The sequence below is a fragment of the Streptomyces sp. NPDC059009 genome, assembly GCF_042740175.1.
In the GTDB taxonomy this organism is placed as follows: domain Bacteria; phylum Actinomycetota; class Actinomycetes; order Streptomycetales; family Streptomycetaceae; genus Streptomyces.
Genome location: NZ_JBHYJB010000005.1, coordinates 111,831 through 160,851, shown reverse-complemented (window position 1 = coordinate 160,851; position 49,021 = coordinate 111,831). Strand labels below are relative to the sequence as shown.

The following is a 49,021-nucleotide window of genomic DNA, read 5'->3' as shown; positions in this document are numbered from 1 at the left end:
GGCTGGCCCAGCGGCGTCGCTCGGCCAGCCCGCCCGACGTGGACGGGGGTGCTTGCTACTCCGTGCCCTACTCCACCGAAGGCAGCCGCGCACCACGGCTTTCTGCGACGCGGAGCACCTCTTGCAGCGACTCCGTCAGCCGGTCGGCCAAGTACCGCAGCTCTGCAGCTGACAGGTCGTGCTCCGCCAGCATGGACTGTGAGTGGTCCAGGAGATCGCCTCCTATGCCGAGGTGCACGGCTTCCATGGTGTAGGCCAGTCGCGATACCGGGCCCGAGCCGTCGGTCAGGAGGTAGGCGGGTTTACCCTCTGGCCCTGACCAGGGAAGCAGGCGTGGGCTGTCCGAGAGTCTCGAAGTCGGCACCGACCGCCTGGGTGGTGGGGTGCGTGGGGTTTCTGGCATGCGGGATCTCTCCCTACGTGAGGGGATACCGGGAGGCGAGAACTTCCCTAGGGAGATTCTCGATGGGCATCCCTAGGGAGGTCAATGGAATCCTGTGAAGTCACGTCTGACGGGGGATAGTTGGTGCGTCGACGTCGTAGGAAGAGGTCAGCTGCCGAAGTTGTACCGCAGCACGTACGCTCCTGCGTTCAGGAGCATCCGGTTCAGCTCCACCGGGCGGTGGTCTGAGGTCAGTGCCGTTCGGTAGATCTCGATGACCGGTGTCCCTGAGGGGAGGGCCAGCTGCTCGGCCTCTTCCGGGCTCGGCATCCGGGCGCGCAACTCCTCGGTGAAGTCCACGGGGGCCGCCCCGGCCTCCGCGAGCCGGGCGTATGCGCCACCGGGGCCCGAGTCCGGCTGGGCAATGCAGGTCTCGCGTACGAGGTCGGCGGGGAAGTAGGACGTCGCCAGCTGTACCGGCTCCCCGTCCACGAAGTACCGGCGGCTCCGCACGATCACCGGCGCGTCCGAGGACAGGGCCAGCCCTCGGGCCACCCAGCGTGGAGCTCGGGACTCGGATACCTCGATGTCGCGGACCTCGACGGGGCGCCCGGCGGTCTCTGCCGCCCAGACCGACTCGCCGGACGACCACCGGGCCGACGACAGCCGCTCGTTCCCCACCCGGTGGATCGGCTGGAATTCCCGTACGTAGGTGCCGGAGCCGGGACGCGCGTAGGCGAGACCCTCGGTGATCAGGAGCTTGAGCGCGTTGCTCGCGGTCATCTTGGCGACGCCGTACTGCTGGACCAGCGTGGGCTCGCCCGGCAGCCGGGCGCCGGGCCTGAATTCGCCAGAACTGATGCGTGCCCGCAGATCGTCGGCGATCTGGCGCGCCGTCTCGGGCATTGCTGTTCCTCCGGCTCCCTAGGGTGGGTCCACCCTAACGAATCGCTGTCCGGCTGGGCTGTCCGTCCGACCAAGCCCGGCTGTGCCAGGCCGCGCCCGACCTCGCTCGCCCCCGCCGAGGCCGGGTGGGCGGGGGGGGCCAGGGCAGTGACGAGTGCTGAGAGGTGCTCCACGGCGAGTGCGGGGGCGGAGGCGGGGGCGAGAACCCTGTAAAGGGCATTGATTCTGTCGATTCCCTTGTCGTGAGGTGGAGTTGACTGGTGTAGTCCTCTGACATGACTGACCCCTCCCGTCTCTCCCGTCGCGGCCTCATCTCCGCGATAGCCGTCGCGGGCGCCGCCGTCGCCGTGCCGCTGCCCATGGCTCACGCCACCGCCACCGCCACCGCCACTGTCACCCCCGCCGGAGGCAACCCGCGCCCCGCCGTCGTCCCCGCCCTCCAGGAGTGGGCCGGCGGCGAGGGCGCGTACGTCCTGCGGCCGGACTCCCGTGTCGTCGTCGCCGCCCACGACGCCAAGCAACTTCTCCCGCTCGCCCAGGAGTTGGTGCGCGACATCGAGCAAGTCAGCGGCATCCGGCTCGCCCCGCCCCTCGTCGCCGGACGACGACGCCCCCGCCCCGGGGAGATCCTGCTGCGCCTCGACCCGGGCGCCCGGCACCCCGAGGGCGGCGAGCGGTACGTCCGCGAAGGGTATGACCTCGATGTCACCCGCTCCACCGTCACCGTCACCGCGCCCGCCTACAACGGCGCCTACTACGGCACCCGTTCACTCCTCCAGGCCCTGCTGACCAGTGAGCGGCAAAACCGAACTCACCTCCCCGTCGGCACCGCCCGGGACTGGCCCAACTATCAGTTGCGCGGGTTCATGCTGGACGTCGGGCGGCGCTTCTTCACCCCCGACTTCATCCGCGGCATGCTCCGCGTCATGGGGTGGTTCAAGGTCAACGATCTCCAACTCCACCTCAACGACAACGAGATCAAGGCACCGGACGGGGACTGGAGCAAGGCGTACGACGCCTTCCGGCTGCGCAGCGAGAAGGAGGAGTGGGACGGGCTCGCCGCGCCCGACGGGGCGTACTCCCGTGCCGACTGGGACTCCTTCGAGGGCCTCGCCGCCCTGCACGCCGTCCAGCTCACCCCGGAGATCGACGCCCCCGCACACTCCCGCTCCTTCGTGCGCTTCAGGCCCGAGCTGGGGCTCGGCGGGCCCAACTCCGATCACCTCGACCTGTCCAAGCCCGAGACCATGGAATTCATGAGAGGGGTGTTCGACGAGTTCACCCCGTGGTTCCGGAGTCCCGAAGTGCACTACGGCGCCGACGAGTACACCGGGCCCGAGGAGCAGTACCGGACCTACTTCAATGGCATGGCCGCCCACCTGCGCACCCTCGGCAAGAACCCCCGCGCCTGGGGCAGTCTCTCCGAGATGGCCGGCGGCGACGCGAGTGCCTACGACCACGACGTCGTCATGCACAGCTGGAACAACGGGTGGTACGGGCCCCAGGCCGCCAAGCGGGACGGGTACCGGCAGATCGTGAATACCAACGATGCCAATCTCTATATCGTCCCGTTCGCGGACTACTACCACGGGCACGGGCTCGACGGGCCCTATCTGTACGGGAGTTGGGAGCCGCACGTCTTTCCGGGGGCCGAGTCACTCACGCCCTTCGATCCCGTCCTGCGCGGCGCCATGTCCGCCGTATGGAACGACCTGGTGCACGCCACGTATACCGAGGACGACGTGTTCGGGCTCGTCGAGCCCACCTTCGGGACGCTCGCCCAGAAGATGTGGAGCGGGCGCGGGCAGGGCATCGGGTACGAGGAGTTCACCGCGCTCCTGCGACGCGTCTCCGTCGGACCCGGAGCCCGCCCTTAGCTGGGCGCAGCCCTAGTCGTCGATCCCCGACCTCTCCACCCCCGCCACGATCCACCGCTGGAAGAACAGGAAGACGACCAGCAGCGGCACGATCGAGACCGCCGCCGCCATGAACAGCTCGTGCAGGCGGATGACCTGGGACGTGGTGAAGGAGGACAGGGCCACCTGGACCGTCCACGCGTCGCGGTCCTGGCCGATCACCAGGGGCCACAGGAAGGAGTTCCAGGCCCCGATGAACACGATCGTGCCGACCGCCGCGAAGACGGGGCGGGAGTTGGGGACGACCACCCGCCAGTACGTCCGCCAGGGGCCGAGCCCGTCCACGCGCGCCGCGTCCTCCAACTCCCGTGGGAAGCCCAGGAAGTACTGGCGGAAGATGAAGCACGCGAACGCGGAGAACAGGGTCGGGACGATCAGGCCGCGGAGCGTGGAGACCCAGCCCAGGGAGGAGACCAGGACGAACGTCGGCACGAACGTCACCGCCGCCGGGACCATCATCGTGCCGAGGATCGCGTAGAAGACCTGGTTCGCCCAGCGGTAGGGGATGCGGGCCAGGCCGTAGCCCGCGAGGGACGCCAGGAGGAGGGTGCCGAGGGTGGTGAGGACCGCGATGACGGTCGAGTTGAGCAGGGCGCGGGCCATCGGGACCGTCGTGTCGTCGAAGAGCTCACGGATGTTCGACCAGCGCAGCTCCGACGGGAAGAACGTCCAGTCGGGGGACGTGATGTCCTGCTCGGACGCGAGGCCGTTGCGGACCAGGAGGTAGAAGGGGATCAGGAAGAGCAGGGCCAGGGCGATGAGGAGGACCACGCGCAGGGCGCGGCCCACCCGGACGATGGCGTTCTCCATGACTCAGTCCTCCTTTCTGCCGAGGCCGAACCAGCGGGCCTGGCCGATCGTCACCACCGCGATGATGAGTGCCAGGATCATGGCGCCTGCGCTGCCCACGCCCAGGTTCTGGCCCTGGCCGAGCGCCGTGTAGTAGAGGTACACGAGGGGTGGGCGGGCGTAGGGCGGGTAGCCGCGGGAGTCCGAGAGCAGGTTGTAGAACTCGTCGAACGCCTGGAACGCGTTGATGACCAGCAGGAGCGCCACGGCGATCGACGTCGCGCGGAGCTGGGGGAGCGTGATGTGGCGCAGCACCTGCCAGCCGGGCTTGGCGCCGTCGACGGCCGCCGCCTCGTAGAGGGTGGGGGAGATGCGCTGCAGCCCGGCCAGGAACAGGATCATGTAGAAGCCCGCCTGCAGCCAGAGCCGCACCGTCACGATGACGAGCCAGTACCAGGGCGGGTCCGTCGTCGACAGCCACGCCGTCTGGTCGGCGCCGAACCAGCCGAGGACGGTGTTGGCGAGCCCGAACCGCACCCCGTTGAAGATGGACATCTTCCAGATGAGCGCCGCGACGACGTAACTGCACGCCGCCGGGAGGAAGAAGACCGAGCGGAAGAAGGCTTGGGCGCGGCGGATCCTGTTCACCATGAGCGCGAGCGCGAGGGACAGGGCGAATGTCGTCGGGACGATGAAGAGGGAGAACACGGCGAACGTCCACAGGCTGTCCGTGAAGGCGTCGTTGCCCAGCATCGACGTGTAGTTGTCGAGGCCGACGAAGTCGGTGGGCGAGACGGTGTTGTGGGCGTCGAAGAAGCTGAGGTAGAGGCTCCAGCCGAGCGGCACGTACGTGAAGACGGCCAGGCCGAGCGCGAAGGGGCCGACGAAGACCCAGAACCACAGGTTGCGGTTCTGGGGGCCCGACAGGCGCCTCCGGAGGGGGGTTTGCCCGCCGGGGCCGGCCTTCGTCACCGCCGTCACGACGACTTCTTCTTGACGCGGTCCAGCTCCTTCTGCACCGTGCGGACGACCTTCTTCAGCTCGCTCTCCGGGTTGGCGCCCGACTTGATGATGCGGCTGAGGGCGTCCTGGTAGGCGGTGCGGCTCGCGGGGGTCCACAGGAGGGGCTCGGCGTAGCCGTGCTCGGTGGCGAAGCGGACGGCGTCGGCGGCCGCGCCCTCCTTGAGCTGGCCGGCCTTCTTGGCGAGGGAGATGCGGGCCGGGATGTGGAATCCGTACGAGAGCGCGAAGTCCCGCTGGTAGTCGGTCCGTTCGATCCACAGCCACTTCACGAAGTCCTTGGCCGCGTCCTTGTGCCTGCTGCGGGAGCTGACCGCCGACCCATAGGCGCCGACGGGCACGGTGGGCTTGCCCTGGGAGCCGTCCGCGGGCAGCGCGAGCACCCCGAAGTCGTCGCCGAGCTCCTTCTTCACAGCGGGCAGCGCCCACAGGCCCGACCACTGCATCGCGGTCAGGCCCTGCACGAACGCGGACGGGTCGGACCAGTCGGAGGGGGCGCCCAGGAGCAGGGACTTGTCGGCGTACAGCTGGCGCAGCCTGGCCAGGACGCGGGCGGCGGCCGGGTCGTCGAAGCCGACCTTGCCGTCCTCGGTGACGGAGGAGAGCCCGGCGGCGTAGAGCGGGGTCATGCCGAGGGCGCCGGCGCCGCCGTCATTGCCGAGGAAGAGTCCTTTGGTCTTCTTCGTGGTCAATGCCTTGGCCGCGTCGACGAGTTCGTCCATCGACTGCGGCGGCTTGACGCCCGCGTCGGCCAGGAGGCTCTTGCGGTAGTAGAGCAGCTGCATGTCGACGACCTGCGGGACCGCCCAGATCTTCCCGTCGTACGTCTTCGGGGCGAGCGCCGCCTGGTTGAAGTCGTCCTTCACCGGCTCGACCAGGTCGGTGACGTCGACGACCTGGCCGCCCTGGATCTGGTCCAGGGTGGGGCCGTTGACCTCGAACACGTCGGGGCCGGAGTCGGTGAGGAGGGCGGCGGCGGTCTGCTCGTCGTAGTTGCCGGGCCGCCACTGGACGCTGACGCCCGCCTTCTTGTACGCGGCGGCGTACCGCTTCACCGCGTCCTCGGTCCCGGCCTCGCCGTACTGGTGGTACCACTGCGAGAGCTTCGGCCCCGTCCCGCCCGAACCGCCCTCGTCCCGGCCGGTGTTGGACCCGCACGCGGTGAGCAGGCCGAGTGCGGCGCCGGTGCCGAGCAGTGTCCTGCGGCTGATGGTCATGCTGGTCGTCCCCCTGCGTGGTGATCGCCCGACGGATGTGTGCCGGGCCCAACGATCAACCATGCAGGGGGATTACGACAGGGGTATTGCGGCTGCGTGTCACGCCTCGGGACGGGCCGGCCCGTCGGTGAGACGGAAGCGCAGACGGCAGATCGCCGCGTCCGTGTCCCGTCGCACCGCGTGCGCCAGGACCGAGCCCCGCTGGTTCTGCAGCAGGCGCTGCCATACGTGGGCGGGCTCCGCCTCCGGGATGAGGACCGTGACCCGCGTACCGGGGTGGTAGCGGTAGATCCGCTGGACGTACTCGGCGACCGGGCGGCCCACCGTCCGGGTGTCCGAGGGGAGTTCGACCAGGTCGACGCCGGGGCGCCACAGCTCCCAGTCGCGGCGCAGCGCGTCGGTGGCGCGGCGGTCGTCGGGGTCGTCGTAGGTGACGGTGACGGCGCGCACCTCGTCGCCGAGGGAGACGGCCGCGTTGAGGGCCTCGGAGGTGACCTGGGACAGGTGGGAGACGGGGACGATCACCAGGGAGTGGTCGCGGTGCGGGGGTTCGGGGATGCGGCCGAGGCCGAGGCGCTCGCCGATGCGGGCGTACGCGCGATGCACCGCCTCGAAGGAGAGGACGATCGCGGGCAGCGCGAGCACGATCAGCCAGGCGCCCTCGGTGAACTTGGTGGCGGTGACGACGACGGCCGAGACACCCGTGAGGACCGCTCCGAAGCCGTTGAGCGCCGCCTTCGCGTACTGCTTGGTCCGGCGCCAGTGCAGCACCATCGCGGTCTGGCAGAGCGTGAAGCCGATGAAGACGCCGATCGCGAAGAGCGGCACCAGGGTGTTGGTGTCGCCGCCCGAGAAGACCAGGAGCAGGGCGCCCGCCGCCGCGAGGGCGAGCACGCCGTGGCGGTGCACCTGGCGGTCGGCCTTGAGGGCGAAGACGTGCGGCAGGTAGTTGTCCCGGGCCAGCAGGCTCATCAGGACGGGCAGGCCGCCGAAGGAGGTGTTCGCGGAGAGGGCGAGGAGAATCATCGTCGCGAACTGCACGACGTAGAAAGCCCAGTTGTGGCCGAGCGAGGCGTCCGCGAGCTGCGCGAGGACGGTGACGCCCTCGACGGGCTGGAGCCCGAAGCGGGAGATCAGCACGGACAGGCCGATCAGCATGATGCCGAGGAGCGCGCCGAGGGCGACCTCCGCGTGCTGGGCGCGCTTGACGCGCGGGGAGCGGAAGGACGGCACGGCGTTGGCTATCGCCTCGACGCCGGTGAGGGCGGAGCAGCCGGACGCGAACGCCTTGAGGAGGAGCAGCGCGCCGACCGTCGTCGCGTTCGAGGCGAGCACCGACGCATGGCCCTCGGCGGCCTCGGTGGAGGCCGGTCCGTCGCGGAAGAGGCCGACCGCGACCATCGCGAGGATCGCGAGGACGAACACGGCGGTCGGGGCGATGAAGACGCGCGCCGAGTCGACGATGCCGCGCAGGTTCACGGCGGTGATCAGGACCAGGACCGCCAGGCAGATCCACAGCCGGTCGCCGTACAGCTCGGGGAAGGCGGAGGTGAGGGCGGCGACGCCGGCGGTGACGGCGACCGCGACGTTCAGGACGTAGTCGAGGACCAGGGAGGCCGCGGCGACCAGGCCCGCGCGCCGCCCGAGGTGCGTCTTCGCGGCCGCGTAGCTGCCGCCGCCGTCCGGGAACGCGGCGATGACCTGGCGGTAGGACGCCACCAGGACGGCGAGCAGCGCGGCGATCGCGAGCGTCACGGGGAGCGTGAAGCCGAGCCCGTAGCCGCCCGCCGCGGCGAGCACGAGGACGATGGCCTCGGGTCCGTACGCGACCGAGGCCATGGCGTCCAGGGACAGCGCGGCGAGCCCCTGGAGGGCGGTCAGCCGGTGCTTGTCGCCGGCCCGCTCCGCCTCGGTATCGGGCGGTTCCTCGATCGCGGAGGTGCCGGGGGTCTCGGAGACAGTGGTCATGGGTGGCCTTTCGGGCTCCCGTGCGCCGTTGGGAACCGGCCGTCCGGCGCACGGGGTCGACAGCAGGTGAGGCCAGCGTGAGCGGGGCGCGCGGCGTGAACGTGCGCTGTTGTCAGCTCTTTTGCGCCTGCGGTGCGCATCCTGACGCGTCTTTGACGAGCCCGTCAGAGCGCCGTCAAGGAGCGGCCGCCGGGGATATGTGCCGCGTCAACGGCCCTGACGCGGACGGGCCGTCGTCCTACCGTGCGGCACATGGGACTTCACAGGACGAGAGCGCGGGGCGTCGTACGCGGGGCCGTACGCGGGGTCGCGCGCGGCAGGGGCGGCACACAGCCCGGCACGGGCGCTGGTGCGGACGCAGAAGGGGACGCAGGAGTGGACGCCGGTACGGACGCCGGGGCGGACGCCGGAGCGGCGGCCGACGTCGTCGGTGACCGGACGTGGGCGGGCGAAGTGCGGGCCGCGGTCTTCTGTGCGCTCACCCTGTTCGTCCTCGTCCTGATCGTCGACGGCGCCAACACCACCCTGACCTGGCCCCGCGCCGCGCTCTGGGCGGGACTCTCGGCCGTCCTCTATGTGGTGCTCCATCCGGCGCGGGTGACCGCGGGCCCCGGCTGGCTCGCGGTGCGCCGACTGCTGCGCACCCGCCGCGTCTGCACGGGCCTGCTGACCGCCGTCCGCCTGGACGGCGGCGTCGCGGCCCGGCTCGTCCTGCGCGACTCCCTCGGCAACCGCGTGGAGCTCGACCCGAAGGTCCTCACCGACAACCCGCTGCTCCTGCACCGACTGGACCGCGGCGCCCGGGACGCCCAGGCGCGCGGGCTGCTGCGCACCGGAGTCACCGTCCTGCACCGCTTCACGGACCGCGCCGACGCGGAGGCGGCACGGGCGGTCTTCGAGGCGTCGGGGCTCACCCCGGGGCTCACGGGGGAGAGCGCCCGCGACAGCTGAGGGCGCGCGGCCGAACTGCCCGCCAACGCACAGGAGTTACGGGTTCCCGGCCCGCCCGCTCACAAGGACTTCAGCTCCTCGTACGTCACCCCGGTCAGCCGCTCCGACTCCTCCCACAGCCGCCGGGCCCGCGCGTCGTCACGGGTGCGCCGGGCCCGCCACGAGGGGGCCGGGGCGCCGCGCAGGCCCGCGACGCGGGGACCCGTGAAGGAGTCGGGGCGGACGCCGGGCGCCGTGGCCGCGTACAGCAGGGGCAGCGCGCCCGTCTCTGCGGGCTGGGCGATGATCCGGTTGCCGAGCTCCACGACGCGCTCCGCCGCCCGGCGCCCCTCCAGGCGCGGGCCCGCCGTCTGGAGGTTGGTGGCGGCGTAGCCGGGGTGGGCCGCGGCCGCCACCACGTCGGAGCCGGTCGCGGCGAGGCGCCGGGCCAGCTCGTGGACGAACAGCAGGTTCGCCGTCTTGGAGCGGCCGTAGGCGACCCAACGCCGGTAGCGGCGCTCGCTGTTGAGGTCGTGCGGGTCGATGTCGGCGAGAGCGTGCAGTCCGCTGGAGACGCTCACCACGCGGGCGTGCGCGGTGCGCAGGAGCAGGGGGAGCAGCAGCCCGGTCAGGGCGAAGTGGCCGAGGTGGTTCACGCCGAACTGGGTCTCGAAGCCGTCCGCGGTGCGGCCGTACGGCAGGGCCATCACGCCCGCGTTGTTGACGAGCAGGTCGAGCCGCTCCTCGGGCTTCTCGGCCCGCTCGCCGAAGGTCGCCGCGAACTCCCGTACGGAGGACAGGTCCCCCAGGTCGAGGGGCCGGAACTCGGCCTCGGCGGCGGGGACTTCGGCGCGCAGCCGGTCGAGGGCGTGGTTGCCGCGGGCCCGGGAGCGGCAGGCGAGCACCACGTGGGCGCCGCGCCGGGCCAGCTCGCGTGCCGTCACATAGCCGAGACCGCTGTTGGCGCCGGTGACGACGGCGGTGCGGCCGCCCTGGTCGGGGATGTCGCTCGCGTTCCAGCCCGTCATTGGGGGATCCCTCCACGCTTCTTACCGATGAGTAAGTGCGGTGGAGAGCCTACGTCAGGACGGCCGGACGGACAGCCGCCCTGACGCTCCCCCCCCGGAACGCGGGGTTCCGCGCGGCTCAGGCGTGCGAGCCGCCGTCGATCACCAGGTCCATGCCGACCACGGCGCCGGACTCCTCCGCCGCCAGGTACAGGACCGCCGCCGCGACCTCCTCGGTCTTGGCGACCCGGCCGAGCGGGTTGGTCTCCTTGATGCGTGCCGCGCGGCCGGCCTCGGTCTCGCCCGGCTGGAAGGACATGGAGGTGTCCGAGGAGCCGGGGCTGACCGTGTTGATGCGCACGCCGTCGCGGATGTGCTCGACGGCGGCCGCGCGGCTCAGCGCCGAGACGGCGGCCTTGGTGGCGCCGTACGCGCTCGTGCCCGGCTTGCTGGTGTGGGCGCCCAGCGTGGAGCCGATGTTGACGATGGCGCCGCCGCCCGGCTGCGTGCGCATCTGCCGCACCTCGGCCTGCAGGGCGAGCAGCACGCCGGTGACGTTGATGTCGAGCATCGTGCGCCAGTCCTCCTCGGGGAGGTCGGCGGCGGGCTGCCCGGCGCGCAGGATCCCCGCGTTGTTGACGGCCACGTCCAGGGAGCCGAAGCGCTCGACGGCGGCGGCGATGAGGGCGGCCAGGTCGGCGGAGCTGGTCACGTCGGCGGGCACGACGAGGACCTCGCCCGGACCGTCGACGAGCTCGGCGGTCTCCTTCAGGGTGGCCTCGGTGCGCCCGGCGAGCACGACGTTCGCGCCCTCGGCGGCGAAGGCGAGCGCGATGGCGCGGCCGAGTCCGGAACCGGCGCCGGTGACGAGGGCGGTGCGGCCGGAGAAGCGGGTGCGGGGGGTGGCGGTCTGAGTCGTCATCACAGTGCTCATTTCTTGAACGATCGGTTCAGTATGAGGGCATGAGGAAGGGGCCAGGGGTGTACGTGGAAGTTCGGCGGGTGTGTGCGCGGGAGTGCCGGCGGGCGTTTCAGTCGAGCAGGGTCAGCGCCTGCTCCGTCGCCGCCCGCACCCGGGCCGGGTCCGGCGACGCCTTGCCGACCACGCGGATCCCCTGCATCAGCACGAGCAGCGTCCGGGCGAGGCCCAGCGCGTCCCGGTCCGCCGGGAGTTCGCCCTGTGCCTGGGCGCGGACGAGCGCGGAGTGCAGCAGTGTCTCCAGGTGCTCCCAGCTGCGCTCGACGGTGCGGGCCGCCGCCGGGTCGTGCGGGGCCAGCTCGGTGGCCGTGTTGGTGATGAAACAGCCGACCAGGCGGCCGTCCTCGGTGGTCGCCTCGTTCGCGAAGCGCCGCACCACCGCGCGCACCGCGGGCAGTGCGGGCCCCGGCTGCGACAGCTCGTTCAGGAGCCGGGGGCCCTGTGCCTCGCCGTACCGCTCCAGGGCCTTGAGGTACAGCTCGTGCTTGTTGCCGAACGTCGCGTAGATGCTGGCGCGCCCCACGCCGAGGTGCTCGACGAGGTCCGCCATCGACGTCGCCTCGTAGCCGCGCCGCCAGAACAGCTCTAGGGCCGACTGGAGCGCGGCGTCGGGATCGAATTCCTTGGTCCTGGCCACGGAGATGACTCTACGGCCTTTGAGAACGATCGGTCAAGAAAGCTGGAGGGCGGAGTCAGGAGACCCGGATCGAGTACACCGCCACCGACACCTCGTCGTCGTCCAGACAGCGCCCCGTCTCCAGGTCGAAGCGCTGCTTGAGCAGCGGGGAGGCGACGAAGGCGCGGCCGTCCGCCGAGCCGAGCAGGCCCCGGGAGAGCACCGCCGCGCCCGTGAAGGGGTCACGGTTGTCGAGCGCGTACGTCTGGCCCGTGCGGTCCATGAACACCGCGGCCTGCGCGCCGTCCGGCAGCAGCACCGCGACGCCGCGCCCGGGAGTGAGCAGGGCGAGGTCACAGGCGGTGAACCAGTCGTCGGCCAGCAGGAGTTGGACCGAGAGGTCGGTCCTCTCAGGTGCGAAAGTCATCGGGCCACGGTTCCTTCCAGGGTGCGCCGGCCGATGCTGAGCAGCGGCAGGTCCGGCTTGATCTGCTCGCGCTCCGGGACGAACTGGACCGTCGGGTCCGGCACCCCGGGCGCGTTGACGAAGGAGACGAAGCGCGCGAGGCGCTCCGGGTCGTCGAGGGTCTCGGCCCACTCGTCGCGGTAGTGCGCGACGTGGTCGGCCATCAGGGCCTCCAGCTCGGCGCAGAGCCCGAGCGAGTCGTGCACCACCACGTCGCGCACATGGTCCAGGCCGCCCTCGATCCGCTCCAGCCAGGTCGAGGTGCGCTCCAGGCGGTCGGCGGTGCGGATGTAGAACATCAGGAACCGGTCGATGAGGCGCACCAGTTCGGCGTCCGACAGGTCCTGGGCCAGCAGGTCCGCGTGGCGCGGGGTCGCGCCGCCGTTGCCGCCGACGTACAGGTTCCAGCCGTTCGAGGTGGCGATCACGCCGAAGTCCTTGGACTGGGCCTCCGCGCACTCGCGGGCGCACCCCGACACCGCCGACTTCAGCTTGTGCGGGGACCTGAGGCCCCGGTAGCGCAGCTCCAGGTCGATGGCCATGCGGACGCTGTCCTGCACGCCGTAGCGGCACCAGGTCCGGCCCACGCAGGACTTCACGGTGCGCAGCGCCTTGCCGTACGCGTGCCCGGACTCGAAGCCCGCGTCCACCAACCGCGCCCAGATCGCGGGCAGTTGCTCGACCCGCGCGCCGAACAGGTCGATGCGCTGGCCACCCGTGATCTTCGTGTAGAGCCCGAAGTCCCGCGCCACCTCGCCGATCACGATGAGCTTCTCCGGGGTGATCTCACCGCCGGGGATGCGCGGCACCACCGAATAGGAGCCGTTCTTCTGGAGGTTGGCGAGGAAGTGGTCGTTGGTGTCCTGGAGTGCGGCCTGCTCGCCCGCGAGGACATAGCCGTCGGCGCCGATCGTCGGGGCCAGCGAGGCGATGATCGAGCCGACCGTGGGCTTGCACACCTCACAGCCGTCGCCGCCGCGCGCCTCCTCGCGCCCGTAGCGGTCCAGGAGTTCGCGGTACGAGGTGAGGCGCAGCGTGCGCACGATCTCGTACAGCTCCTGCCGGGTCTGCCCGAAGCAGCCGCACAGGCCCGTGTCGCCGCTCTGCGGCAGGAGCTGGCCGATGAGGCGCACACAACTGCCGCAGCCCGTACCGGCCTTGGTGCACTTCTTCACCTCGGGGAGCGTGGCGCAGGACTGGATGGCGGCCTTGGTGACGTTGTGGCAGTTGCAGACCACCGCGTCGTCGGGCAGCGCCTCCGGGCCGAGCGCCGCGCCCGTGCCCGCCCCGGCCGGAAGGACCAGCTGCTCGGGCGCGACCGGCGGCACCGAACCCGTCAGGGCGCGCAGCGTCCCGTACGCCTCCGCGTCGCCCACCAGGACGCCGCCGAGCAGCTCGCCTTCCCGGCCGATGACGAGCTTCTTGTACGTGCCCGAGCGGGAGTCCGCGTAGACGACGTCGAGGCAGCCGTCGGTGGCGCCGTGCGCGTCACCGAACGAGGCGACGTCCACGCCGAGCAGCTTCAGCTTGGTCGACAAGTCGGCCCCGGTGAAGGCCGATTGGCCCGCCCCGTCGGGGGACGCGATGGCGGCCGCCGCCGTCTCGGCCATCTCGTACCCGGGCGCGACAAGCCCGTACACCCGGCCGTCGGCCGCCTGCGCGCACTCGCCGATCGCGAACACGTCCGGGTCGCTGGTGCGGCACCGCTCGTCGACGGTGATGCCGCCGCGCTCGCCGACCGCGAGGCCCGCCTCGCGCGCCAGCTGGTCGCGGGGGCGCACCCCGGCCGAGAACACCACGAGATCCGCGGGGAGTTCGGAGCCGTCGGACAGCTTCATCGCGGTCACCGAGCCGTCCGCACCGGCGACGATCTCCTGGGTGCCCACGCCCGTGTGCACGTCCAGGCCCATGCCCTCGATGGTGCGCAGGAGTGCGGCGCCGCCGCCCTCGTCGACCTGGAGCGGCATCAGCCGGGGCGCGAACTCCACGATGTGCGTGGCGAGTCCGAGCCCGCGCAGCGCGCCCGCCGCCTCCAGGCCGAGCAGCCCGCCGCCCACCACGGCGCCGGTCGTGGCGTGCTCCTTCGCGTACTCCTCGATGGCGAGCAGGTCCTCGATGGTGCGGTACACGAAGCAGCCCGTGGTGTCCTTGCCGGGCACCGGCGGCACGAACGGGTACGACCCGGTGGCGAGCACCAGCGTGTCGTACGCGAAGGTCTCCCCGGACCGCGCGAGCACGGTCCGCGCGCACCGGTCGATGTGCTCGGCCGGGTCGCCGAGGCGCAGCTCGATGCCGTGCCTGGCCATGAACTCCGGCTCGACGAGCGAGAGTTCGTCGGGGCTCGTGCCCGAGAAGTACGAGGTGAGGTGCACCCGGTCATAGGCGGGGCGCGGCTCCTCGCAGAGCACCACGACGCGGTGCGTGGCCGTGACGCCGCGCTCGGCGGCGGCCTCCAGGAAGCGCTGTCCGACCATGCCGTGGCCGACGAGGACGAGCGTGGGGCGGTGGTCTGCGGTCTTCGGCATGTCCGCGGTCTCCGGCATGTCAGCGGGTGTCGGCATGTCAGCGGCCTCCGTCGTTGGTGAGCAGGTGGAGCAGGGGGCTGGCACCGGCGTCCTCGGCGGGCAGCGGGTCGTCGTCCTCCCAGGCGCGGGCGAGCGAGCCGACGGCGGACAGCTCGCCGAACAGCACCCCGCCCACGAGCCGGTCGCCGCGCACGACGACCTTCCGGTAGGTCCCGCGGGTGGCGTCCGCGAGCTGGATCACGTCGTCGTCGGGGCGCGGCTCGGGGTCCCCGAACGCCGCGAGCTCCAGGGGCGCCGCCTCGGGCGCCGCGGTGTGCAGGGTCAGCCGGGTGAGGGAGCGGGTGCCGGGGTACGCGGGCGGTGCGGCCGCGTCGTCCGGCGCGGTCAGCTGGGCGGCGAGGGCCTCGGCCTGCTCCAGGGCGGGCGCGGCCAGACAGTGCACCTGGCCCGCGTGCTCGGCGCAGTCGCCGATGGCCCGGATGTGCGGGTCGCTGGTGCGCAGCCGGTCGTCCACCACGATGCCCCGGCGCACCTGAAGGCCCGCCGCCTGCGCGAGGCCGACCCGGGGACGTACCCCACAGGCGAGCACCGCCACGTCGGCGTCCAGCAGATAGCCGTCGGCGAGCTCCACGCGGCGCACCGCCCCGTCCTCGACGCGCACGCCGCGCACCCGGCACTCGGTGTGCACCTCGACGCCGAGCCCGGCCAGGTACTGCCGCACCAACTCCGATGCGGCAGGGTCGAGTTGGCGCTCCATGAGCCGGTCGCCCTGCTGCGTCAGGACGACCTGCGCACCCCGCGAGGCGAGCGCACGCGCCGCGGAGACGCCGAGCAGCCCGCCCCCGATGACGACCGCCCGCACCCCGGGGCGGCGCACGGCGTCCGCGAGGGCCAGACAGTCGTCGAGCGTACGGAAGGGGTGCACGCCGCCGGGCAGCTCACGGGCGCCGGGCGCGAAGAGGCCGCGCAGCGGCGGCAGCACCGGGTTGGAGCCGGTGGCCAGGACGAGCGTGTCGTACGGGACGACGCCCCCGTCCTCGCACTGCAGCACCCGCTCGGCCCGGTCGACGCGGACCACGCGGGTGCGCAGGTGCTCGGCACGGGGCGTGGGCAGGGCGAGCAGCTCGGGTCCGTAGCGGCCCGCGAGCACCTCGGCGAGCAGCACGCGGTTGTACGGGGCGTGCGGCTCGTCGCCGATGAGCACGGGATCGTGTCCGGCGTCCGCGAGCCGCTGCGTGAGCCGGACGCCCGCGAGTCCGGCGCCGATCACCGCCACGCGCTGTTTCGAGGTCATGAACCGCAGCGTGCGGGGCGGGTGTTACCCGTCGGGATCCCTTCTGTTTCCCGGGGGGAACGCGTAGCTCAGCACCGCGAGGGGGCGGGTGTGAGGGATCTTTCGGCGCCCGCCGGGCTGCCTTGCTTAAGGTCCGTTGAGCCGTTCCTCAAGGGGACCTTAAGGATCCGCCCCGGGGGCCTGACCAGCCCCTTTCAGCCTTACGAAGGCTTTAGCGTGCCGGTCGTGACGATCGAGGCCGAGCCCCAGACAGACGCGTACCCCGCGCTGAGCGCGTACCTGAGCCGGCAAGGTGGCTCGGCTGCGGGCGACGGCGCCGGGGCCGTTCCCGCTGCGGGCAGCCGTGCCGCAAAGGGACGGCGCCCCAGGCCCAGGGCACGCACGCAAGAGGTGCAGCCGATCCGGATATCGCCCGCCCACCTCCGTACCGGAATCCTCGGCGGAGCCGTCCTCGTGACGGCCCTCTGGGCCGTACAAGTCGAGCCCTCGGCCCGCCTCGACGCGCTCTGCGCGATCGCCGCTCACCTCACCGGCCTCCTCGCCGGCTACGGCATCCTCGTCATGCTCTTCCTCATGGCCCGCGTCCCCGCCCTCGAACACGGCGTCGGCGCCGACCGGCTCGCCCGCCGCCACGCCCTCGGCGGCCGCTACGTGCTCTCGCTCTGCGCGGCCCACGCCCTGCTCGCCCTCTGCGGCTACGCCGCGCACACCGGCACCGACCTGCTCTCCGCCGGGCTCGACCTGCTCGGTTACCCGGGGCTCGCCGCGGCCGGTGCCGGGACCGCGCTGCTGGTCGCCGTCGGCGTGAGCAGCGCCCGTGCCGCCCGCCGCCGCATCCCGCACGAGACCTGGCGCGCCCTGCACCTGCTCACCTACCTCGGCGCCGGGCTCGCCTTCGCGCACCAGGTCGTGGGCCCCGACGTCGCGGGCAGCGCCCTGACCGTGTGGCTGTGGGCCATGCTGCACGCGACCGTCGCCGTGCTGCTCGTCTGGTACCGGCTCGTCGTGCCCGTGCGCCAGGCCCTGCGGCACAGCCTGCGCGTCCTCGACGTGCGGGTGGAGGGGCCCGGTGTCGTCTCCGTCGTCATGCAGGGCATCGGCCTCGACGAACTGCGCGCGGAGCCCGGGCAGTTCTTCCGCTGGCGGTTCCTGCAGCGCAGGCTCTGGCACACGGCGCTGCCCTTCTCGCTCTCCGCGCCCGTGCGCGGCGACACCCTGCGCATCACCGTCAAGGCCCTCGGCGACCACACCCGCCGCATGCGGCGCCTCAAGCCCGGCACCCGGGTTCTCGCCACCGGCCCCTTCGGCGCCCTGACCGCGCACCGCCGCACCCGGCGCAAGGTGCTGCTCCTCGCGGGCGGCGTCGGCATCACGCCCCTGCGGGCCCTCTTCGAGACGCTGCCGGGCGGCCCCGGCGACATCACCCTGCTCTACCGGGCGGGCAGCGCCGAGCAGCTCGTACTGAAGGAGGAGCTGGAGGAGATCGCGCGCGGGCGGCAGGCGGCGCTCCACTACCTCCTCGGCCGCTCCGACGCCTCCTTCGACCCGCTCGCCCCGCAGGCCCTGCGCAACCTCGTGCCCGGCCTCGCCGAGCACGACGTGTATCTGTGCGGGCCGCCCGGCATGACGGCGGCGGCGACGGCGGCGCTGGTGCGGGCCGGGGTCCCCGAGGAGCGCATCCACGCGGAGTGCTTCACGTTCTGAGCCCCTGAGCGGCTGAGCCCCTGAGCCCCTGAGCCCTTGAGCCGCAGAGCCCTTGAGTCACGAAGTGAGCCACGAAGACCGCCACGGAGAGAACCGACCATCACCATGGGACGCCACCGCAAACCCGCCACCCCCGGCCACGGCCCCACCCTCCAGGCCCGCCGCCGCCTCGCCGCGGGCCTGGCCGGGGCCAGCGCGCTCGTCGCGACGGCCCTCGCCCTGACGGTCGACCCGACGGCACCCCCCGCCCCCGACCGCACCCCGGTCACGACCCCCGAACCCCAGGCGGCGCCCTGAACCTCAGAAGCCGCTCAACTCTCTCTATTTCCATGGACGTCCCACCTATCGCGTCCATAGGGTCGCGATCATGCCCGACATATCTCTGACCACGGTGGTCGTCCTCTGCCTCGCCGCCCTCGCGGCAGGCTGGATCGACGCCGTGGTCGGCGGCGGCGGACTGCTGCTCCTCCCCGCCCTGCTGCTCGGCCTGCCGGGCTCCACCCCGGCCGCGCACGCCCTCGGCACCAACAAGGCGGTGGCGATCGTCGGGACGACGGGGGCCGCGGTCACGTACGTACGGAAAACCCCCGTCGACGTCCGCACCGCCGTGCGCATCGGGCTCGCCGCGCTCCTCGGCTCGATGGGCGGCGCCTTCTTCGCGGCGGGCATGAGCACCGACGTGCTGAAGCCCGTGATCATGGTCGTGCTCGTCGCGGTCGGGGCCTTCGTGATCCTGAAGCCCGCCTTCGGGACCGCGCCCGCGACCGGACCCGCCTCGCCCCGGCGCATCCTCGCCGCGATCGGCATCGCGGGCCTCGGCATCGGCTTCTACGACGGGCTCATCGGCCCCGGCACCGGCACCTTCCTCGTGCTCGCCCTGACCGCCGTGCTCCACCTCGACCTGGTCTCCGCCTCCGCCACCGCCAAGATCGTCAACTGCTGCACCAACGCGGGCGCCCTCGCGACCTTCGCCTGGCAGGGCGCGATCCTGTGGCAACTGGCCGGTCTGATGGCCGTCTTCAACCTCGCGGGCGGCACCCTCGGCGCGCGCACCGCCCTGAAGAAGGGCAGCGGCTTCGTCCGGGTCGTGCTCCTGACGACGGTGGTCGGCCTGGTGATCAAGATGGCGTACGAGCAGTGGGTGGCGTGAGACGCCAACGGCCGCCCGTGGGGTGCTAACGGCTGCCCGTGAGGTGTGCGAACACCACCACGTTGCCCTGGTAGCCGGTCTGCTTCGAGTAGGCCCCGCCGCAGGTGATGACCCGCAGCTCGGGGCGGCGCGCCGGTCCGTAGACCTTGTCGTCGGGGAAGTCCTTGGCGTCGTACACCTCGACCGCGTCCACCGTGAACACGGCCACCGTGCCGTCCCGCCGGTCGACCTCCACCGTGCGGCCCCGCGTCAGGCCGCCCAGCTCGTAGAAGACGGCGGGCCCCCGCGCGTTGTCGACGTGCCCGGCGACGATCGCGGTGCCCTTCTCGCCGGGCGTGGTGCCCGCCTCGTACCACCCGGCGAGGTTCTTCTTCGCCGCGGGCGGCACGTCGAGGCTGCCCTGGCGGGTGAGGCCGAGGCCCATCAGGGGCGCGTCGACCTGGATGGCAGGGATGCGGATGCGGTCGGGCGGCGACGGGGGGAGCGGCTGGAGCGAGGCGGCGGGGGAGTCGTGGCCGTCGCGCCCCTGATGGGCCTGCGCGGCCTGGGCCGCGGAGGGCTGCGGGGGCGGGTGCCCCTCCTGGCCGCTGACGACGAGCCAGGCGCCGGAGCCGAGCGCGAGGACGGTGATCGCTCCTATGACACAGGTGCTGACCCGCTTCCTGCCGGGCGCGACCCTCTTCTTTCGGCTCTTCCCGAGGGCGGCCCGCTGCTTCCGTGGGGCACGTCGCATGAGTTCGTCCCCTTCCGGGTCGGGGAGGCCCCCTCCGGGCCCGTGTGGATGGGGTATCCCCTGCTCGAACGAAGTTGAGAGCTTGGGGAAGGGCCCGGAGGGGGACGGCGGTACCGGTGGACAGCGGAGGGTGTCCGTCAGATCCTGTCGCCTCTCGCCCGGCGGTGCAGGAGCCAGGTACCGCCCGCGGCGGCGACGGCCAGTGCCGCCACGCCCGCCGCGGTCTGCACGGGGTCGGGGCCGAGTGCGCCGCCGACCCCCGTCTTGACGTGTCCCTTCGGGGGGACGGGGGACTGCTCGCGGGCGCTGGCCGTGGAGGTGACCGTGACCATCAGATCGCCCGCCACCTGCTTGCCGCCCGCGCCGGAGCCCGCGCACTTCGCGACGATCTCGTAGGTGCCGGGCTGCGCCGACGGCGGCACCTTGAACTGCCCGATCGCGTCCTCTTCGTGCGTGCTGGGCGCCAGCGTGAAGGTGCCCGCGCCGACCGCGCTCGCGTCGCCCGTCGCGGTGCCGCCCGAGCCGCAGGCGGTGGTGTTCACGGTGACCGTCGTGCCCGGCGTGACCGTCGCCGGATAGACCTCGAGCCCGCCCGCGCCGGTGCCGCCGCCCGGACCCGCCGCGTACGCGGGAGCGGCGAAGAGACCCGCGGCCGCGGCGGTGAGCACGGCGGTGGTGAGCGGGCGGCGGCCTTTGCGCGTCATGGGCTTGCTCCTCCGAGAGACCCGACCAGGGGGCGCGGGGTGCGGCCCGCACCCCGGCCCTACCGAGGTAAGTGGCAGTCGGCGGCCCACGCCTCCTGATGGGCCATCAGAAACTCGGATACGGGCGCTCGCCTGACGCTCCATCGCTAACGTTCCGGCAGGTCATACGGCGTGTCGCGGAGCTCCGCCCGAAGCCTGGCCCGCGCGCCTGTGAACGGGTGACCCGAGCGCCCCAGGGCCCGCCCGGCGCATCTGAGCCGACCTCAGATCTCGTCCCACGGCACCGCGTCGTAGACCTCCGCGACCGCGGCCATCAGCTTCTCGTCCACCACGAAGTCGACCTCGTCGATCCGCCGCACCGGCGCGATCCCCCGCGCGTTCGTGACGAAGGCCGAGGTGTACGCGGACAGGTTCGCGAGCCGCACCGGTCCGCGCCGGGTGGGCAGCCCGGCCCCGGCGAGCCGCGGTTCGAGGAGCCGCATCGTGATGCCTTCCAGGCAGGGGGCGTCGGGCCAGACGACCTCGGCCCCGTCGAAGAAGGCGATATTGGTGACGGCGCCCTCGCTGACCGTCCCGTCGGCCCCGGTGAGCAGCGCGTCGTCGAAGCCCGCGCGCCGCGCGAGCCGCCCGTGGTGGGTCTGGCCGAAGCCGCCGAGGTGCTTGATGTGCGCGACGGGGCGCTGGTAGGGCACGGACTTCAGGGCCTGCGCGTCCGGGGGCATCCGGGCGGGGGCGCGGACGGTGACCATGACGGACGGCTCGTCGTCGGGCGCGTGCACATAGACGCGTACGGAGGCGTCGGGGAGGTCGTCGCGGAGCACGTGCCGGATCAGCCGCCGGACGTGGTCGCCGTCGAGCTCGCGCCCGAACAGCTCCCGGGTCGCGCCGTCGAGCCGCTCCAGGTGGTGCGCGAGCCCCTGCACCTTGCCGTCCCTGACCTGCATCGCGGTGAAGTGCCCGTCGTTGACGAGGGCGGGCCAGAGCAGCCGGTCGGCGGTCGCGGCCTCGCCGTCGATCTCCAGGCGGTGTACGAGTGCGGTATGCGTCATGGCCCACACGGTGCCATGGGTGCGGCGGGCGCAGGGCGCGGGTGCCCGATGTCCGGGCCTACGCCCCCGCCGCTCCCGCTCCTGCCGCTCCCGCTCCTGCCGCTCCCGCTCCTGCCGCTCCCGCTCCTGCCGCTCCCGCTCCCGCTCCCTCTCCCGCGTCCGCCGCTCCGTCCTCGATCAGCCGCCGCGGCCCCGGCCCGTGGGAGGCCAGTTCGTCCCACGGGTTGGACAGCGCGCACTTGGCGAGCGAGAGGCAGCCGCAGCCGATGCAGTCCGTGAGGTTGTCGCGCAGTCGCTGCAGGGTGCGGATGCGCTGGTCCAGATCGCTGCGCCAGCACTCGGAGATCCGCGCCCAGTCCTCCCGCGTCGGCGTGCGGTCGTCGGGGAGCAGGCCGAGCACCTCGCGGATGGTGGCGAGGGGGATGCCGAGCCGCTGCGAGGTGCGGATGAAGGCGACCCGGCGGAGCGTGTCCCGGCCGTAGCGGCGCTGGTTCCCGCTGGTGCGGCGGCTCGTGATGAGCCCCTCGCGCTCGTAGAACCGCAGCGCGGACGGGGCGACCCCGCTGCGCTCGGCGAGCTCTCCGACAGTGGCTTCCTTGGCGTCCGGTGCGAGATGCGACGACATGCGCGCCAGAGTAGTCCGCGAAGGCGCTTGACTTAAACCTTGGTTCAACTAAGAGCCTGTTCTCCATGAACACAACTGCTGCTCACACCAGTTCCGTTGACCCCTCGTCCGCGTCCGCGTCCGCCGACGCCCCGCTCCGCGTCGCCGTCATCATCGGCAGCAACCGCGAGGGCCGGTTCGGCCCGATCGTCGCGCGCTGGCTGCTCGACCGGGTGGGGGAGCGCGACGACCTCGTCGTGGACGTCATCGACGCCGCCGAGGCCCAGCTGCCCACCGCCCTCTCCTTCAGCCCGAGCCCCGAAGTCCTCGCCGAACTCGGCAAGGTGACGCCCAAGCTCGACGCCGCCGACGCCTTCGTGGTCCTCACCCCCGAGTACAACCACTCCTTCCCCGCCTCCCTCAAGAGCCTCATCGACTGGCACCGCGACGAATGGCAGGCCAAGCCCGTCGCCTTCGTCTCGTACGGGGGGATCTCCGGCGGCCTGCGCGCCGTCGAGCAGCTCCGGCAGGTCTTCGCCGAGCTGCACACCGTCACCGTGCGCGAGACGGTCTCCTTCCACAACGCGGGCGCCCACTTCGACGACGAGGGCAACCACCGCGACCCGGCCGCCCCGGACGCCGCCGCCAAGGCGATGCTCGACCAGCTCGCCTGGTGGGGCCGGGCGCTGCGGGAGGCCAAGGCGGTACGCCCGTACGGGAGCTGAGGGCCGTCGCGGTACGGGAGTTGAGGGCCGTCGCGGGTGCGGGGGCTGAGGGCCCTCGCGCGTACGGGAGTCCAGGCCCCGCGAGGGCGGCGTCACGCCAGCGGCAGCTGGACCTCCGCCACCGCGCCCCCGTCGTCCGCGTTGCGCAGCGCGACCTGGGCGCCGATCACCTGGGCCTGGCCGAACGCGATGGTCAGGCCGAGGCCGGTGCCCTGGCCGCGCTCCGTGGCGCCGGTCTGGAAGCGCCGGGGGCCCTCCTCGAGGAGGCGCTCGGGGAAGCCGGGGCCGTGGTCGCGGACCGACACCACGGCCCCCTCGACCCGCACCTGGACCGAACCCGCGCCGTGCTTGCGGGCGTTGCCCACGAGGTTGTCGAGGATCCGCTCCAGACGGCGCGCGTCCGTCCGTACGAAGACGGGCGTCCCGACCGACTCGCAGGGCACGCCCGCCCGCTCCGCGGCACACTCCACCAGCGAGCCCAGCGGGTGCACGGCCAGGTCCGGCTTCTCCACGTCGGCGTCGAGCCGGGCGATCTCCAACAGGTCCTCGGTGAGGGTGCGCAGGGCGCCGACCCGGTCGCGCACCAGCTCCGTGGGGCGGCTCGGCGGCAGCAGCTCGGCGGCGGTGTACAGGCCGGTCAGCGGTGTGCGCAGCTCATGCGCGACATCCGCGGTGAACCGCTGCTCCGCCACCAGGCGGCGCTGCAGCGACGCGGCCATCGTGTCGACGGCGGTGGCCAGTTCGGCGACCTCGTCCTTGCCGCGCCCGGTGCCCGCCGGGCGCGGATGGTCGATGCGGGCGTCCAGGTCGCCCTGGCTGATGCGGCGAGCGGTGGCCGCCGCGCTGCGCAGCTCCCGGCTGAGCCGGCTGGAGAGACCCGCGCCGCCGAGCGCGGCGAGCCCGACCACGATGGCGCCGGAGGCCATCAGCTGCTGGTCGAAGTCGGCCATCTCGTCGGCCTGTTCGTGCAGCGACTCGCGGATGGACAGGACCTGGTGGCCGATCGGCCGGGCCGCCCAGACCGCCGGTTCGTCGGAGCTCATGTCCAGATACGTCGTCCGCTTGCCCGCGAGCGCCGCGGCCCGCAGCGGCGCCGGCAGGTTCGGGTCGTCGATCGAGGCGTCCGCGTCGTCCTGCTGGACCTGCCCGGTCAGCGCGTACAGCTGCCGCACCCGGACGAGCTGCGCGGTGGCGCCCGAGCGCGCGCTCTGCGAGACCTGGTCGAGCCGCGCCTGGTGGATCAGCAGGCCGATGCCGACGGCCACCACCGAGCAGCCCACCGCGAGCAGGGCGGCGATCTTCCAGCGCAGGCCGAGGGAGTTGAGCCCGGCACGGGCGCGGCGCAGGACATGCCTCACGAGGTGCCGTCCAGGTCGCCGCCGTCGGGATCGATCGGGCCGTCGCCCTCGTCCTCGGGCACCGGGAGGGGGGCCTGCCCGGTGGGTGCGACGGTGGGCTCGATGAGCAGGGGGCCGGGTGGCGGGGAGGATCGCTCGTCGCCGCGCGAGGACTTCGTCGGCGGGGCGGCGAGCGAGGCGTTGCCGGAGGGCGCGGGCCGGGGCCCCTCGCTGTCGTCGGCCTCGGGCTTCGGGTCGGGCGCGGGCGCGCTCGGGTTCTCGGGCGACTTCTTGTAGGTCTTGTTGTCCTCGTAGGTCCCCATCCGCACCCCGTTCCAGCGGTAGCGCACGGCCTGCTCGCCGCCGTCCGGGCACGGGCTGCGCACGAGGATGTCCTTGTCGAGCGCCTCGATGCTCATGCGGCGCCCGGAGGTGAAGAGGATCGGGTACACCTTGCCGTCGTGCATCGTGTACACGGCGAGCACGCTCCGCCCGCTCTCCAGGTCGGCGGCGGCCAGCAGGTCGCGCTTGCCGTCCCCGGTCAGATCCGCGTACACGGGGGGCCGCAGCCCCGCGCGGCCGGGCCCGGCGATCGAGGGGCGGTCGGCGAGGGGCTTCATGCGCGGGTCGGCCCGCAGGATCGTCGCGACGTCCAGGTCGGCGATCTTGTCGTCGTCCACCTTCGGCAGCCCGGTCAGGGCCTTCGGCGGGGGCTGCTGGGTGGCGGTGTCGGCGGCGGGCGCGTCCGAGGAGGGGCTGGACCAGGCGGGCCAGAACGGCTCGGGGTGCGGCTGCACGGACATGGACGGTGCGATGTCGCCGTCCGCGAGCCCGTTCGCGGCACCGCACCCGGCGAGCACGGCGACGGCCAGGGCGGCGAGGGGCGCGGCCAGGAGGAGGCGGCGGCGAGGGGAACGCTGGTTCATGGTGACCGTCGGGCAGGGAGGCGGGAGGGCTGCGAAGGGGGTGGTGGCGGCCGGTCCGGTTGCGCGGGGATTCGGCAGAGGGACCGGCCACCGCAATCGACAGTAGAAAGCCCGCATCACAGAAACCGGGACGTTGTGTAACAGAACCCACTACAAGTGCAGCGATCCCCCCGTATCGGGACCTTGGGCCTGGCTGGAAGGCCCGCCGGAGGCGGGGCGCCGGGCCGGGGGAGAGGGTAGGGGTGACGAGCGACCGGGAGTCGCACGGGTGAGAGCGAAGGAGCCCTGGCAGTGAGCGAGAACGACCGGACGGATCCGCACCCGCTGACCGTCCTGACCGTCCTGACCACGACGGACACCGAGTACAAGGCGGAGCAGCTCGCGCGGGGCGCCGTGACGGCCCGCGTCGCGGCCTGCGCGCAGATCAACGGCCCCGTCACCTCCGTCTACCGCTGGGACGGCGCCATCGAGACGGCCCGCGAGTGGCAGCTCCTCCTCAAGACGACGGCCGCCCGCTACGCCGCCCTGGAGGCATGGCTGACCGAGGCCCACGACTACGACACCCCGGAGATCATCGCGACGCCGGTGGTACGGGCGGCCCCGGCGTACGCGGAGTGGGTGGCGCGGGAGACGGCGGGGTGATCCCGTTCTTCGTCTACGGCACCCTGCGCCCCGGCGAGCCCAACCACGCGGCCTATGTCCGGGGCCGGGCCCGGTCGGAAGAACCGGCGACGCTTCCCGGGGCCGTCCTGTACGACGGCCCCGGCTACCCGTACGCGGTGGAGTCCTCCCTCGCCCAAGGGGCGGGGATACGGGGCGAGTTGATGACACCTCGCCCGGCCCTGTACGGTTGGCTGCTCGCCGCCCTGGACGTCCTGGAGGAGTACACGGCGCCGGGCGCGCCGGGCAACGTGTACGAGCGGATCGCCCGCGAGGTGCGCCTCGACGACGGCAGGGCGGTCCGGGCGTGGGTGTATGTGGCGGCGCCGGAGGTGGAGAAGGGGCTGCGGGAGAGGGGGCGGGTGATCGAGACGGGGGACTGGCGGGACAGGTGAGGGGCGAGACGGACGGGGGCGGGGCGAGGCGGATTGAGGAGAGCATGCCACCGGTGGTGGTCAAGTCCCCCTGCGTCACGGGTCTGTCCCAGCGGGGGGTGGCCGCGAGCGGACGCGGAACGGTGGCGGGAACCGCCGTCCGGCCGGGATGCGCCCGGTGGCGGCACGCATCGCGCCCGGCCGCGCGTGTAACAGGAATGTCCTGGCGGGCAGTTGGGAGGAACGGTTCGCCGGGCCGGACGGCTCTAGGTGCTCAGAAACGCCGGCTCCTCGTCACGACTCGTAGCGAGCGGCCGGCCCCACCGACCCACACTGAGGACCACACGATGCGCGCTCGCAAGCTCACCTTCGCCGCCCTGGCCGTTGCCGCGGGTCTCTCCCTCGCGGCCTGCAACGGCGACGACACGGCGCAGAGCGACCCGTCGGCCGCGCCCACCAAGGCTTCCTCGGGCGGCGGTTCGGGTTCGGGCGGCTCGGACCAGGGCGGTGGCAAGGACTCCGGCGGCAAGGACACCGCCGGGCAGAACTCCGGCGGGCAGGGCACGGGCTCCGGCGGGAGCGGCGCGTCGGACAAGTGCCGTACGGACGACCTGGACATCACGGCTTCGGACTACACCGCCGGCGGCGGCGAGCACGAGGGCGCTGTCGCGGTGACGATGAAGAACCACGCGGGCCGGGACTGCGTGCTCGCCGGGTACGCGGGCGTCGACCTGAAGACCGGCGACGGGGCGCTGTCCGCGCAGCGCAGCGGCGAGAAGTCCACCCCGGTGACCCTCAAGGACGGGGAGTCGGTGTCCTTCGGTGTCACCTACCCGCTGAACGAGTCGGGCGGCTCCGGCGTCAGCGTCACCGGCATCGTGGTCACCCCGCCGAACGAGACGAAGTCGTTCACCCTCGCCTGGCCGGGCGCCAAGACGCTGCCCGCCACGGACGGCTCCGGCTCCCCGGTGCAGGTCGGCCCGATGGGCAGCGCGGGCCAGGGCGGCGCCCAGTAACGCGCCGAGAAGGCAACGGGGTCGAGGTCTCAGCGGGTGCTGCGGCTCTGGGTGGTGCCGAGGCTCTGGGTGGTGCCGAGGCTCTCGGTGGTGCTGCGGCTCTCGGTGGTGCCGAGGCTCTCGGAGGGCGCCCCGCCCACCCGCTCGACCCGCACCGCGCACACCTTGAACTCCGGCATCCGGGACACCGGATCGAGCGCCGGGTGCGTCAACGAGTTGGCGCGCCCCTCTCCCGCCCAGTGGAACGGCATGAACACCGTGTCGGCCCGGATCGCCCCGCTGACCCGGGCCGGAGCCACCGCCCGCCCGCGCCGCGAGACCACGGCGACCGGCTCGCCGTCCGCGACCCCGACCCGCTGGGCGAGCCGGGGATGCAGCTCCACGAACGGCCCCGGCGCCGCCTCGTTCAACTCGTCCACGCGCCGCGTCTGCGCCCCCGACTGGTACTGCGCGAGCACCCGTCCCGTGGTGAGCAGCACCGGGTACTCCGCGTCGGGCTCCTCGGCGGCCGCCCGGTGCACCACCGGCACGAACCGGGCCCGCCCGTCCTCCGTGGCGAACCGCTCCAGGAACAGCCGGGGCGTCCCGGGGTGCGAGGCCACCAGCGCCTCCCCAGCATCTTCAAGTCCCCCTGGGCACGGCCAGAACACCCCCGCCGCATCACCCCCCGCCGCATCACCCTCCGGGCCGGAAGGCTCCCGCAACCGCCCGTACGTGATCCCCGAGTAGTCCGCGACACCCCCCGCACTCGCCCTCCTCAACTCCTCGAACACCGCCTCCGGTTCGGCCGGGAACCCCTTCTCGTGGCCGAGCAGCGCCGCGAGCCCCCGCAGCACCTCCAGGTCGCTGCGCACCCCCTCCGGCGGTGACACCGCGCGCTGCCGCAGCAGCACCCGGCCCTCCAGGTTCGTGACCGTGCCCGTCTCCTCGGCCCACTGCGTCACCGGAAGGACCACGTCCGCGAGGGCCGCCGTCTCCGACAGCACTACGTCCGCCACCGCCAGGAAGTCCAGCGACCGCAGCCGCTCCTCCACATGCGCGGCCCGGGGCGCCGACACGACCGGGTTGGAACCCATCAGGAGCAGCGACTTCACGTCCCCGCCCAGCGCGTCGAGCAGCTCGTACGCCGACCGCCCAGGGCCCGGCAACGCCTGTGGCTCCACCCCCCACACCCGCGCCACATGGGCCCGCGCCGCCGGATCCGTCAGCTTCCGGTAGCCGGGCAACTGGTCGGCCTTCTGGCCGTGTTCACGGCCGCCCTGGCCGTTGCCCTGCCCGGTCAGACAGCCGTACCCGGACAGCGGCCGCCCGGCCCGGCCCGTGGCCAGGCACAGGTTGATCCAGGCGCCCACGGTGTCCGTGCCCTTCGACTGCTGCTCGGGCCCGCGCGCGGTGAGCACCATGCCCGTCCCGCCGTCGGCCTCGCAGAACAGCCGTACCGCCTCCCGCAGTTGAGGCACCGCGACGCCCGTGATCCGCTCGACGTGCTCCGGCCAGTGCGCCATCGCCGCCGCCCGCGCCTCCGCCCAGCCGGTGGTGCGCTCCTCGATGAACTCCTCGTCCGTGCGGCCCTGGGCCACGACCAGGTGCAGCAGGCCGAGCGCCAGGGCGAGGTCCGTGCCCGGCCGGGGTGCCAGGTGCAGGTCCGCCTGCTCGGCGGTCCGGGTCCTGCGCGGGTCGACGACGATCAACTTGCCGCCGTTCTCCCGCAGTTCCGTCAGGTACCGCAGTGCGGGCGGCATCGTCTCCGCGAGGTTCGAGCCGACCAGGATCACGCACCCGGTGCGCGGGATGTCCGCGAGCGGGAACGGCAGCCCCCGGTCGAGCCCGAACGCCCGCTGCCCCGCGGCGGCCGCCGACGACATGCAGAACCGGCCGTTGTAGTCGATCTGCGAGGTCCCGAGCACGACCCGCGCGAACTTCCCGAGCGCGTACGCCTTTTCGTTGGTCAGCCCGCCGCCGCCGAACACCCCGACGGCGTCCGCGCCGTGCTCCCGGCGCGTACGGGCCAGCTCCCCGGCGATCCGCCCGAGCGCCTCCTCCCAGGTGGCGGGCGTGAGCTCGCCGGTGGCGGGGGAGCGGACGAGGGGCTCGGTCAGCCGGACCCGGCCGGCGAGCACGGCGGGCGCGGTCCGCCCCTTGCCGCACAGCGCGCCCCGGTTCACAGGGAACCCGGTCCGCTCCACGACCTCCACCCCGCCGGGCCCCGGCCCCGGGACCAGGCCCATGCCGCACTGCAGCGCGCAGTACGGACAGTGCGTGAGCGTCGCCGCCGAGGCAGCTGGAGCCCCCGCCGTCGCTGCCGAGGCAGTTGGAGCCCCCGCTGTGGCCGCCGAGGCAGTTGGAACCCCGGTTGTGGCTGCCGTCCCCGGAGCCCCGGCCGTCGCTGCCGCTCCCGCCGCGGGTGCGGGCGCCGCCGGGTCCGCCGGTGTCTCCGATATCGCCGATATCGCCGTGGAGTGCATGCCACCCAGCGTCCGACCTGCGTGTTACGCGACCCCGTGCGCGCGGTTACGCATGCGGTACGCCGACCTCAGCGCCCCACGCCCGCCCCTGTGAGGTCACGCCGGCCACCGCCGTGAGGTCGCCGTGACCCACTCCGCGCGGTCACCGCGGCGACGCGAGCGCCCGCTCCACCCCCTTCTCCTTCTGCCCCAGGAACCGCGGATCCGGCCGGACCGCCGCGTCGAGCGCCGCCTTGCCCGCGGCGAACACCTCGCGGGCGCCGCCGTAGTACCAGGTCGCGTCGTGCACGGCGTCGACTCCCACCCCGTACGACCGCACGCCCGCCGCCCGGCAGAGCGCGACCGCCCTGCGTATGTGGAAGCCCTGGCTGATCAGCACCGCCCGGTCCACGCCGAAGATCTTCCGGGCGCGCACGCACGAGTCCCAGGTGTCGAAGCCCGCGTAGTCGCTGACGATGCGGCGGTCCGGGACGCCGCGCTCGGCGAGATAGGCGCGCATGGCGTCCGGTTCGTCGTAGTCCTCGCGGCTGTTGTCGCCTGTGACGAGCACGACCTCTATGCGGTGCGCGCGGTACAACTCGGCCGCCGCGTCCAGGCGGTGGGCCAGATACGGGGACGGCTCACCGTCCCAGAGCCCGGCGCCGAAGACGACCGCCACCTTGGCGCGCGGCACGTCCGCCGTCGTGTGCAACCGGTCGTCCGTCGTCACGAACAGCCAGGTCGCGGGGAGCAGCGCGAGGACGCAGCAGACCATCACGGACTGCACCAGCCGCCGCTGTCCCGCCCGCGTCCGCGGCCACCTGGGCCGCCGCCGCACCCGACCCCACACCTGCCGCACCGCCGCCAACGCCCCGGCCCACCCCGCCCGTTGCGCCGCCCGGGATCCCCGCGCCTGCCGCGCCTCCCGCGCCTCCCGCGTCCCCTCAGCCTTCTCGTCCATCTCCGGCTCTGTCCCCCGGTCCATCCCCGTCTCCCCGCTGACCGCCGCGCCCCCGCGCGACCCCCGTACCGATCCCACCCCCACGCCGGTCACCCGACCGCACGATCAAAGGTAGGCGGCCCCACTGACAACGCCCCGCCCCGGCCCGTGAGCCTCCGCGAAATCACCCGTCACCGCCACGCAACACCTCCGCAATCTGCCGCGGCCATCCTCGGTCCATGACGCCGTCGAACCCTCCGCGAGACGAGTCCGGCAGCACCCCTCTAGAGAGCACGGCGCAACTCATGAACCGCATCACCGCACAGCTCGGCAGCCAGCTCGGCAACGTCTCCCGCAACGGCAGACGCCGCACCCCCGATCCCGGTTCCGCCTCCGCGCGGCCCCCGCTCGTCGTCGTCGCCCACGGCAGCCGCGACCCGCGCGCCCTCAGCACCGTCACGGCTCTCCTCGACCGGGCCCGCGCCCTGCGCCCCGGCCTGTCCGTACGCCTCGGCCACATCGAGCTGAACGAGCCCCTGCTCGGCGACACCCTCGCGGACCTGGCCACCGAGGGCGCCGCCGCCCCCGCCCCGGTTCTCGTCCCCCTCCTCCTCAGCCGCGGCTACCACGTCAAGCACGACATCCCCGCCGCCGTCGCCGCGACGCCCGGCCTCACCGCCCGCGTCGCCGCCCCGCTCGGCCCGCACCCGCTGCTCGTCGAGGCGCTGTACGCCCGGCTCGTCGAGGCGGGCTGGAACCCCCGTATGAGCGAGGCCGCGCGGCGCCGCAGCGGCATCGTGCTGGCCGCCGCGGGCTCCCGCGACCCGGAGTCCGCCACCGACACCGGCCACACCGCGCGGCTGCTCGCCGAGCGCCTCGGCGTCCCCGTCGTCCCCGCCTACGCGACCCCGACCCCGGGCACCCCGCACACCGTCGCGGACGCGCTGGGCTCGCTCGCCGCCCGCGGCCGCCACCGGGCCGCCGTCGCCTCGTACTTCACCGCGCCGGGCCGCTTCGCCACCCAGTGCGCCGCGGCGGGCCCGTGGATCGCCGCCGCCCCGCTCGGCGACCACCCCGCCCTCGCCCGCCTCCTCCTGCACCGCTACGACGAGGCCCGCACCGGCACGGGCCGGGATCAGGCCGCGCTCCACCAGCTCGCCAGCGCCTGAACGGGAGCGCGAGAGCTACTGTCGAGGGCATGGAAGGCACAGCACAGAACGCGCACTTCGAGAACGAGGCGGCCGGGACGGCCGGAGCGGCGGCCGTCGAGCGGTGGGCGCCGGAGCCGGACAAGCGGCCGGGCCGCACCGCCTTCCAGCGGGACCGCGCGCGTGTGCTGCACTCCGCCGCGCTGCGCCGCCTCGCCGGGAAGACCCAGGTGGTCACGCCCGGCACCAAGTTCCAGGCGTGGGACGCCAGCGCCCGCACCCGGCTGACGCACTCCCTGGAGTGCGCCCAGGTCGGCCGCGAGCTGGGCGCCGCACTCGGCTGCGACCCCGACCTGGTGGAGACCGCCTGCCTCTCCCACGACCTCGGCCACCCGCCCTTCGGGCACAACGGGGAGCAGGCCCTCAACGAAGTCGCCGAGGACTGCGGCGGGTTCGAGGGCAACGCCCAGTCGCTGCGCCTGCTCACCCGCATCGAACCGAAGCGCTTCGTAAGAAGTGACGAGACAGGCGAACCGGTGAGCGTCGGCCTCAACCTCACCCGGGCCGCCCTCGACGCCGCCACCAAGTACCCCTGGCCGCGCGGCGCCCACCCCACCGACCCGGCGTCCTCCAAGTTCGGTGTCTACGAAGACGACCGGCCCGTCTTCGACTGGGTCCGCAAGGAGGCCCCCGGCACCCGCACCTGCTTCGAGGCGCAGGTCATGGACTGGTCGGACGACGTCGCGTACTCCGTGCACGACCTCGAAGACGGCCTGCACGCCGGGCACATCGACCCGAACGCGCTGCACGCCGAGCCCGAGCGCCGGGACGTCTTCGCCGTCGCGATCGGCCGCTACGTCCCCGCGGACACCGACCCCGAAGAGCTCTCCGAGGCCCTCGACCGCCTCCTGGAACAGGAGTGGTGGCCGCACGGCTACGACGGATCGGCCGTCGCCCAGGCCCGGTTGAAGGACGCCACCAGCCAGCTCATCGGCCGCTTCTGCCTCGCCGCCGAGACCGCCACCCGCGCGCGGTACGGCACCGGCCCCCTCACCCGGTACGCCGCCGAACTCGTCGTCCCGCGCGCGGCCCGCCACGAGTGCGCCGTCCTCAAGGCCGTCGCCGACCTGTACGTGATGCAGCGCCCCGCCCAGGAGCGGCTCCGCGCCGACCAGCGCGTCTGCGTCGCCGAACTCGCCGAGGCCCTCACCACGCGCGCGCCCGAAGGGCTGGACCCGCAGTTCCGCGCGCTCTACGACGCGGCACCCGACGACCGCGCCGCGCTGCGCGTCGTGATCGACCAGATCGCATCCCTCACGGACGCCGCCGCACGCTCGCTGCACAGGAAACTCATGGCAGCCGGTCAAGGACGATGATCACCGCAACCATCAATTGAGGAACCCCCATGGCGAGCGACCACGTCCGCGAGAGCGGCGCCGGGTCAGGCGCACAGGGGCGAGTGACCACGGGGCGTGACGAAAAGTGGCCCAATGTGCTGACGCCCCCTTCCGTCATCACGCTCCGTGCGGGACGCTCACGTACGGCCTGAAAGTAACGAGGAGGCATCAAGTGGTCGACGCTGATCAGACGTTCGTCATTGTCGGAGGAGGTCTGGCCGGAGCCAAGGCGGCCGAGACGCTCCGCGCCGAGGGGTTCACCGGCCGTGTGATCCTCATCGGTGACGAGCGCGACCACCCCTACGAACGCCCGCCGCTGTCCAAGGGCTACCTCCTCGGCAAGGAGGACCGCGACAGCGTCTTCGTCCACGAACCGGCCTGGTACGCCCAGGCGGACGTGGAGTTGCATCTCGGCCAGACGGTCGTCGCCATCGACCGCGGGGCCAAGACGGTCCGCCTCGGCGACGGCGCGGTCATCGGCTACGACAAGCTCCTGCTCGTCACCGGCGCCGAGCCGCGCCGCCTGGACGTCCCCGGCACGGGCCTCGCGGGCGTCCACCACCTGCGCCGCCTCGCCCACGCCGACCGGCTCCGGCACGTCCTGGCCGCGCTCGGCCGGGACAACGGCCACCTGGTGATCGCGGGCGCGGGCTGGATCGGCCTGGAGATCGCCTCGGCGGCCCGGGAGTACGGCGCGGAGGTCACCGTCGTCGAGCCGGAGCCCACCCCGCTGCACGCCGTCATCGGCCCCGAGGTCGGCCAGATGTTCGCCGACCTGCACGCCGAGCACGGCGTCCGCTTCCACTTCGGCGCGAAGCTCACGGAGATCACCGGCCAGGACGGCCTGGTCCTCGCGGCCCGCACGGACGACGGCGAGGAGCACCCGGCGCACGACGTCCTGGCCGCCATCGGCGCCGCCCCCCGCACCGCCCTCGCCGAGTCCGCGGGCCTCGCCCTGGTGGACCGGGCGCACGGCGGCGGCATCGCGGTCGACGCGGGCCTGCGCACCTCGGACCCGGACATCTACGCCGCGGGCGACGTCGCCGCGGTCCCGTACTCCGACTTCGGCGGCCGGCTGCGCGTGGAGCACTGGGCCAACGCCCTGAACGGCGGCCCGGCGGCGGCCCGCTCGATGCTCGGCCAGGAGGTCACCTACGACCGCGTCCCGTACTTCTTCTCCGACCAGTACGACGTGGGCCTGGAGTACTCGGGCTGGGCGCCCCCGGGCACGTACGACCAGGTCGTGGTCCGCGGCGACGCGGGCAAGAGGGAGTTCATCGCCTTCTGGCTGAAGGAGGGCCGCGTCCTCGCAGGGATGAACGTGAACGTGTGGGACGTGACGGAGACCATCCAGACCCTGATCCGCAAGGGAGCCAGGCCGGACCCCGACGCGCTCGCCGACCCCTCGGTCCCGCTCGCCTCGCTGACGGACTGAGGCTCCCTCGGTCAGGACTGTCACCGCACCCCCTTAGAATTCACGCGTGGCAGGCAGGATCAATGACGAGGACGTGAAGGCGGTTCGGGACGCGGTCCCGATCGACGCCGTGGTGTCCGAGTACCTGCAACTGCGCAACGCGGGCGGCGGGAACCTGAAGGGCCTGTGCCCCTTCCACGACGAGAAGTCGCCGTCCTTCCAGGTCAGCCCCAGCAAGGGTCTCTTCCACTGCTTCGGCTGCCAGGAGGGCGGCGACACCCTCACCTTCGTGATGAAGGTCGACCACCTCACCTTCTCCGAGGCGGTGGAGCGCCTCGCCGCGAAGGCCGGCATCACGCTGCGCTACGAGGAGGGCGGGTACAACCCCTCGCACCAGCGCGGCGAGCGCATCCGCCTGGTCGAGGCCCACAAGGCGGCCGCGCAGTTCTACGTGGACCAGCTGGAGTCCCCGGAAGCCGAGATCGGCCGGAAGTTCCTCGCCGAGCGCGGCTTCGACCAGGCGGCGGCCGCGCACTTCGGCGTGGGCTACAGCCCGGCGGGCTGGGACCACCTGACCCGCTTCCTGCGCGGCAAGGGCTTCACCGACAAGGAGCTCACCCTCTCCGGCCTCTCCCAGGAGGGCCGCCGCGGCCCCATCGACCGCTTCCGCGGCCGCCTGATGTGGCCGATCCGCGACATCGGCGGCGAGGTCGTCGGCTTCGGCGCCCGCAAGCTCCGCGACGACGACAACGGCCCGAAGTACCTCAACACCCCCGAGACCCCGATCTACAAGAAGTCCCAGGTCCTGTACGGCATCGACCTGGCCAAGAAGGAGATCGCCAAGTCCTCCCGCGCGGTCGTGGTCGAGGGCTACACGGACGTGATGGCCTGCCACCTCGCGGGCATCACGACCGCCATCGCGACCTGCGGCACCGCCTTCGGCGGCGAGCACATCAAGATCCTCCGCCGCCTCCTGATGGACAACGGCTCGGCCCGGGTGATCTTCACCTTCGACGGCGACGCGGCGGGCCAGAAGGCCGCCCTGCGCGCCTTCGAGGACGACCAGAAGTTCGCCGCCGAGACCTACATCGCCATCGCCCCCGACAACATGGACCCCTGCGAGCTGCGCCTCGCCAAGGGCGACGAGGCGGTCGCCGACCTGGTCGAACCCCGCACGCCGCTCTTCGAGTTCGCGCTCCGCCAGATCGTCGCCCGCTACGACCTGGAGACCCCGGCGGGCCGCGCCGCGGCGCTGGACGAGGCGGCGCCCGTCGTCGCCCGCATCAAGAACACCGGCGCCCAGCACGAGGTCGCCGTCCAGCTCGCCGGGATGCTCGGCATCCTCGACACCCAGTTCGTGGTCAAGCGCGTGGCCCAGCTGGCCCGCTGGGCCCGCGAGCGCGGCTCCAAGGGCCCCGCCCCCACCCAGCAGCGGCGCCCCTCGCCCGCGTACGAGAACCAGGCGTCCCCGGGCTTCAGCGGCCCCGCCCTGACCCTGCGCAGCCCCGCCCACCGCACCGAGCGCGAGCTGCTCAAACTCGCCCTGCAGCGCCCCGAGTTGGTCTCCCCGGCCTTCGACGCGTACGGGACGGACGAGTTCACCGCCCCGCCGTACGCCGCCGTGCGCCAGGCCATCGAGGAGGCGGGCGGCGCCGAGACGGGCGTCCAGGACGAGCAGGCGTACATCGCGCGCGTACGGGAAGCCGCGCCGGACGACGCCGTTCGCGCCATGGTCACGGAGCTCGCCGTCGAGGCCATCCTGCGCCGCACGGTCGACGAGATGTACGCAGGTATCCAGCTCGTCCAGGTCCGGCTGCGCGCCGTCGACCGCCGCGTCCGCGACATCCAGGGCACCCTCACCCGCCTCGGCGCGGGCGGCGACCCCCAGCAACTCGCCTCCGTGCAGAACGAGTTGTGGATTCTCCAGCAGTACGGCCAGGCGCTGCGCGAACGGGGCGCAGGCGCCCTCTGAGGTGCCGCCGGGCCACGGAAGGACTGGCCCTAGGGCCAATGGTTACCCGGCGGGTAACCACGCGGTCACGGACGGGACTCAAAAAGTCACCGCATGCCCCTCGTGGCGGCCGTGTGTCGTACCCCACACTGGGTTGCGGTGCCTGAGTCCTCGGAGCGCGGCCGGCCCGCAGACAGCGGGCCCGACACCCCCGCGGTTCCACACATCGTGTTCGGGACGGACAGCGGTGAGCCCGCGGTCGCCGATCCCGTCCTACCGCTGCCGCACGCCTCAGCTGCGATCACCCTGGAGGTCGCCCCCGTGCAGACCCAGACCCTCACCCAGAACGACACCGCCACGCGCGCGGACACGGACGCCGAACCGGAGGCGGAGAGCACCGTCCTGGAGGCGGTGCCGCAACAGAGCCGCGCCGCGCACCACCCGGAAGTCCAGGAGTCGGCACCGGAGTCCGCAGGCCCCGAAGGCCCGGAAGCGGAAGCCCCGGAGGTCCTGGAGGCCGAGACCGCCGAGGTCACCGAGCCCGTCGAGACCGTGGAGCCCGTCGAGGTGCCCGCCGCCCGCACCCGCGCCGACACCGGCGGCCCCTCCTCCGACCTGTTCCGCCAGTACCTGCGCGAGATCGGCCGGATACCGCTGCTCACGGCCGCCGAGGAGGTCGAGCTCGCCCGGGGTGTCGAGGCCGGTCTCTTCGCCGAGGAGAAGCTCGGCAGCACCCCCGACCTGGACACCCAACTCGCCCTGGATCTGGACAAGTTGGTGGTCGCGGGCCGCATGGCCAAGCGCCGCCTCATCGAGGCCAACCTGCGCCTGGTCGTCTCCGTCGCCAAGCGCTACGTGGGCCGCGGCCTGACGATGCTCGACCTCGTCCAGGAGGGGAACCTGGGCCTGATCCGCGCCGTCGAGAAGTTCGACTACGCCCGCGGCTACAAGTTCTCCACGTACGCGACCTGGTGGATCCGCCAGGCCATGTCCCGCGCCCTCGCCGACCAGGCCCGCACGATCCGGGTCCCGGTCCACGTGGTCGAGTTGATCAACCGGGTCGTCCGCGTCCAGCGCCGCATGCTGCAGGAGCGCGGCTACGAACCGACCCCCGAAGAGGTCGCCGCCCACCTCGACCTGCCGCACGAGCGCGTCAGCGAGGTACTGCGCCTGGCCCAGGAACCCGTATCGCTGCACGCCCCCGTGGGCGAGGAGGACGATGTCGCGCTCGGCGACCTCATCGAGGACGGCGACGCCACAAGTCCCGTGGAATCAGCGGCATTTCTGCTGCTCCGCGAGCACCTGGAGGCGGTCCTCTCCACCCTCGGCGAGCGCGAACGCAAGGTCGTCCAGCTCCGCTACGGCCTCGCGGACGGCAGGCCCCGCACCTTGGAGGAGATCGGCCGCATCTTCGGCGTGACACGCGAACGCATCCGCCAGATCGAATCCAAGACCCTCAACAAGCTGCGGGACCACGCCTTCGCGGACCAGCTCAGGGGCTACCTCGACTGACCGCCGTTGCGGGCAGTCGTGCCGCAGGGCGGCTCCCGACCCAAAGACAGGCACCCCGTCGCCGGGCAACCCCTCAGTCGACCTCAGCCACGGCTTGCGCGAACTGAGCCTTGTACAGCCGCTCATACGCACCGCCTGCCGCCAACAGCGCATCATGCGTGCCCTGTTCGACGATGGCCCCGTTCTCCATCACCAGAATCGTGTCGGCGTCCCGGATCGTCGACAGCCGGTGCGCGATGACAAAGGACGTGCGCCCGTGCGCGAGGCGCGCCATCGCCTTCTGGATCAGCACCTCCGTACGCGTGTCCACCGAACTCGTCGCCTCGTCGAGGACCAGGATCACCGGGTCGGACAGGAACGCCCGCGCGATGGTGATGAGCTGCTTCTCGCCCGCGCTCACCCCCGTGCCCTCGTCGTCGAGGACGGTGTCGTACCCCTCGGGCAGCGTCCGGACGAACCGGTCCGCGTGCGCGGCCTTCGCGGCCTCCTCGATCTCCTCGCGCGTGACGTCCTTGGCGGCGCCGTACGCGATGTTCTCCGCGATCGTGCCGCCGAACAGCCACGTGTCCTGGAGCACCATGCCGATCCCGGACCGCAGTTCGTCCCGCGACATCTTCGACACGTCGACGCCGTCCAACGTGATGCGCCCGCCCGTGACTTCATAGAACCGCATCAGCAGGTTCACGAGCGTCGTCTTGCCCGCACCGGTCGGCCCGACGATCGCGACGGTGTGGCCCGGCTCCACGGTCAGGGAGAGGTCCTCGATGAGGGGCTTGTCCTCCTCGTACCGGAAGGAGACGTGCTCCATCCCGACGCGGCCGCGCAGCTGGTCGGGGCGCTCGCCCGGCACCGGGTCGGCCTCCTGCTCGTCCGCGTCCAGGAGCTCGAAGATCCGCTCGGCCGAGGCGACTCCGGACTGCACCAGGTTCGCCATCGAGGCGACCTGTGTGAGCGGCATCGAGAACTGCCGCGAGTACTGGATGAACGCCTGCACATCACCGATCGACAGCGACCCGGAGGCCACCCGCAGACCGCCGACCACGGCCACCAGGACGTAGTTGAGGTTCGAGATGAAGAACATCAGCGGCTGCATGACACCGCTGTTGAACTGGGCCTTGAACCCGGCCTCGTACAGCGCGTCGTTCTGCTCGGCGAACGCCTTGGCCGACTCCTCCTGGCGCCCGAAGGTCTTCACCAGGGTGTGCCCGGTGTACATCTCCTCGATGTGCGCGTTGAGCTTGCCCGTGGTCTTCCACTGCTGCACGAACTGGGGCTGAGAGCGCTTGCCGACCTTCGTCGCCACGAGGAACGACAGCGGCACGGTGATCAGCGCCACCAGTGCGAGCAGCGGGGATATCCACAGCATCATCACCAGGACGCCGATGATCGTCAGCAGTGAGTTGATGAGCTGGCCCATCGTCTGCTGGAGCGTCTGCCCGATGTTGTCGATGTCGTTGGTGGCGCGGCTGAGGACCTCGCCGCGCTGGCGCTTGTCGAAGTACGACAGCGGCAGCCGCGACATCTTCGCCTGCATGTCCGCGCGCATCCGGAACACGGTCCGGTTGATCGCGCGGTTGGAGAGCCGCGTCCCGATCGCCATCATCAGACCGGCCGCGAGGAACGTGCAGAGCGCCAGGAGCAGTACGGAGCCGATGGCGCCGAAGTCCATGCCCTTGCCCGGTGTGAAGTCGAGCCCGGAGAGCATGTCGGCCATGCCGCCGTGACCGCCCTGGCGCAGGTTCTCCAGCGCCTGTTCCTTGGTGGCGCCCTCCGGCATGTCGCGCCCGACGATGCCCGCGAAGATCAGGTCGGTGGCCCGGCCCAGGATCTTCGGGCCCACCACGGAGAGCCCGACGCTGAGGACGACCGCGACGAGCATCCCGTACATCGTGGCCCGCTCGGGCTTGAACTGCGCGAGCAGCCGCTTGCCGGACCCCTTGAAGTCCAGCGACTTCTGCGGGGGACCCGCCATCATTCCGCCGTGCCCCGCCATCAGGCTGCCTCCGCTTCCGTCAGCTGGGAGAGCACGATCTCCCGGTAGGTCTCGTTGCCGTCCATCAGCTCGCCGTGGGTGCCGGTGCCGACGACGAGGCCCTCGTCGAGGACCACGATCCGGTCGGCGTCCCGGATGGTCGACACGCGCTGGGCGACGATCACCACGGTCGCCTCGGCGGTCTCCCGGCCGAGGGCCGCGCGCAGGGCGGCGTCCGTGGCGTAGTCGAGCGCGGAGAACGAGTCGTCGAAGAGATAGATCTCCGGCCGCTGTACGAGCGTCCGCGCGATCGACAGGCGCTGCCGCTGGCCGCCGGAGACGTTCGTACCGCCTTGCGCGATGGGCGCGTTGAGCCCGTGCTCCAGCTTCTCCACGAAGTCCTTGGCCTGAGCCACCTCGAGCGCGTGCCAGAGCTCCTCGTCGGTGGCGTCGGGGTTGCCGTAGCGCAGGTTCGTCGCGACGGTGCCGGCGAAGAGGTACGGCTTCTGCGGCACCAGGCTCACGGTCTTCGCGAGCAGCTTGGGGTCGAGCGTCGATACGTCCACGCCGTCGACCAGGACCTCGCCGTCGGTGGCGTCGAACAGCCGGGGTACGAGCCCGAGGAGCGTCGACTTGCCGCTGCCGGTCGAGCCGATCACGGCGGTGGTCTCCCCGGGGCGCGCGACCAGGTCGATCGACTTGAGCACCGGCTCCTCGGCGCCCGGGTACCGGAACCCGGCCCCGCGCACTTCGAGGTGGCCGTGGCGCAGCAGCTTGCGGACCGGGTCGGCCGGCGGGACGACGCTCGACTCCGTGTCCAGGACCTCCTGGATGCGCTCGGCGCAGACCTCGGCGCGCGGCACCATCATGAACATGAAGGTGGCCATCATCACGGACATCACGATCTGCATGAGATACGCGAGGAACGCGGTGAGCGCGCCGATCTGCATGCCCCCGCTGTCGATGCGGTGGGCGCCGAACCAGACCACGGCGATCGACGAGATGTTCACGACGGTCATCACGATGGGGAACATCAGCGCGAGCAGCTTGCCGGTCCCCAGCGACACCTCGGTCAACTTCGCGTTGGCGCCCCGGAAGCGCTCCTTCTCGTAGTCGTCCCGCACGAAGGCGCGGATGACGCGGTTGCCGGTGATCTGCTCGCGCAGCACCCGGTTCACCGTGTCGAGCCGCTCCTGCATGGTGCGGAACAGCGGCCGCAGCTGCCGCACGATGAGGCTCACGGAGATGCCGAGCACCGGGACGACGGCGACCAGGACACCGGAGAGCGGCACGTCCTGCCCGAGGGCCATCACGATGCCGCCGACGCACATGATCGGCGCGGACACCATCAGCGTGAACGACATCAGCACGAGCATCTGCACCTGCTGGACGTCATTGGTGGTCCGGGTGATCAGCGAGGGCGCCCCGAACTGGCCCATCTCGCGCGCGGAGAACGACTGCACGCGGTCGAAGACGGCGGTCCGGACGTCGCGCCCGAGCGCGGCGGCGGTCCGCGCGCCGAAGAAGACGGCGCCGATGTTGCAGACCATCTGGACCACGGTGACGGCGATCATGAGACCGCCGAACGACAGGATGTAGCCCGTGTCTCCCTTCACGACACCGTTGTCAATGATGTCCGCGTTCAGGGTGGGCAGATAGAGAGAGGCGCAGGTCTGCAGGAACTGCAGCAGCACCAGCAGGGCGATGGGCTTCTTGTACGGACCGAGGTGGGTCCGCAGGAGTCGTATGAGCACGCTCGGTCTCTCGAGTCAGGCTTGGGAGGTTCTCTTCATGGCTTCATGGCTTCATGGGCGAGGTCGCCCACCATCCTCCGCCACCTGACCCGTCGGCGTACAACGGATTAACCCATGACCGGGTCAAAAAACGGCCCCACCCCAGAAAGCCTCCAGAAAGGGCTTACTCTCCGCGACGCCGCCCCTACGCTCCCGCCATCGCCCCGGGGTGCGCCTGCTCCCGCACCGTCACGTACTGCTGCCGCACCGCCTTGCCCACCGCCAGCTCCTCGCCCGGCTCAAACACCTGCGCCGTCGCCCCCTGCCACTGCGGCAGCTGCCCGGTCAGCGCCCACGCGGCCTGCCGCGCCGCACCGATCGCCGCGTACTCCGCGGGCTGCGGCACCACGACCTGCGTACCGAAGAGCATCGGCGCCGCGGCCTGTACGGCGGGCAGCTCGGCGGCGGCCCCGAGCAGGAACACCCGCTGCACGTCCACGCCCCGGCCGCGCAGCACGTCGAGCGCGTCCGCGAGCCCGCACAGCATGCCCTCGAAGGCGGCCCGCGCCAGGTGCTCGGGCTTCATCGACTCCCGCCGCAGCCCGGTCAGCGTCCCCGCCGCATGCGGCAGATTGGGTGTCTTCTCCCCCTCCAAGTAGGGCAGCAGAACCAGCCCGTGCGCCCCCGGAGTCGACTTCATCGCAAGCTCGGACAGCGCATCGAGCCCGTCCGCCCCCAGCATCTCCGCCGTCCCGCGCAGCGTCCGTACGGCGTTGAGCGTATGCACCACCGGCAGATGCATGCCCGTGGCGTCCGCGAGCGAGGTGATGATCCCGCTCGGATCGACCAGGGCTTCATGGTGCACGGCCATCACAGACCCCGAGGCCCCCAGGGAGACGACCGCGTCCCCCTGCCGCACCCCGAGCCCGAACGCCGCCGCCATCGTCTCGCCGGTGCCCGCCGAGATCAGCAGCCCCTCGGGCGTCGTCCCCGCCGCCTCGGCGGGACCGATCACCTCGGGCAGCATCGCCTGGTGCCCGAGCGCCAGCTCCACCAGATCGGGCCGGTAGGTGCCCGTGGCCGCCGACCAGTACCCGGTCCCGGAGGCCCCGCCCCGGTCCGTCGTACGCCGGGCCGGGCGCCCGAGCAGCTGCCACACCAGCCAGTCGTGGGCCTGCATGAGGAGCCCCACCCGGCGCGCGTTCTCCGGCTCGCTCTTCGCCAGCCAGCGCAGCTTGGTGACGGGGAGCGCCGACTGCGGCACCGCCCCCACGGCCTCGGCCCAGGGCTGCCGCCCGCCGAGCCCGTCGATCAGATCCGCCGCGGCGACCTGCGCCCGCGGATGGTTGCCCACGAGCGCGGGCCGCACCGTGACGCCCCCCGCGTCCAGCGGCACCAGCGCGTTCTGCTGCGCCGATACGCCGATGGCCTGCACACCTTCGAGCAGCCCACCGCCCGCTGCCTCACCGAGGGACAGCAGCCAAGCCTGCGGATCCACGTCCGAAGGGCGGCCTCCGCCCTCGGCGCTCTCCAGCGGATGCGGGGCATAGCCCTGCTTGAGTACGGCCCCCGTGTCCGTGTCACAGACGACGATGCGCGTGGAATCGGGCGAACTGTCCAGCCCTGCGACTATCCCCATGCCAGGAATTCTGCCGCACCACGCGCACCACCCCGCAACCGTCCGCCCCGAGAGCCCCGGCGGGCCTAGGTGTTACTGGTGCCCCAGTCGTCGTCCTCGCCGCCGCCCTGCCCCCGCTCGCGCAGAGACCGCACGCGCTCGGCCACCGAGTCGGGCATCCGGTCGCCCACCTTCTCGGAGACCGAGTGGAGCGCCTTGCCCGCGACGTCCCTGCCCTGCTGGGCCGCGGACTCGACGGTGTTGCGCACGGCGGGGTTCTGGGCGACCTCTCGGGCGGACTTCTTCAGCTGCTCGTAGCGCTCGCGTCCGGCGCGGGTCCCGAGCACATACCCGAGAGCCAGCCCGGCGACGAATGTGAGCCGGTAGCGCATGACTGCCACCCTTCCCTTGCGTCGACGTCGGTCGCAGGGGATACCGATTGGCGGAGCACCCCCCTGCTTGCGCTAATGTATGTGTCGCAGCGAGCGCCCGCCGCCCGGGAATCCCCAGGTAGGTGACATCGTTGCAAGCGAGACGATCCCCTGTAGCTCAATTGGCAGAGCAGCCGGCTGTTAACCGGCAGGTTACTGGTTCGAGTCCAGTCGGGGGAGCTCGGTCTCCTGTAGCTCAATTGGCAGAGCAGCCGGCTGTTAACCGGCAGGTTACTGGTTCGAGTCCAGTCGGGAGAGCTTGTCGAAGGACCCTTGAGGTGAGCCTCAAGGGTCCTTCTTTGTGCGGGATTTCGTCCCTGGTGGAACCACGCGGGCACGGGCGAGGTCCTCATGGTCGAGCGATGCCGACCATCCGAAGCAGGAGATCGTATGAGCGGCTATGCTGCGGCAGACGGCGCGCACAAATGTGCGCGACGCGCCGTTAGGGGCGGTAGCTCAGCCGGTTAGAGCAGCGGACTCATAATCCGTCGGCCGTGGGTTCGAGTCCCACCCGCCCCACCAAGGCCCCCCCCGGCAGGAACGTTTCGACCTGCGGCAAGGGGCTTCGGGCCTACAGCGCCGTCTCGTCGAAGACGTCCTCGAAGACGCCGACCAGGTCGGTGCTCTCGACGATCTCCGCGAGGCGGTCCAGGGCGTCGGGGCGGGTCAGTGAGGCGGCCCGCTCCTGGAACTCGGCCGGGGTCATGTCCAGGTGCAGGATCGTGATGATCTGGCGGTCGTCGGCGGTGTTGCGGGCGACCGTGACCCGGGCCGGATACGCGCCCTCGCGGTCCTCGGGGGCCCAGGCCGCCCTGAACTGTTCGTCGGTGACTCCGGGCTTGAGCGTGCGCACGAATACCGCGGTGAGCATGGGCTGGTTCCCTACCTCGTGGCGTCTTCCTCGGACGCGATCACCGTAGGGGCGGGCAGGGGTCACTGCCACCCGCGGAGCTACTGCCACACGCGGATGTAGTCCACGTACATCGTCGCGTGCCAGTCGAACGTCTCGTCGTGGACGGAGCCGTCGGCCCAGTTGTCGAGGACCTCGTGGGAGAGGATCGGGAACTCCTTGACCTGGCTGATCAGCTTGGGGTCCGTGACCGTGCGGACCACCGTGCCGTCGTACAGGAACTGCAGCTGCGTGGGCGTCCATTTCAGGCCGAAGGTGTGGTACCAGGCGCTGTGCAGGCCGGGGGCGTTCGCGACCGTGCCGGAGGACTGGTGGTCGGCGCCGTAGCCGTCCCAGTGGAGCGTCGCGGAGAACTTGTCGGCCTGGTAGTTGGTCTCTGTGATGTCCATCTCGGCGCCGTCGCGGGCCGTGCCGTCGACCGCGCCGCCCGGGGTGAGGCCCGCGTCCGCCTGGAGCCAGACCGCGGCGAGGTGGCCGTTGGTCCTCGCCGGGGTGTGCACGCGGGCTTCGAGGGTGCCGTGGGTGTACGCGAACTTGCCCTGGCTGTCGATGCGGCCGCCGGAGAATTGATTCGTGCCGAGCTGTCCCACGTCGATGGCGAGGGCGCCCTTGCCGTCGGTGCGGACGTTGGCGGGCTTGTACCACCAGCGGTCGCCGGGGGCGGCTCCGGCGCGCTCCTGGTCGCGGGCGGTCCAGCGGGCGGTGGAGACCGTGGAGCCGTCGAACTCGTCGCTGAAGACGAGGGTCTGGGCGGTCTGGGTGGTCCGGGCGGTCGACTTCGTGTTCTGCGGGCGGGCGTCGCTCGGGGTCGACGGGTCCACCAGGGCCGTGTCGGTGAGAGTGGGGGTGTCTGGGGAGGGTGCCGTCGTGGCGTGGGTGGTGGGGGCTGTCAGGAGGGCGCAGGCGCAGGCGGTCGCGGTGAGCAGTGCGGCGGTGGTGCGGTCTCTCATGGCGTCACCCTTCGAAGGTGTGGGCGCGATGGAAAACGCTCGTGAGGGAAAGCGCTCGTGCGGGAAGGCGCTCGCAAGAGGAAGTCGCTCGCGACAGAAATCGCTCGCGACAGAAATCGCTTTCCCTCCGCCGGTATGGTCCAGATCGTCTGACGGACTGTCAATGGCCGTGGCGCAGCGGGGTCAGCTGTTCGATGTCGTAGCGCGTGCGGAGCTCCGCGATGGCGGTGGGGTCGGGCGGGTCCGGGGGCTCGGCCGCGGCCAGGATGTCGAGGAGTTCGTCGAAGTAGCGCTCGTGGTCGGGGGGCGGGGAAGACAGGAAGAACATGCGGGCCCGGGCGTCCGTGGGGTTGGCGAAGGCGTGCGGGCAGCCGGGCGGGACCGCGATGACCGTGCCGGGGGTGGCCCGGGTGACGCGGCGCCCCGTGGGCGACTCCCAGCGCTGCCAGCGGTCGGGGGTGCGCACGCGGGGCTCGAAGGCCAGGATGTCGAGCTCGCCCTCCAGGACGTAGAAGAGCTCCTCGCTGCGCGTGTGGACATGGGCGCCGACGTCGAAGCCCGGCGGCACCGTCACCTCGAAGCTGGAGGCCATGCGGGAGTGCGCGCCGGTGACCTTGAACGTCACCTCCTGGGCGGCGGTGCGGACGGTGCGGCCGTGGCCGGGCGGGAGCAGGAGGCCCTCGGGGCCCGGGGGAGTCAGTGCGGTCATGGGGGCGTCGGGCCTCCGTCGTCGTGGTTCACCGGCTGCCGTTCCCGGCCGTGGCTCACCGGCCGTCGTGCTCCGGCTGTCGTCTCACCAGGTCACCGGCAGTGCTTCCGGGCCGCGGATCAGGGCGCCCCTGCGCCAGCGGACCTCGTCCGGCGGGACCGCGAGGGCCAGGCCGGGGAAGCGGTCCAGGAGCGCCGTCAGCAGGAGCTCCGACTGCATGCGGGCCACCAGGCCGCCCACGCAGTAGTGCGGGCCGTGGCCGAAGGAGACGTGCGGGCTCGCGGGGGAGCGGTCGAAGTCGACGGCGTCGGGGTCCGGGAAGACGTCCGGGTCGCGGTTGGCCGCCAGGTAGGAGACATAGACCGGCTCGCCCGCGCGGATCGTGCGGCCGCACAGGTCGAGGTCTTCGAGGGCGATGCGGGACAGGCCCACGGCGCTGCGGTGCGGGATGAAGCGGAGCAGCTCGTCGGTGGCGCGCGGCAGCACGGCGCGGTCCGTGCGCAGCCGGTCCCACAGGTCGGGGCGGGACAGCAGGAGGTGGACCATCTGGCCGGTGTTGTGGGTGACCGCCTCGCCGCCGATCTGGATGAGGACGGCGAAGCCCACCGCCTCTTGTCGCGAGAGGTCGCCGCGCGCGACCGCCGCGCCCAGGAGGGACACGACGTCTTCGCCGTTGCTGTCGGCGTTCGCGCGGATCAGGGTGGTGAAGCAGGACGCCATGGCCTGTTTGGCCTGCTCGCTGCGGTCGGCGCCCTCGGCGGAGGAGAGGATCAGCTGGGTCCAGTCGTGCATGTCCTGGCGGTGCTCGGCGGGGATGCCCATGACCTCGCTGATCACCGCGATGGGGAACGGGGTGAGCAGGCGTTCGGTGAGGTCGGCGGGCGGGCCCTGGGCGAGCAGCTCGTCGCAGAGGGCGTCGAGGGCGCCCTGGACACGGCCGCGCAGGTGCTCCGTGTGCCGGGCGCTGAACGCCGATGTCACCGCGCGGCGCAGCCGGGTGTGGTCGGGCGGGTCGACGAAGCCGACGGCGCCCGGCATCGGGATGAAGTGCGGTGCCAGGCGCGTGACTTGACGTTCCGCGACCGCCTCGCGGCTGAGCCGGGCGTCGTTGGTCACCTGCTTCACGTCGTCGTAGCGGGTCACCAGCCAGGCCCAGCCCTCGCCGTGCGGCAGCTTGATCCGGGTGAGCGGGCCCTCGCGCATCAGCTCGCCGAGGACCGGGTCGAAGTCGGTGGGTCCGGCCAGGTCGAGGGCGGGCCAGTCGCGGACGGGGGGCGGGGCGCCGGTGTCGGTGGCGGCGTGCGGGCAACCGCTTTCCCGCGGGTTCTCGTGCGCCGTCCCTGTCGTACGGGATGTCATACGAGGGCCTCCATGTCGTCGCCGGTGTCGCGGGCGCCGACCCGGGCCGCGGCGCTCGCGTCGTGGGTCCAGCGGCCCAGGGAGATCTCCGCCGTGATGCCCGGGCCGAACCCGGCGATCAGGCCGCGCGCCGACTCATGGGCGCCGCCCTCCTCGAAGAGGCGGCGCAGCGCGTCCAGGACGACGGCGCTCGCGATGTTGCCGCGCTCGGTGAGCGTGGCCCGGCTGAAGCGGAACGCCTCCGGGGGCACGTGCAGGAAGGTGCTCAGGTCGTCCAGGATGCGCGGGCCGCCCGCGTGGACGATGTAGAAGTCCAGGTCGGAGGCGTTCCAGCCGTGGTCGGCCGCGAGGTCCTTGAGCGCCGGGGCGAGCGGTTCCATCGTGGTGGGCACGCGCTTGTCGAGCAGGAAGTGGAAGCCGGTGGCGCGGACGTCGTAGGAGATCCAGTCCTCGGTGGCGGGCACCAGGTGGGAGCCGTTGCGCTCCAGGGTGATGCCCGTGCCGCCGTGTCCGCGGACGACGGCCGCGGCGATGCCGTCCCCGAACAGGCCGTTGGACAGGAGCGAGCCGATGCCGAGGTCGGTGGGCTGGTAGCAGAGCGAGCAGAACTCGCAGGCCACGATGAGGGCGTTGGCGTCCGGGTAGGCGGTGCAGAAGTCGTGCGCCCGGTTGATGGCCGCGCCGCCGGCGGCGCAACCGAGCTGGGCTATGGGTATCTGCCGGGTGTCGCCGGGGAAGCCCATCGTGTTGATCAGCCAGGCCGTCATCGACGGCATCATGAAGCCCGTACAGGAGACGTAGATGATCACGTCGATGTCGGCGGCGCACAGGCCCGCGTTGTCCAGGGCCTGGCGCACCACCGCGGGCACCCGGGCCTTCGCCTCGGCCTCGTAGAGGCGGTTGCGGTCCTCGAAACCGGGGTGGCGCAGGGTCTCCTCGATGGGCTGCACGAGGTGCCGGGTGCGCACGCCCGTGTTGGCTATCAGCCTGAGTGCGAGCGGGAGTTGAGGGTGGCCGGCGTGGAGCGTGCGCGCCAGCTCCAGCGTCTCCTCGACGGTGATCACATGTTCCGGGACACTGACGGCGGGCTTGCACAGCGTTGCCATGGGCTCCCTCTCTCACGGGGACTGGTTCCCCCACCTTTGCCGAGGCCCCCGGGAACAGCGCCCGGGACTACTCCAGTGAGGTGGGGTGTCCATGCCTACCGGCCGGTCGACGGCGGGGGAAAGGCGGCGGCCGCGCAGGGGCGCAGATGCGGACAACTTCGGGCGAACGTTGATGAGTTGACCGGTGTGCATCTTCCTGGCGGCGCCCCGCTTCCGTCATGGATTGCGAGGAGTCTGTGAATGATGCGCGGAAAAGGTGGGCAATCTTCCTGCTCTGGCCGGTTAAACGTGCGCTTGCCCACTTTGCGGATCCGCCCTGATTCATGACCGCGGGCTTGTGTATTTCTACAGGTGTATCGCAGGTGCCATGGAAGATCCCACTAAAGCTTGTAAATGCAAGGTTGAGAGCCGTACCTTGTCGCACATGCAG

At 72.2% G+C, this 49,021-nt stretch carries 43 protein-coding genes, 3 tRNA genes and 1 pseudogene (1 of these 47 running past the window's edge); 18 read left to right on the top strand and 29 right to left on the bottom strand.

What is annotated here, in order from left to right:
* Positions 1 to 67 precede the first annotated feature (67 nt).
* Together ACFWYM_RS07135 and ACFWYM_RS07130 are read right to left on the bottom strand one after the other, a co-directional pair.
* Complete coding sequence (locus ACFWYM_RS07135) at positions 68 to 238, bottom strand: hypothetical protein (protein ID WP_384831224.1); 171 nt, start codon at positions 236 to 238, stop codon at positions 68 to 70.
* Between the two features lie 312 nt (positions 239 to 550).
* Positions 551 to 1,288 carry a GntR family transcriptional regulator gene (locus ACFWYM_RS07130; RefSeq protein WP_384831221.1) on the bottom strand — a complete coding sequence of 246 codons (738 nt, stop codon included), beginning with the start codon at positions 1,286 to 1,288 and terminating at the stop codon, positions 551 to 553.
* A gap of 275 nt (positions 1,289 to 1,563) precedes the next feature.
* Here ACFWYM_RS07130 and ACFWYM_RS07125 point away from each other — a divergent pair, with 275 nt between their 5' ends.
* A complete protein-coding gene (locus ACFWYM_RS07125; RefSeq protein ID WP_384831217.1) occupies positions 1,564 to 3,165 on the top strand; it encodes a family 20 glycosylhydrolase in 1,602 nt (533 codons plus the stop codon).
* 12 nt (positions 3,166 to 3,177) lie between these two features.
* On the opposite strand, the gene ACFWYM_RS07120 is transcribed toward ACFWYM_RS07125, so the two are convergent.
* The 4 genes from ACFWYM_RS07120 to ACFWYM_RS07105 form a co-directional block, all read right to left on the bottom strand.
* Positions 3,178 to 4,014 carry a carbohydrate ABC transporter permease gene (locus tag ACFWYM_RS07120; RefSeq protein ID WP_384831214.1) on the bottom strand — a complete coding sequence of 279 codons (837 nt, stop codon included), beginning with the start codon at positions 4,012 to 4,014 and terminating at the stop codon, positions 3,178 to 3,180.
* 3 nt (positions 4,015 to 4,017) lie between these two features.
* Complete coding sequence (locus ACFWYM_RS07115; protein WP_384831495.1) at positions 4,018 to 4,965, bottom strand: carbohydrate ABC transporter permease; 948 nt, start codon at positions 4,963 to 4,965, stop codon at positions 4,018 to 4,020.
* Between the two features lie 5 nt (positions 4,966 to 4,970).
* Complete coding sequence (locus tag ACFWYM_RS07110; RefSeq protein ID WP_384831211.1) at positions 4,971 to 6,230, bottom strand: ABC transporter substrate-binding protein; 1,260 nt, start codon at positions 6,228 to 6,230, stop codon at positions 4,971 to 4,973.
* Between the two features lie 99 nt (positions 6,231 to 6,329).
* Positions 6,330 to 8,198: an APC family permease gene (locus ACFWYM_RS07105; RefSeq protein WP_384831208.1), complete on the bottom strand. Its 1,869-nt coding sequence runs from the start codon at positions 8,196 to 8,198 to the stop codon at positions 6,330 to 6,332.
* A 252-nt stretch (positions 8,199 to 8,450) separates the two neighbouring features.
* Here ACFWYM_RS07105 and ACFWYM_RS07100 point away from each other — a divergent pair, with 252 nt between their 5' ends.
* Positions 8,451 to 9,149 carry a hypothetical protein gene (locus ACFWYM_RS07100; protein WP_384831205.1) on the top strand — a complete coding sequence of 233 codons (699 nt, stop codon included), beginning with the start codon at positions 8,451 to 8,453 and terminating at the stop codon, positions 9,147 to 9,149.
* A gap of 59 nt (positions 9,150 to 9,208) precedes the next feature.
* On the opposite strand, the gene ACFWYM_RS07095 is transcribed toward ACFWYM_RS07100, so the two are convergent.
* The 6 genes from ACFWYM_RS07095 to ACFWYM_RS07070 form a co-directional block, all read right to left on the bottom strand.
* Positions 9,209 to 10,156: an oxidoreductase gene (locus ACFWYM_RS07095; RefSeq protein ID WP_384831202.1), complete on the bottom strand. Its 948-nt coding sequence runs from the start codon at positions 10,154 to 10,156 to the stop codon at positions 9,209 to 9,211.
* A gap of 118 nt (positions 10,157 to 10,274) precedes the next feature.
* Entirely contained in the window at positions 10,275 to 11,057 is a 783-nt protein-coding gene (locus ACFWYM_RS07090) for an SDR family NAD(P)-dependent oxidoreductase (RefSeq protein WP_384831198.1), read from the bottom strand.
* A gap of 109 nt (positions 11,058 to 11,166) precedes the next feature.
* Positions 11,167 to 11,751 carry a TetR/AcrR family transcriptional regulator gene (locus ACFWYM_RS07085; protein WP_384831195.1) on the bottom strand — a complete coding sequence of 195 codons (585 nt, stop codon included), beginning with the start codon at positions 11,749 to 11,751 and terminating at the stop codon, positions 11,167 to 11,169.
* Positions 11,752 to 11,806: 55 nt separating this feature from the next.
* The gene (gene nirD, locus ACFWYM_RS07080; protein ID WP_384831193.1) at positions 11,807 to 12,157 is read right to left on the bottom strand and encodes a nitrite reductase small subunit NirD; all 351 of its coding nucleotides are present in this window, start codon (positions 12,155 to 12,157) and stop codon (positions 11,807 to 11,809) included.
* Positions 12,154 to 14,757 carry a nitrite reductase large subunit NirB gene (gene nirB, locus ACFWYM_RS07075; protein ID WP_384831190.1) on the bottom strand — a complete coding sequence of 868 codons (2,604 nt, stop codon included), beginning with the start codon at positions 14,755 to 14,757 and terminating at the stop codon, positions 12,154 to 12,156. Before nirB ends, nirD begins: the two co-directional genes overlap by 4 nt.
* Position 14,758: 1 nt before the next feature.
* Positions 14,759 to 16,015 (bottom strand): NAD(P)/FAD-dependent oxidoreductase, encoded by a 1,257-nt coding sequence (locus tag ACFWYM_RS07070; protein WP_384831188.1) that lies wholly within the window; start codon positions 16,013 to 16,015, stop codon positions 14,759 to 14,761.
* Positions 16,016 to 16,231: 216 nt separating this feature from the next.
* Between ACFWYM_RS07070 and ACFWYM_RS07065 the strand changes: the two genes are divergently transcribed.
* From ACFWYM_RS07065 to ACFWYM_RS07055, 3 genes are all read left to right on the top strand, one after another.
* Complete coding sequence (locus tag ACFWYM_RS07065; protein WP_384831185.1) at positions 16,232 to 17,719, top strand: ferric reductase-like transmembrane domain-containing protein; 1,488 nt, start codon at positions 16,232 to 16,234, stop codon at positions 17,717 to 17,719.
* 105 nt (positions 17,720 to 17,824) lie between these two features.
* Positions 17,825 to 18,016, top strand: a complete 192-nt coding sequence (locus ACFWYM_RS07060) for a hypothetical protein (protein ID WP_384831182.1) — start codon at positions 17,825 to 17,827, stop codon at positions 18,014 to 18,016.
* 70 nt (positions 18,017 to 18,086) lie between these two features.
* Complete coding sequence (locus tag ACFWYM_RS07055; RefSeq protein WP_384831179.1) at positions 18,087 to 18,869, top strand: sulfite exporter TauE/SafE family protein; 783 nt, start codon at positions 18,087 to 18,089, stop codon at positions 18,867 to 18,869.
* Positions 18,870 to 18,894: 25 nt separating this feature from the next.
* Here ACFWYM_RS07055 and ACFWYM_RS07050 read toward each other — a convergent pair whose 3' ends face one another.
* The 4 genes from ACFWYM_RS07050 to soxR all read right to left on the bottom strand — a co-directional run bounded on the left by ACFWYM_RS07050 (position 18,895) and on the right by soxR (position 21,980).
* Positions 18,895 to 19,602: a class F sortase gene (locus ACFWYM_RS07050; RefSeq protein ID WP_384831177.1), complete on the bottom strand. Its 708-nt coding sequence runs from the start codon at positions 19,600 to 19,602 to the stop codon at positions 18,895 to 18,897.
* 137 nt (positions 19,603 to 19,739) lie between these two features.
* The gene (locus ACFWYM_RS07045) at positions 19,740 to 20,306 is read right to left on the bottom strand and encodes a hypothetical protein (RefSeq protein WP_384831175.1); all 567 of its coding nucleotides are present in this window, start codon (positions 20,304 to 20,306) and stop codon (positions 19,740 to 19,742) included.
* A 263-nt stretch (positions 20,307 to 20,569) separates the two neighbouring features.
* Positions 20,570 to 21,355, bottom strand: coding sequence for an aminotransferase class IV family protein (locus tag ACFWYM_RS07040; RefSeq protein ID WP_384831172.1), 786 nt, complete (start codon positions 21,353 to 21,355; stop codon positions 20,570 to 20,572).
* A 58-nt stretch (positions 21,356 to 21,413) separates the two neighbouring features.
* The gene (soxR, locus tag ACFWYM_RS07035; protein WP_384831169.1) at positions 21,414 to 21,980 is read right to left on the bottom strand and encodes a redox-sensitive transcriptional activator SoxR; all 567 of its coding nucleotides are present in this window, start codon (positions 21,978 to 21,980) and stop codon (positions 21,414 to 21,416) included.
* A 65-nt stretch (positions 21,981 to 22,045) separates the two neighbouring features.
* Between soxR and ACFWYM_RS07030 the strand changes: the two genes are divergently transcribed.
* Positions 22,046 to 22,684 carry an NADPH-dependent FMN reductase gene (locus tag ACFWYM_RS07030; RefSeq protein ID WP_384831166.1) on the top strand — a complete coding sequence of 213 codons (639 nt, stop codon included), beginning with the start codon at positions 22,046 to 22,048 and terminating at the stop codon, positions 22,682 to 22,684.
* 92 nt (positions 22,685 to 22,776) lie between these two features.
* Here ACFWYM_RS07030 and ACFWYM_RS07025 read toward each other — a convergent pair whose 3' ends face one another.
* Together ACFWYM_RS07025 and ACFWYM_RS07020 are read right to left on the bottom strand one after the other, a co-directional pair.
* Complete coding sequence (locus tag ACFWYM_RS07025; RefSeq protein WP_384831164.1) at positions 22,777 to 24,042, bottom strand: ATP-binding protein; 1,266 nt, start codon at positions 24,040 to 24,042, stop codon at positions 22,777 to 22,779.
* A complete protein-coding gene (locus ACFWYM_RS07020) occupies positions 24,039 to 24,947 on the bottom strand; it encodes a hypothetical protein (protein ID WP_384831161.1) in 909 nt (302 codons plus the stop codon). The genes ACFWYM_RS07025 and ACFWYM_RS07020 overlap by 4 nt, the downstream gene beginning before the upstream one ends.
* A gap of 291 nt (positions 24,948 to 25,238) precedes the next feature.
* Between ACFWYM_RS07020 and cutA the strand changes: the two genes are divergently transcribed.
* From cutA to ACFWYM_RS07005, 3 genes are all read left to right on the top strand, one after another.
* Positions 25,239 to 25,589, top strand: a complete 351-nt coding sequence (gene cutA / locus ACFWYM_RS07015; protein WP_384831159.1) for a divalent-cation tolerance protein CutA — start codon at positions 25,239 to 25,241, stop codon at positions 25,587 to 25,589.
* On the top strand, positions 25,586 to 26,002 hold the full coding sequence (locus ACFWYM_RS07010) for a gamma-glutamylcyclotransferase family protein (protein ID WP_384831156.1): 417 nt from the start codon (positions 25,586 to 25,588) through the stop codon (positions 26,000 to 26,002). The genes cutA and ACFWYM_RS07010 overlap by 4 nt, the downstream gene beginning before the upstream one ends.
* Before the next feature lie 326 nt (positions 26,003 to 26,328).
* Positions 26,329 to 26,997, top strand: coding sequence for a DUF4232 domain-containing protein (locus ACFWYM_RS07005; RefSeq protein ID WP_384831153.1), 669 nt, complete (start codon positions 26,329 to 26,331; stop codon positions 26,995 to 26,997).
* A gap of 29 nt (positions 26,998 to 27,026) precedes the next feature.
* Here the strand turns inward: ACFWYM_RS07005 and ACFWYM_RS07000 are convergent.
* Positions 27,027 to 29,273 (bottom strand): annotated as a pseudogene (locus ACFWYM_RS07000) (molybdopterin oxidoreductase family protein); the annotation flags it as partial.
* A gap of 331 nt (positions 29,274 to 29,604) precedes the next feature.
* A complete protein-coding gene (locus tag ACFWYM_RS06995) occupies positions 29,605 to 30,216 on the bottom strand; it encodes a vancomycin high temperature exclusion protein (RefSeq protein ID WP_384831492.1) in 612 nt (203 codons plus the stop codon).
* Positions 30,217 to 30,620: 404 nt separating this feature from the next.
* Between ACFWYM_RS06995 and ACFWYM_RS06990 the strand changes: the two genes are divergently transcribed.
* The 5 genes from ACFWYM_RS06990 to ACFWYM_RS06970 all read left to right on the top strand — a co-directional run bounded on the left by ACFWYM_RS06990 (position 30,621) and on the right by ACFWYM_RS06970 (position 37,803).
* Positions 30,621 to 31,550, top strand: a complete 930-nt coding sequence (locus ACFWYM_RS06990) for a sirohydrochlorin chelatase (RefSeq protein WP_384831150.1) — start codon at positions 30,621 to 30,623, stop codon at positions 31,548 to 31,550.
* A gap of 29 nt (positions 31,551 to 31,579) precedes the next feature.
* Positions 31,580 to 32,905, top strand: coding sequence for a deoxyguanosinetriphosphate triphosphohydrolase (locus ACFWYM_RS06985; protein WP_384831147.1), 1,326 nt, complete (start codon positions 31,580 to 31,582; stop codon positions 32,903 to 32,905).
* Between the two features lie 193 nt (positions 32,906 to 33,098).
* Positions 33,099 to 34,361, top strand: coding sequence for an NAD(P)/FAD-dependent oxidoreductase (locus tag ACFWYM_RS06980; protein WP_384831144.1), 1,263 nt, complete (start codon positions 33,099 to 33,101; stop codon positions 34,359 to 34,361).
* Positions 34,362 to 34,407: 46 nt separating this feature from the next.
* Positions 34,408 to 36,312, top strand: a complete 1,905-nt coding sequence (gene dnaG, locus ACFWYM_RS06975) for a DNA primase (RefSeq protein WP_384831141.1) — start codon at positions 34,408 to 34,410, stop codon at positions 36,310 to 36,312.
* A gap of 138 nt (positions 36,313 to 36,450) precedes the next feature.
* Complete coding sequence (locus ACFWYM_RS06970; RefSeq protein ID WP_384831138.1) at positions 36,451 to 37,803, top strand: RNA polymerase sigma factor; 1,353 nt, start codon at positions 36,451 to 36,453, stop codon at positions 37,801 to 37,803.
* A 73-nt stretch (positions 37,804 to 37,876) separates the two neighbouring features.
* On the opposite strand, the gene ACFWYM_RS06965 is transcribed toward ACFWYM_RS06970, so the two are convergent.
* The 4 genes from ACFWYM_RS06965 to ACFWYM_RS06950 form a co-directional block, all read right to left on the bottom strand.
* Positions 37,877 to 39,796 (bottom strand): ABC transporter ATP-binding protein, encoded by a 1,920-nt coding sequence (locus tag ACFWYM_RS06965; RefSeq protein WP_384831135.1) that lies wholly within the window; start codon positions 39,794 to 39,796, stop codon positions 37,877 to 37,879.
* Entirely contained in the window at positions 39,796 to 41,529 is a 1,734-nt protein-coding gene (locus ACFWYM_RS06960; protein WP_384831133.1) for an ABC transporter ATP-binding protein, read from the bottom strand. The genes ACFWYM_RS06965 and ACFWYM_RS06960 overlap by 1 nt, the downstream gene beginning before the upstream one ends.
* Positions 41,530 to 41,713: 184 nt before the next feature.
* The gene (locus ACFWYM_RS06955) at positions 41,714 to 43,147 is read right to left on the bottom strand and encodes an FGGY family carbohydrate kinase (RefSeq protein ID WP_384831130.1); all 1,434 of its coding nucleotides are present in this window, start codon (positions 43,145 to 43,147) and stop codon (positions 41,714 to 41,716) included.
* A 65-nt stretch (positions 43,148 to 43,212) separates the two neighbouring features.
* A complete protein-coding gene (locus ACFWYM_RS06950; RefSeq protein ID WP_384831128.1) occupies positions 43,213 to 43,518 on the bottom strand; it encodes a YtxH domain-containing protein in 306 nt (101 codons plus the stop codon).
* 146 nt (positions 43,519 to 43,664) lie between these two features.
* On the opposite strand from ACFWYM_RS06950, the gene ACFWYM_RS06945 reads away from it, so the two are divergent.
* From ACFWYM_RS06945 to ACFWYM_RS06935, 3 genes are all read left to right on the top strand, one after another.
* A tRNA-Asn gene (locus tag ACFWYM_RS06945) sits at positions 43,665 to 43,737 on the top strand.
* A 5-nt stretch (positions 43,738 to 43,742) separates the two neighbouring features.
* Positions 43,743 to 43,815 (top strand) — tRNA-Asn (locus ACFWYM_RS06940).
* 187 nt (positions 43,816 to 44,002) lie between these two features.
* A tRNA-Ile gene (locus tag ACFWYM_RS06935) sits at positions 44,003 to 44,079 on the top strand.
* Between the two features lie 49 nt (positions 44,080 to 44,128).
* Here ACFWYM_RS06935 and ACFWYM_RS06930 read toward each other — a convergent pair.
* From ACFWYM_RS06930 to ACFWYM_RS06910, 5 genes are all read right to left on the bottom strand, one after another.
* Positions 44,129 to 44,428: a hypothetical protein gene (locus ACFWYM_RS06930; RefSeq protein WP_384831125.1), complete on the bottom strand. Its 300-nt coding sequence runs from the start codon at positions 44,426 to 44,428 to the stop codon at positions 44,129 to 44,131.
* A gap of 80 nt (positions 44,429 to 44,508) precedes the next feature.
* Positions 44,509 to 45,417, bottom strand: a complete 909-nt coding sequence (locus ACFWYM_RS06925) for a family 16 glycosylhydrolase (RefSeq protein ID WP_384831122.1) — start codon at positions 45,415 to 45,417, stop codon at positions 44,509 to 44,511.
* A gap of 160 nt (positions 45,418 to 45,577) precedes the next feature.
* Complete coding sequence (locus ACFWYM_RS06920; RefSeq protein WP_384831119.1) at positions 45,578 to 46,126, bottom strand: cupin domain-containing protein; 549 nt, start codon at positions 46,124 to 46,126, stop codon at positions 45,578 to 45,580.
* Between the two features lie 84 nt (positions 46,127 to 46,210).
* Positions 46,211 to 47,485: a cytochrome P450 gene (locus ACFWYM_RS06915; protein WP_384831116.1), complete on the bottom strand. Its 1,275-nt coding sequence runs from the start codon at positions 47,483 to 47,485 to the stop codon at positions 46,211 to 46,213.
* A complete protein-coding gene (locus ACFWYM_RS06910) occupies positions 47,482 to 48,591 on the bottom strand; it encodes a type III polyketide synthase (RefSeq protein WP_384831113.1) in 1,110 nt (369 codons plus the stop codon). The genes ACFWYM_RS06915 and ACFWYM_RS06910 overlap by 4 nt, the downstream gene beginning before the upstream one ends.
* A 424-nt stretch (positions 48,592 to 49,015) precedes the next feature.
* Between ACFWYM_RS06910 and ACFWYM_RS06905 the strand changes: the two genes are divergently transcribed.
* Positions 49,016 to 49,021, top strand: partial view of a molybdopterin-binding protein gene (locus ACFWYM_RS06905; protein ID WP_384831110.1) — the beginning only. It continues 390 nt past the right edge of the window; 6 of the gene's 396 nt are visible here — the first part of the coding sequence; it begins with the start codon at positions 49,016 to 49,018; its stop codon lies beyond the right edge, outside the window.

Bases quoted from the DNA above. Each gene is read 5' to 3' on its own strand.
- ACFWYM_RS06990 (WP_384831150.1), top strand. From the start codon at position 30,621: ATGACGCCGTCGAACCCTCCGCGAGACGAGTCCGGCAGCACCCCTCTA.
- ACFWYM_RS07120 (WP_384831214.1), bottom strand. From the start codon at position 4,014: ATGGAGAACGCCATCGTCCGGGTGGGCCGCGCCCTGCGCGTGGTCCTC.
- ACFWYM_RS06950 (WP_384831128.1), bottom strand. From the start codon at position 43,518: ATGCGCTACCGGCTCACATTCGTCGCCGGGCTGGCTCTCGGGTATGTG.
- ACFWYM_RS06910 (WP_384831113.1), bottom strand. From the start codon at position 48,591: ATGGCAACGCTGTGCAAGCCCGCCGTCAGTGTCCCGGAACATGTGATC.
- ACFWYM_RS07095 (WP_384831202.1), bottom strand. From the start codon at position 10,156: ATGACGGGCTGGAACGCGAGCGACATCCCCGACCAGGGCGGCCGCACC.
- ACFWYM_RS07110 (WP_384831211.1), bottom strand. From the start codon at position 6,230: ATGACCATCAGCCGCAGGACACTGCTCGGCACCGGCGCCGCACTCGGC.
- ACFWYM_RS07130 (WP_384831221.1), bottom strand. From the start codon at position 1,288: ATGCCCGAGACGGCGCGCCAGATCGCCGACGATCTGCGGGCACGCATC.
- ACFWYM_RS06985 (WP_384831147.1), top strand. From the start codon at position 31,580: ATGGAAGGCACAGCACAGAACGCGCACTTCGAGAACGAGGCGGCCGGG.
- soxR (WP_384831169.1), bottom strand. From the start codon at position 21,980: ATGTCGTCGCATCTCGCACCGGACGCCAAGGAAGCCACTGTCGGAGAG.
- ACFWYM_RS07060 (WP_384831182.1), top strand. From the start codon at position 17,825: ATGGGACGCCACCGCAAACCCGCCACCCCCGGCCACGGCCCCACCCTC.
- ACFWYM_RS06930 (WP_384831125.1), bottom strand. From the start codon at position 44,428: ATGCTCACCGCGGTATTCGTGCGCACGCTCAAGCCCGGAGTCACCGAC.
- ACFWYM_RS06920 (WP_384831119.1), bottom strand. From the start codon at position 46,126: ATGACCGCACTGACTCCCCCGGGCCCCGAGGGCCTCCTGCTCCCGCCC.
- ACFWYM_RS06915 (WP_384831116.1), bottom strand. From the start codon at position 47,485: ATGACATCCCGTACGACAGGGACGGCGCACGAGAACCCGCGGGAAAGC.
- ACFWYM_RS07050 (WP_384831177.1), bottom strand. From the start codon at position 19,602: ATGCGACGTGCCCCACGGAAGCAGCGGGCCGCCCTCGGGAAGAGCCGA.
- ACFWYM_RS07055 (WP_384831179.1), top strand. From the start codon at position 18,087: ATGCCCGACATATCTCTGACCACGGTGGTCGTCCTCTGCCTCGCCGCC.
- ACFWYM_RS06965 (WP_384831135.1), bottom strand. From the start codon at position 39,796: ATGGCGGGGCACGGCGGAATGATGGCGGGTCCCCCGCAGAAGTCGCTG.
- ACFWYM_RS07090 (WP_384831198.1), bottom strand. From the start codon at position 11,057: ATGACGACTCAGACCGCCACCCCCCGCACCCGCTTCTCCGGCCGCACC.
- ACFWYM_RS07005 (WP_384831153.1), top strand. From the start codon at position 26,329: ATGCGCGCTCGCAAGCTCACCTTCGCCGCCCTGGCCGTTGCCGCGGGT.
- ACFWYM_RS06995 (WP_384831492.1), bottom strand. From the start codon at position 30,216: ATGGTCTGCTGCGTCCTCGCGCTGCTCCCCGCGACCTGGCTGTTCGTG.
- ACFWYM_RS07045 (WP_384831175.1), bottom strand. From the start codon at position 20,306: ATGACGCGCAAAGGCCGCCGCCCGCTCACCACCGCCGTGCTCACCGCC.
- ACFWYM_RS07030 (WP_384831166.1), top strand. From the start codon at position 22,046: ATGAACACAACTGCTGCTCACACCAGTTCCGTTGACCCCTCGTCCGCG.
- ACFWYM_RS07105 (WP_384831208.1), bottom strand. From the start codon at position 8,198: ATGACCACTGTCTCCGAGACCCCCGGCACCTCCGCGATCGAGGAACCG.
- ACFWYM_RS07040 (WP_384831172.1), bottom strand. From the start codon at position 21,355: ATGACGCATACCGCACTCGTACACCGCCTGGAGATCGACGGCGAGGCC.
- ACFWYM_RS07100 (WP_384831205.1), top strand. From the start codon at position 8,451: ATGGGACTTCACAGGACGAGAGCGCGGGGCGTCGTACGCGGGGCCGTA.
- ACFWYM_RS06955 (WP_384831130.1), bottom strand. From the start codon at position 43,147: ATGGGGATAGTCGCAGGGCTGGACAGTTCGCCCGATTCCACGCGCATC.
- ACFWYM_RS07020 (WP_384831161.1), bottom strand. From the start codon at position 24,947: ATGAACCAGCGTTCCCCTCGCCGCCGCCTCCTCCTGGCCGCGCCCCTC.
- ACFWYM_RS06925 (WP_384831122.1), bottom strand. From the start codon at position 45,417: ATGAGAGACCGCACCACCGCCGCACTGCTCACCGCGACCGCCTGCGCC.
- nirD (WP_384831193.1), bottom strand. From the start codon at position 12,157: ATGACTTTCGCACCTGAGAGGACCGACCTCTCGGTCCAACTCCTGCTG.
- ACFWYM_RS07125 (WP_384831217.1), top strand. From the start codon at position 1,564: ATGACTGACCCCTCCCGTCTCTCCCGTCGCGGCCTCATCTCCGCGATA.
- nirB (WP_384831190.1), bottom strand. From the start codon at position 14,757: ATGCCGACACCCGCTGACATGCCGGAGACCGCGGACATGCCGAAGACC.
- ACFWYM_RS07070 (WP_384831188.1), bottom strand. From the start codon at position 16,015: ATGACCTCGAAACAGCGCGTGGCGGTGATCGGCGCCGGACTCGCGGGC.